The 56,199-nt window shown below is 66.7% G+C and carries 56 protein-coding genes, 1 tRNA gene and 1 pseudogene (1 of these 58 only partly in view); 36 read left to right on the top strand and 22 right to left on the bottom strand.

The features are described 5' to 3' along the window. Positions 1–306 carry the 5' portion of a phosphatase PAP2 family protein gene (locus tag J1902_RS09560; protein WP_207616018.1) on the bottom strand. Its footprint begins 411 nt before the window's first position, so the window shows 306 of its 717 coding nt (coding positions 1–306); its start codon is at positions 304–306; the stop codon falls past the left edge of the window. A 38-nt stretch (positions 307–344) separates the two neighbouring features. Here J1902_RS09560 and J1902_RS09555 point away from each other — a divergent pair, with 38 nt between their 5' ends. From J1902_RS09555 to J1902_RS09520, 8 genes and pseudogenes are all read left to right on the top strand, one after another. Further along, entirely contained in the window at positions 345–1,841 is a 1,497-nt protein-coding gene (locus J1902_RS09555; RefSeq protein WP_207616017.1) for a bifunctional phosphatase PAP2/diacylglycerol kinase family protein, read from the top strand. A 135-nt stretch (positions 1,842–1,976) separates the two neighbouring features. Next, positions 1,977–2,921: an ABC transporter ATP-binding protein gene (locus tag J1902_RS09550; protein WP_207616016.1), complete on the top strand. Its 945-nt coding sequence runs from the start codon at positions 1,977–1,979 to the stop codon at positions 2,919–2,921. Positions 2,922–2,923: 2 nt separating this feature from the next. Next, the gene (locus tag J1902_RS09545; RefSeq protein ID WP_207616015.1) at positions 2,924–3,778 is read left to right on the top strand and encodes an ABC transporter permease; all 855 of its coding nucleotides are present in this window, start codon (positions 2,924–2,926) and stop codon (positions 3,776–3,778) included. Between the two features lie 93 nt (positions 3,779–3,871). Then, entirely contained in the window at positions 3,872–4,777 is a 906-nt protein-coding gene (gene dapA / locus J1902_RS09540) for a 4-hydroxy-tetrahydrodipicolinate synthase (protein WP_207616014.1), read from the top strand. A gap of 58 nt (positions 4,778–4,835) precedes the next feature. Further along, positions 4,836–6,122: a sensor histidine kinase gene (locus J1902_RS09535; RefSeq protein ID WP_207616013.1), complete on the top strand. Its 1,287-nt coding sequence runs from the start codon at positions 4,836–4,838 to the stop codon at positions 6,120–6,122. After that, a pseudogene (locus J1902_RS09530) lies at positions 6,119–6,813 on the top strand (response regulator). Before J1902_RS09535 ends, J1902_RS09530 begins: the two are co-directional and overlap by 4 nt. Positions 6,814–6,881: 68 nt before the next feature. Then, entirely contained in the window at positions 6,882–7,793 is a 912-nt protein-coding gene (locus J1902_RS09525) for a dioxygenase family protein (protein WP_207616012.1), read from the top strand. Between the two features lie 43 nt (positions 7,794–7,836). Further along, entirely contained in the window at positions 7,837–9,153 is a 1,317-nt protein-coding gene (locus J1902_RS09520; protein ID WP_207616011.1) for a M18 family aminopeptidase, read from the top strand. Positions 9,154–9,183: 30 nt separating this feature from the next. Here J1902_RS09520 and J1902_RS09515 read toward each other — a convergent pair whose 3' ends face one another. Both J1902_RS09515 and J1902_RS09510 read right to left on the bottom strand, forming a co-directional pair. After that, a complete protein-coding gene (locus tag J1902_RS09515; protein WP_207616010.1) occupies positions 9,184–9,684 on the bottom strand; it encodes a hypothetical protein in 501 nt (166 codons plus the stop codon). Between the two features lie 10 nt (positions 9,685–9,694). Continuing rightward, complete coding sequence (locus tag J1902_RS09510) at positions 9,695–10,357, bottom strand: DUF1345 domain-containing protein (protein ID WP_242701813.1); 663 nt, start codon at positions 10,355–10,357, stop codon at positions 9,695–9,697. Positions 10,358–10,537: 180 nt separating this feature from the next. Between J1902_RS09510 and J1902_RS09505 the strand changes: the two genes are divergently transcribed. After that, positions 10,538–10,620, top strand: a tRNA-Leu gene (locus J1902_RS09505). 77 nt (positions 10,621–10,697) lie between these two features. Here the strand turns inward: J1902_RS09505 and J1902_RS09500 are convergent. Beyond that, positions 10,698–11,036, bottom strand: a complete 339-nt coding sequence (locus J1902_RS09500; RefSeq protein ID WP_207616009.1) for a YnfA family protein — start codon at positions 11,034–11,036, stop codon at positions 10,698–10,700. A gap of 228 nt (positions 11,037–11,264) precedes the next feature. Between J1902_RS09500 and rpsF the strand changes: the two genes are divergently transcribed. From rpsF to J1902_RS09465, 7 genes are all read left to right on the top strand, one after another. Further along, entirely contained in the window at positions 11,265–11,570 is a 306-nt protein-coding gene (gene rpsF, locus J1902_RS09495; RefSeq protein WP_207616008.1) for a 30S ribosomal protein S6, read from the top strand. 56 nt (positions 11,571–11,626) lie between these two features. After that, positions 11,627–12,199, top strand: coding sequence for a single-stranded DNA-binding protein (locus J1902_RS09490; RefSeq protein WP_207616007.1), 573 nt, complete (start codon positions 11,627–11,629; stop codon positions 12,197–12,199). Between the two features lie 128 nt (positions 12,200–12,327). Next, positions 12,328–12,567 carry a 30S ribosomal protein S18 gene (rpsR, locus tag J1902_RS09485; RefSeq protein ID WP_003800144.1) on the top strand — a complete coding sequence of 80 codons (240 nt, stop codon included), beginning with the start codon at positions 12,328–12,330 and terminating at the stop codon, positions 12,565–12,567. Between the two features lie 17 nt (positions 12,568–12,584). After that, on the top strand, positions 12,585–13,034 hold the full coding sequence (rplI, locus tag J1902_RS09480) for a 50S ribosomal protein L9 (protein ID WP_207616006.1): 450 nt from the start codon (positions 12,585–12,587) through the stop codon (positions 13,032–13,034). Positions 13,035–13,234: 200 nt separating this feature from the next. Next, positions 13,235–14,086, top strand: coding sequence for a PhzF family phenazine biosynthesis protein (locus tag J1902_RS09475; RefSeq protein ID WP_307794412.1), 852 nt, complete (start codon positions 13,235–13,237; stop codon positions 14,084–14,086). Positions 14,087–14,176: 90 nt separating this feature from the next. Continuing rightward, positions 14,177–14,803: an FMN reductase gene (locus tag J1902_RS09470; protein WP_207616005.1), complete on the top strand. Its 627-nt coding sequence runs from the start codon at positions 14,177–14,179 to the stop codon at positions 14,801–14,803. Positions 14,804–14,877: 74 nt separating this feature from the next. After that, positions 14,878–15,246 carry a TFIIB-type zinc ribbon-containing protein gene (locus J1902_RS09465; protein ID WP_372434448.1) on the top strand — a complete coding sequence of 123 codons (369 nt, stop codon included), beginning with the start codon at positions 14,878–14,880 and terminating at the stop codon, positions 15,244–15,246. Positions 15,247–15,271: 25 nt separating this feature from the next. Here J1902_RS09465 and J1902_RS09460 read toward each other — a convergent pair whose 3' ends face one another. Together J1902_RS09460 and J1902_RS09455 are read right to left on the bottom strand one after the other, a co-directional pair. Further along, the gene (locus J1902_RS09460; RefSeq protein WP_207616003.1) at positions 15,272–15,844 is read right to left on the bottom strand and encodes a hypothetical protein; all 573 of its coding nucleotides are present in this window, start codon (positions 15,842–15,844) and stop codon (positions 15,272–15,274) included. A 3-nt stretch (positions 15,845–15,847) separates the two neighbouring features. After that, positions 15,848–16,327: a hypothetical protein gene (locus J1902_RS09455; RefSeq protein WP_207616002.1), complete on the bottom strand. Its 480-nt coding sequence runs from the start codon at positions 16,325–16,327 to the stop codon at positions 15,848–15,850. Positions 16,328–16,954: 627 nt separating this feature from the next. Here J1902_RS09455 and J1902_RS09450 point away from each other — a divergent pair. Further along, entirely contained in the window at positions 16,955–20,650 is a 3,696-nt protein-coding gene (locus J1902_RS09450) for a replicative DNA helicase (protein WP_207616001.1), read from the top strand. Positions 20,651–20,769: 119 nt separating this feature from the next. On the opposite strand, the gene J1902_RS09445 is transcribed toward J1902_RS09450, so the two are convergent. After that, on the bottom strand, positions 20,770–21,792 hold the full coding sequence (locus tag J1902_RS09445; protein WP_207616000.1) for a hypothetical protein: 1,023 nt from the start codon (positions 21,790–21,792) through the stop codon (positions 20,770–20,772). 269 nt (positions 21,793–22,061) lie between these two features. On the opposite strand from J1902_RS09445, the gene J1902_RS09440 reads away from it, so the two are divergent. Next, on the top strand, positions 22,062–23,981 hold the full coding sequence (locus J1902_RS09440) for a bifunctional copper resistance protein CopD/cytochrome c oxidase assembly protein (RefSeq protein ID WP_207615999.1): 1,920 nt from the start codon (positions 22,062–22,064) through the stop codon (positions 23,979–23,981). 30 nt (positions 23,982–24,011) lie between these two features. Here the strand turns inward: J1902_RS09440 and J1902_RS09435 are convergent, their stop codons facing one another. Beyond that, positions 24,012–24,983 carry an acyl-CoA thioesterase gene (locus J1902_RS09435; protein ID WP_207615998.1) on the bottom strand — a complete coding sequence of 324 codons (972 nt, stop codon included), beginning with the start codon at positions 24,981–24,983 and terminating at the stop codon, positions 24,012–24,014. A gap of 155 nt (positions 24,984–25,138) precedes the next feature. Here J1902_RS09435 and J1902_RS09430 point away from each other — a divergent pair, with 155 nt between their 5' ends. The 4 genes from J1902_RS09430 to J1902_RS09415 all read left to right on the top strand — a co-directional run bounded on the left by J1902_RS09430 (position 25,139) and on the right by J1902_RS09415 (position 29,910). Beyond that, complete coding sequence (locus J1902_RS09430; RefSeq protein ID WP_207615997.1) at positions 25,139–26,407, top strand: ROK family transcriptional regulator; 1,269 nt, start codon at positions 25,139–25,141, stop codon at positions 26,405–26,407. 144 nt (positions 26,408–26,551) lie between these two features. Further along, complete coding sequence (locus J1902_RS09425; RefSeq protein WP_207615996.1) at positions 26,552–28,036, top strand: MFS transporter; 1,485 nt, start codon at positions 26,552–26,554, stop codon at positions 28,034–28,036. Next, positions 28,033–29,679: an amidohydrolase gene (locus tag J1902_RS09420; RefSeq protein WP_207615995.1), complete on the top strand. Its 1,647-nt coding sequence runs from the start codon at positions 28,033–28,035 to the stop codon at positions 29,677–29,679. The genes J1902_RS09425 and J1902_RS09420 overlap by 4 nt, the downstream gene beginning before the upstream one ends. A gap of 9 nt (positions 29,680–29,688) precedes the next feature. Next, the gene (locus J1902_RS09415; protein ID WP_207615994.1) at positions 29,689–29,910 is read left to right on the top strand and encodes a hypothetical protein; all 222 of its coding nucleotides are present in this window, start codon (positions 29,689–29,691) and stop codon (positions 29,908–29,910) included. 93 nt (positions 29,911–30,003) lie between these two features. Here the strand turns inward: J1902_RS09415 and J1902_RS09410 are convergent, their stop codons facing one another. Both J1902_RS09410 and J1902_RS09405 read right to left on the bottom strand, forming a co-directional pair. Next, positions 30,004–30,438: a DoxX family protein gene (locus J1902_RS09410; protein ID WP_207615993.1), complete on the bottom strand. Its 435-nt coding sequence runs from the start codon at positions 30,436–30,438 to the stop codon at positions 30,004–30,006. 105 nt (positions 30,439–30,543) lie between these two features. Next, positions 30,544–31,125, bottom strand: coding sequence for an antibiotic biosynthesis monooxygenase (locus J1902_RS09405; protein WP_207615992.1), 582 nt, complete (start codon positions 31,123–31,125; stop codon positions 30,544–30,546). Positions 31,126–31,165: 40 nt separating this feature from the next. Here J1902_RS09405 and J1902_RS09400 point away from each other — a divergent pair, with 40 nt between their 5' ends. From J1902_RS09400 to J1902_RS09390, 3 genes are all read left to right on the top strand, one after another. After that, positions 31,166–32,506: an MATE family efflux transporter gene (locus tag J1902_RS09400; protein ID WP_207615991.1), complete on the top strand. Its 1,341-nt coding sequence runs from the start codon at positions 31,166–31,168 to the stop codon at positions 32,504–32,506. Between the two features lie 66 nt (positions 32,507–32,572). Next, entirely contained in the window at positions 32,573–33,127 is a 555-nt protein-coding gene (locus tag J1902_RS09395) for a DUF308 domain-containing protein (RefSeq protein ID WP_307794411.1), read from the top strand. A 73-nt stretch (positions 33,128–33,200) separates the two neighbouring features. Then, complete coding sequence (locus J1902_RS09390; RefSeq protein WP_207615990.1) at positions 33,201–33,569, top strand: hypothetical protein; 369 nt, start codon at positions 33,201–33,203, stop codon at positions 33,567–33,569. Positions 33,570–33,787: 218 nt separating this feature from the next. Here the strand turns inward: J1902_RS09390 and J1902_RS09385 are convergent, their stop codons facing one another. Next, complete coding sequence (locus J1902_RS09385; RefSeq protein ID WP_207615989.1) at positions 33,788–34,336, bottom strand: CGNR zinc finger domain-containing protein; 549 nt, start codon at positions 34,334–34,336, stop codon at positions 33,788–33,790. A gap of 71 nt (positions 34,337–34,407) precedes the next feature. On the opposite strand from J1902_RS09385, the gene J1902_RS09380 reads away from it, so the two are divergent. Next, a complete protein-coding gene (locus J1902_RS09380) occupies positions 34,408–35,442 on the top strand; it encodes an EamA family transporter (RefSeq protein WP_307794410.1) in 1,035 nt (344 codons plus the stop codon). 118 nt (positions 35,443–35,560) lie between these two features. After that, positions 35,561–35,833 carry a DUF2277 domain-containing protein gene (locus J1902_RS09375; RefSeq protein WP_207615988.1) on the top strand — a complete coding sequence of 91 codons (273 nt, stop codon included), beginning with the start codon at positions 35,561–35,563 and terminating at the stop codon, positions 35,831–35,833. A 20-nt stretch (positions 35,834–35,853) separates the two neighbouring features. Here the strand turns inward: J1902_RS09375 and J1902_RS09370 are convergent, their stop codons facing one another. The 6 genes from J1902_RS09370 to J1902_RS09345 all read right to left on the bottom strand — a co-directional run bounded on the left by J1902_RS09370 (position 35,854) and on the right by J1902_RS09345 (position 42,315). After that, positions 35,854–38,232: a heavy metal translocating P-type ATPase gene (locus tag J1902_RS09370; protein WP_372434450.1), complete on the bottom strand. Its 2,379-nt coding sequence runs from the start codon at positions 38,230–38,232 to the stop codon at positions 35,854–35,856. 71 nt (positions 38,233–38,303) lie between these two features. Continuing rightward, on the bottom strand, positions 38,304–38,537 hold the full coding sequence (locus J1902_RS09365; protein WP_242701812.1) for a heavy-metal-associated domain-containing protein: 234 nt from the start codon (positions 38,535–38,537) through the stop codon (positions 38,304–38,306). 49 nt (positions 38,538–38,586) lie between these two features. Further along, positions 38,587–38,943 (bottom strand): metal-sensitive transcriptional regulator, encoded by a 357-nt coding sequence (locus J1902_RS09360; RefSeq protein WP_207615985.1) that lies wholly within the window; start codon positions 38,941–38,943, stop codon positions 38,587–38,589. Positions 38,944–39,000: 57 nt separating this feature from the next. Then, on the bottom strand, positions 39,001–39,825 hold the full coding sequence (locus J1902_RS09355; protein ID WP_207615984.1) for an alpha/beta fold hydrolase: 825 nt from the start codon (positions 39,823–39,825) through the stop codon (positions 39,001–39,003). A gap of 22 nt (positions 39,826–39,847) precedes the next feature. Beyond that, positions 39,848–41,176: a ZIP family metal transporter gene (locus J1902_RS09350; protein WP_207615983.1), complete on the bottom strand. Its 1,329-nt coding sequence runs from the start codon at positions 41,174–41,176 to the stop codon at positions 39,848–39,850. Next, the gene (locus tag J1902_RS09345) at positions 41,173–42,315 is read right to left on the bottom strand and encodes a multicopper oxidase domain-containing protein (protein WP_307794409.1); all 1,143 of its coding nucleotides are present in this window, start codon (positions 42,313–42,315) and stop codon (positions 41,173–41,175) included. The genes J1902_RS09350 and J1902_RS09345 overlap by 4 nt, the downstream gene beginning before the upstream one ends. 87 nt (positions 42,316–42,402) lie before the next feature. Here J1902_RS09345 and J1902_RS09340 point away from each other — a divergent pair, with 87 nt between their 5' ends. Beyond that, a complete protein-coding gene (locus tag J1902_RS09340; RefSeq protein WP_207615982.1) occupies positions 42,403–43,077 on the top strand; it encodes a metal-dependent transcriptional regulator in 675 nt (224 codons plus the stop codon). 255 nt (positions 43,078–43,332) lie between these two features. On the opposite strand, the gene J1902_RS09335 is transcribed toward J1902_RS09340, so the two are convergent. Then, the gene (locus J1902_RS09335) at positions 43,333–43,827 is read right to left on the bottom strand and encodes a universal stress protein (protein WP_207615981.1); all 495 of its coding nucleotides are present in this window, start codon (positions 43,825–43,827) and stop codon (positions 43,333–43,335) included. Positions 43,828–43,968: 141 nt separating this feature from the next. On the opposite strand from J1902_RS09335, the gene J1902_RS09330 reads away from it, so the two are divergent. The 4 genes from J1902_RS09330 to J1902_RS09315 all read left to right on the top strand — a co-directional run bounded on the left by J1902_RS09330 (position 43,969) and on the right by J1902_RS09315 (position 46,400). Then, positions 43,969–44,169: a hypothetical protein gene (locus tag J1902_RS09330; RefSeq protein ID WP_207615980.1), complete on the top strand. Its 201-nt coding sequence runs from the start codon at positions 43,969–43,971 to the stop codon at positions 44,167–44,169. A gap of 3 nt (positions 44,170–44,172) precedes the next feature. Next, positions 44,173–44,886 (top strand): hypothetical protein, encoded by a 714-nt coding sequence (locus J1902_RS09325; protein ID WP_207615979.1) that lies wholly within the window; start codon positions 44,173–44,175, stop codon positions 44,884–44,886. An 87-nt stretch (positions 44,887–44,973) separates the two neighbouring features. Then, complete coding sequence (locus tag J1902_RS09320) at positions 44,974–46,104, top strand: WD40/YVTN/BNR-like repeat-containing protein (protein ID WP_207615978.1); 1,131 nt, start codon at positions 44,974–44,976, stop codon at positions 46,102–46,104. A gap of 8 nt (positions 46,105–46,112) precedes the next feature. Beyond that, entirely contained in the window at positions 46,113–46,400 is a 288-nt protein-coding gene (locus J1902_RS09315) for a MoaD/ThiS family protein (RefSeq protein ID WP_207615977.1), read from the top strand. A gap of 26 nt (positions 46,401–46,426) precedes the next feature. On the opposite strand, the gene J1902_RS09310 is transcribed toward J1902_RS09315, so the two are convergent. From J1902_RS09310 to J1902_RS09300, 3 genes are all read right to left on the bottom strand, one after another. After that, positions 46,427–46,663: a hypothetical protein gene (locus J1902_RS09310; protein ID WP_207615976.1), complete on the bottom strand. Its 237-nt coding sequence runs from the start codon at positions 46,661–46,663 to the stop codon at positions 46,427–46,429. 252 nt (positions 46,664–46,915) lie between these two features. Then, complete coding sequence (locus J1902_RS09305) at positions 46,916–48,307, bottom strand: MFS transporter (RefSeq protein WP_307794408.1); 1,392 nt, start codon at positions 48,305–48,307, stop codon at positions 46,916–46,918. A 34-nt stretch (positions 48,308–48,341) separates the two neighbouring features. Continuing rightward, positions 48,342–49,364 (bottom strand): MBL fold metallo-hydrolase, encoded by a 1,023-nt coding sequence (locus J1902_RS09300; protein WP_207615975.1) that lies wholly within the window; start codon positions 49,362–49,364, stop codon positions 48,342–48,344. Between the two features lie 93 nt (positions 49,365–49,457). On the opposite strand from J1902_RS09300, the gene J1902_RS09295 reads away from it, so the two are divergent. Further along, positions 49,458–50,375: a LysR substrate-binding domain-containing protein gene (locus J1902_RS09295; RefSeq protein WP_207615974.1), complete on the top strand. Its 918-nt coding sequence runs from the start codon at positions 49,458–49,460 to the stop codon at positions 50,373–50,375. A 144-nt stretch (positions 50,376–50,519) separates the two neighbouring features. On the opposite strand, the gene J1902_RS09290 is transcribed toward J1902_RS09295, so the two are convergent. Then, positions 50,520–51,839, bottom strand: coding sequence for an MFS transporter (locus J1902_RS09290; protein WP_207615973.1), 1,320 nt, complete (start codon positions 51,837–51,839; stop codon positions 50,520–50,522). 200 nt (positions 51,840–52,039) lie between these two features. On the opposite strand from J1902_RS09290, the gene J1902_RS09285 reads away from it, so the two are divergent. The 3 genes from J1902_RS09285 to J1902_RS09275 all read left to right on the top strand — a co-directional run bounded on the left by J1902_RS09285 (position 52,040) and on the right by J1902_RS09275 (position 55,740). Beyond that, the gene (locus J1902_RS09285; RefSeq protein ID WP_207615972.1) at positions 52,040–52,810 is read left to right on the top strand and encodes an IclR family transcriptional regulator; all 771 of its coding nucleotides are present in this window, start codon (positions 52,040–52,042) and stop codon (positions 52,808–52,810) included. 135 nt (positions 52,811–52,945) lie between these two features. Next, a complete protein-coding gene (locus J1902_RS09280; RefSeq protein ID WP_207615971.1) occupies positions 52,946–53,854 on the top strand; it encodes a shikimate dehydrogenase in 909 nt (302 codons plus the stop codon). Continuing rightward, positions 53,854–55,740, top strand: coding sequence for a bifunctional sugar phosphate isomerase/epimerase/4-hydroxyphenylpyruvate dioxygenase family protein (locus J1902_RS09275; RefSeq protein ID WP_207615970.1), 1,887 nt, complete (start codon positions 53,854–53,856; stop codon positions 55,738–55,740). Before J1902_RS09280 ends, J1902_RS09275 begins: the two co-directional genes overlap by 1 nt. The last annotated feature ends 459 nt before the right edge of the window (positions 55,741–56,199 follow it).

Genomic DNA, 56,199 nt, shown 5'->3' with positions numbered 1-56,199 from the left:
TGCGGTCGCGCTGAAGGCGGCCGAGATGGGCCGCTGGCCTACGATCAAGGCAAACGCCAGCACAATGTGGAACGCCAGCATCCCCCTGTAGCCGGCCCAGTTCAGGGCAGGGTTCACGGCATCCCACAAGGGCGTATGCACCGTGGCAGAGAAGTCGTGCCATGAATTGTCCATGTCCTGGAAGACCGGCCGCGCCACGTCCAGCAGCAGCAGGCCACCGAGCACCACGGCCACAGTGAGCAGCGCTGCGCTGAGGGCTGCCACCGTTCCGGCCGCGGACCTGCGCGGGAGAAGGACCCGGATCATGGCTACATCCTAGTGGGGCGCCGCGCTAGGGTGGGGAGATGCGAAGCCTGCTGCGCAAGGGCCCGGGCCGGGTGGCAACATTCGACCGCTTCCTCGTCCGCGCTGTCTCGCGGCAGGCCCAGGGCCAGCACGACGACTTCTTCAGCGCGCTCTCCGCTGCGGCAACCAAGGGCAAGCTGTGGTTTGCCATCGCCGGCGGTTTGACTGCTGTTCCGGGCAGGCCGCGCCGTGCCGCCCTGCGCGGGCTGCTGGCCCTCGGGCTCGCCTCGGCCGTGACCAATCTGCTCTTCAAGACCCTGCTCCCCCGGGCCCGGCCGCAGCCCGAGCACCTCCCGGTGTTCCGCTTCGTGCACCCGCAGCCCACCAGCTCTTCCCTGCCCTCGGGGCACTCGGCCTCCGCCGCGGCCTTCGCACTGGGGGCCGGGATGGTGTCGCCGGCGCTGGGCGCGGCGCTTGCCCCGATTGCCGCAGGGGTGGCCTACTCCAGGGTCCACACGGGGGCACACTGGCCCTCGGACGTGGTGTTCGGCTGCGCCATCGGCGCGGGAGCGGCCCTGCTGACACGGACGTGGTGGCCGGAGCGGCAAGCGGCCCCGTCCACCGGCCGCACGGCTGCCGAGGCGCCCGCCATCGACGACGGCGAGGGGCTGAGCATCGCGGTCAACGCCCTGGGCGGCTCCTACTCGCCGGAGACCGTCGCGTTGCTCCGGGAAACATTCCTCAAGGCGCATATTCATGAAATCAGCGAGGGCGAAGACGTGGCCGCCGAGATCCAGGCGGCCGCTGCCCGGCCCGGGACCAAAGCCCTGGGTGTGTGGGGCGGCGACGGCACGGTGGGCACGGCCGCCGCGGCCGCCGTCGGGCAGTCCCTGCCCCTGCTGGTCCTGCCCGGCGGCACGCTGAACCACTTTGCCCGCGACGCCGGCGTGGGCACCCTGGCGGAGGCTGCGGAGGCTGCCGCGGCGGGGACCGCGGTCGCCTCGGATGTGGGGCATGTTTCCGTGGGCCGCGGCATCGAGGGCGCCGACGAAACCCTCGAGCTCACCATGCTCAACACGGCAAGCTTCGGCGTCTACCCCAACCTGGTCCGGCGCCGCGAGCGGCTCCAGCCGGCGCTGGGGAAACCGCTCGCCGGGCTCGTGGCGGGCCTGCGCACCTTCGCCGTGGCCTCGCCCACCACGCTGAAGATCGACGGCGTGCGGCACAAACTGTGGATCCTCTACCTCGGCCGGGGCCGCTACTACCCGCGGGACATGGCACCGCTGAGCCGGCCAGTGCTCGACGACGGCGTGCTGGACATCCGCATGGTCACCGCCGATGAACCCTTCGCCAGGCTCCGGCTCCTCTGGGCCATGCTCACGGGCACTGTGGCGTCCACCAAGGTCACGCACCTGAGCGAGGCGTCCCGGCTCAGCATCGAGGCAATCGGCGGGCCCCTGGTCCTGGCCGTTGACGGCGAACCGTTGCCGGGTGTCCGGATGGCGGAGTTCACCGTGCAGCGCGGGACACTGCGCGTGTACGGGCCGCATCCCTGAGTCAGTGTCATCCATGAGGACTACCCTGACTGGCCCCTGAATCATCCCTGAGACCGGCGATTTCCGCCCTTGACGTGGCTAGCGTTGTCACTACAGTCAACACACGCAGCTCTGCTCCTAGGAGGGAACGCTTCCATGATCGAAGCAAAAGGACTGACGAAGGTCTACGGCGACAAAACCGCCGTCGGCGGCGTCAGCTTCACTGTCCAGGCCGGACAGGTGACGGGCTTCCTGGGCCCGAACGGTGCCGGCAAGTCCACCACCATGCGCATGATCATGGGCCTCGATGCCCCGACGGCGGGATCCGTCACCGTCAACGGTGTGCCGTTCGCCAAGCACGTGGCGCCGCTGCGCGAAATCGGCGCCCTGCTGGATGCCAAGGCGGTCCACGCGAGCCGCACGGCCTACAACCACCTGCTGGCGATGGCGGCCACGCACAGCATCCCCAAGAAGCGCATCCACGAAGTCATCGAGATGACCGGCCTGGGCGACGTCGCGAAGAAGAAGGTCAAGGGCTTCTCGCTCGGCATGGGGCAGCGCCTCGGCATCGCCGCTGCGCTGCTGGGCGATCCGCAGACCATCATCCTGGACGAACCCGTCAACGGCCTGGACCCCGAAGGCGTTGTCTGGGTGCGCAACCTGGTCAAGTACCTCGCCTCCGAGGGCCGCACGGTCTTCCTCTCCAGCCACCTCATGAGCGAAATGGCGCTGACCGCGGACCACCTGATCGTGATCGGCCGGGGCAAGATCATCGCCGACGCCCCCATCAGGGACATCATCACCGGCAAGGGCCATGCCCGCACCCGCGTCCGCACCGACCAGCCCGAACGGCTCATGCAGCTGCTGGCCGCCAACGGCGTCTCCGTGGAGGCCCAGGACCGTGAGCTGCTGGAAGTCACCGGCCTGGACCCGCGCGGCATCGCCCGGGCGGCCCTGGACCACCAGGTCATGGTCTACGAGCTGACCCCCCTGCAGGCAAGCCTCGAGGAGGCCTACATGGAACTGACCAAGGACGAGGTCGAATACCACTCGCACATCACCACGGGAGCCCCGGTTTCCGCACAGGCCGGAGGGAACTAGCCATGAGCGCGACTACTACTTTGGACCGTCGGTCCTTCCGCAACGCCGTTGGACCCGGACCGTCGTTCTTCCGCGTCCTGAACTCGGAATTCATCAAGTTCCGCACCCTGATGTCCACACTGATCCTCCTGGCCTCCACGGCCGTGGTCATGGTGGGCTTCGGTGCCCTGTCGGCCTGGGGGACGGGTCAGTTCTCCGAGGCGGCCCTGTCCGATCCCGAGGCCGCGGCCGCCATTGCGGCGCAGGGCGGGGACCTCGCCGTCGGCGTGCCCACCTCCGGCATCGCCTTCGCGCAGCTGATCCTGGGCTCGCTCGGCGTGCTCCTGATGAGTTCGGAATTCACCACCGGCATGGCACGCTCCACCTTTGCCGCCGTTCCCAAGCGGCTCCCGGCGTTCCTCGCCAAGCTGGTGGTGGTCATGGTGAGCGCCTTCGCGCTGACGGCCGTCTCCACCTACATCGCCGGGCTGGTTTCGGTGCCGATCCTGGACAATTACAAGCTGGCGCTGGACCTGGGCAGCTCGCAGTCCATCAAGATGCTCCTCGTCAACAGCCTCTACGTGGCCGCCGTGGCCGCCATCGGCATGGCGCTGGGCACCCTGATCCGCAACTCCGCCGGCGGCATCATGAGCCTGGTGGGCCTGTTCTTCGTGGCGCCCATCGCCTTCCAGCTCATCCCCGGCGACTTCTTCGTGGAAGCCCGCAAGTACCTGCCGGGCAACACGATCACGCCGCTGACCGCCGTCGAGCATGTCAAGGACACCTTGGAAGTCTGGCAGGCGGCCCTGGTCCTGGGCGCCTGGGTAGTGGTGCCCGTGGTCCTGGCCATGGTGCTGCTCAAGAAGCGCGACGTCTAAGCGACACGGTGACGGGCTCCGGCAAAACGGCGAAAGCCGGGCTGCCGGAGCCCGTTTAAGAGTTTCCGCCCCCGAGCCGGTAACGTTTTGTCCATGACTGACTCCTCCGCTGCCTCCCGTCCGTTCGGAACCCTGGTGCCCGCCATGGTCACCCCCTTCACCGCCGACGGGGCAGTGGACTATAAGCAGGCAGCGGAACTGGCCAACACACTGGTCGACGGCGGTTGCGATGGCATCCTGGTCACCGGCACCACCGGCGAAACCTCCACCCTGACGGACGAGGAAAACCTGGGCATGTTTCAGGCCGTGCTGGACGCCGTGGGTGGCCGGGCCAGGGTCATCGCCGGTACGGGCACCAATGATACCCGGCACACTATCAGCCTGACCCAGCGCGCCGCGGCCCTGGGCGTCCACGGGATCATGCTGGTCACCCCGTACTACAACAAGCCCAGCCAGGCCGGCATCCAGGCCCACTTCGAGGCCGTCGCCGACGCCACCGAGCTGCCGGTGATGCTGTACGACATCCCCGGACGGGCCGGCGTCGCGATCGCCACCGAGACCATCATCCGGCTGTCGGACCACCCGCGCATCGTCGCGCTGAAGGATGCCAAGGCCGACTTCTCCGCCACCACGCGCGTGCTGGCCAGCACCGATCTTGACGTGTACTCGGGCGACGACGGACTGACCCTGCCGCTGATGGCCGCCGGCGCCGTCGGGCTGATCAGCGTAAGCGCCCACATTGCCCCCGGCAAGTTCCGCGAACTGGTGGACGCCGCCGCCGCGGGCGACTTCGCCACGGCCCGCCGCCTGCACTTTGAACTGGACCCGGTCATCCGTGCCGCCATGGGCCACGTACAGGGCGCAGTGGCCGTGAAGCAGATCCTCAAGTGGCAGGGAATCCTGTCCAACTCCGTGGTCCGGCTTCCCCTGGTGGAACCGGGCGAGACCGAGATCGCCGGCATCAAGGCCGACCTTGCCGAAGCGGGAATGGAGTTTTAGGCACTGGGCGGCCGCTGCGGCCGCTCAACTGAGCTCATGCCATGACTAAGCTCAAGCCATGAGCGAAGATTTGCCAGTGAAGGACGCGTCGGCCCAGGTGGCCGACGCGTCCTTTGCTGAAATCACCCTGCGCCGCCGGGGCCGGATCCGCCGCTACCTCTTCGAGCACCCGCGGGCCATGGACGCGGTGGTGGTGGCCTGCTACGTCCTGCTGGCGCTGGCCACGCTCATCGGATCGATCGCGGACGGCAAGTGGCTCGCCGCCGCGCTGCTCCTGGCCATCGCTGGGGTGCTGTTCCTGCGGCGCCGCTTCCCGGTGAGCGTGACGGCGGCCGTGGCCATCCTGGAGGTGGGCGCCACGCTGCTGAACCCCTGGGGTTCCAACGTCTCGGCCGGGCTCTGGTTCGCCCTGTATGCCGTGGCGGTGGCGCGGCCCAGGACGTCGGCACTGGTGGTGTTCGGCGCCGCGAGCCTGCCGCTGGCCCTCGTGTACCTCTTCATGTGGACCAGCCCGTCCACCCCGGCCGGCCCGGAAGGGGCCCCGGAGAACTTCCACCTGCTCAGCAACATCGCCGCGGCCATCAGCATCGTGCTGTCCAACCTCATCGCCACCGGCATCGGCATTTCCGTCCGGCAGCGGCGCAAACACGAGGCCGAAATCCAGGCCTGGGCCGCCCGCACCGCGCAGCTTGGCTCCATCACCGAACGGAACCGGATCGCCCGGGAAATGCACGACGTCGTGGCGCACTCCCTGACGGTCATGATCAGCCTCTCGGACGGGGCCGCCGTCGTGGTCAGGAAGGATCCGGAGCGCGCCGGCGAGGTCCTCGGCGAACTTTCGCGTACCGGCCGCATGGCGCTGGCGGACATGCGCCGCGTCCTGGGCGTGCTGCGCGACGATTCCGGCAGGCCCGCGCCCCTGGCCCCGCTGGAGTCCGGCTACGACCTGGCCAAGCTGCTGGAGGGCTTCCGCACAGCCGGGCTGCCGCTGCACTACTCGCACACGGGTCCCACGCTGCCCCAGGACGCCGCCTTCCAGCTCACCGTCTACCGGATCGTGCAGGAGTCCCTCACCAACGTGCTCCGCTACGGGCGCTCGCTGAGCCGGGTGGACGTGCACATCGTCCGGGACGGCGATTCGGTCACCATTGACGTGCTCGACGACGGCCGCGGCACCCGGGAGCCAGGCAGCGACGCCGGCACCGTGGGCACGCGCCAAGGCATCGCCGGGATGCGTGAACGCGCGGGAATCTATGCTGGAACCGTGGATGCCGGCCCAGGCATGAACGGCGGCTGGCGCGTCCACGCGGAACTGCAATGGAACGGTGACAGGGGGAAGTCATGACCGAGAACGGCCCGATCAAAGTCCTGCTGGTGGATGACCAGCCGCTGCTGCGCATGGGCTTCCGGCTCATCCTCGAAGGAGAAGTCGATCTCCACGTGGTGGGCGAGGCCTCGGATGGAAACGAGGCCCTGAAGCAGGTCGAAGCACTGCAGCCGACGTGGTCCTCATGGACGTCCGCATGCCCGTGATGGACGGCATCGAGGCCACGCGCCGCATCACGGCCTCGGCCTCCAGCGCGCGGGTCATCATCCTCACCACCTTCGACCTGGACGAATATGCCTTTGCGGGACTGCAGGCCGGGGCCTCGGCATTCCTCCTGAAGGATGTGGCGCCCGCCGAACTGGTCCAGGCGGTGCGGCTCGTGGCCAGCGGCGACGCCGTGGTGGCGCCCCGCGTCACGCAGCGGCTCCTGGAGACCTACGTGCGGGGAACGCGCCTGCCCGGCCAGGCAGCCCCGCATCCCCGGGACCCTTTGCTCGAGGAGCTCACGCCGCGTGAGACAGAGATGCTGGAGGCCATCGCTGAGGGTCTTTCCAACGCGGAGATCGCGCACAAGTTCTTCCTGTCCGAGGCCACGGTCAAGACCCACGTCCGGCGGATCCTCACCAAACTCCACCTGCGCGACCGCGTCCAGGTGGTGGTCTACGCCTACGAAACCGGGCTCGTGGTTCCCAGCAACCCGGACTACTGAGGGCTGTTCACAGCCGGTCCACAGATTGCCCATGTACACGGCATAGCCGCTGTGGGTTCCATGGAGGCATGACAACTTCACCCATCCCCTCCCACCAGCCGCACCCAAACCACGACCGCGGCCTGGAATTCGACCTGTCCACCCTGCTGAGCCGCCGCCGCACCCTCGGCGTCCTGCTGGGGGCGGGTACGGCCGCAGCGCTCGCCGCCTGCACCCCCGGAACCGGCACCGACGGCGGCGCCAGCGCGACGCCGTCGGGCGCTGCGTCCGCAAGCACGACGGCGGCAAGCCCCTCCGCGGCAGCCTCGCCCACGGTGACGCGTGCGTTCGCGGAATGCGGCGTCGAGTTCCCGAAAGAAACGGCGGGGCCGTTCCCAGGCGACGGCTCCAACGGGCCCAACGCACTGGAAGCGTCCGGGGTGGTGCGGCGGGACATCACGTCGAGCTTCGGCACATCCACCACCAAGGCCGGGGGCGTGCTGCTGACTGTCACGCTGACGCTGCTGGACGGGTCGACGAAGAATGGGGCCAACGGCTGCGCCCCGCTCGCCGGAGCGGCTGTCTACGCATGGCACTGCGACCGCGAGGGACGGTATTCGATGTACGAGCCCGGGGTGGAGAACGAGAACTACCTGCGTGGTGTGCAGGAAGCCGACGCCAATGGACAGCTGAGCTTCACCACCATCTTCCCCGGGGCATACAACGGCCGCTGGCCGCATATTCACTTCGAGGTATTTGAATCGATGAGCAACGCCACCAAGGCCGGGCAGCTCCTGGCGGTCTCGCAGATCGCGCTCACGGAGGCGGCCTGCAAGGACGTCTATGCCTCGGCCGGATATGAGACCAGCGCGCGGAATTTTCCCCGCACCACGCTGAAATCGGACAGCGTGTTCCGCGACGACGGCGGCATCTACCAGCTCGCCACGATGTCCGGTTCGGCGTCGGCCGGCTACGCGGCGACGCTCAACGTGACGGTGTAGCGCTGCCGGGTGCTGTCAGGGGGACGCGGCTAGACTCGGGGGCATGCCTTCGAACGCCTCCGCAGCAGACCACATCCAGGACCTCGGCGCCTACGTCAGTGCCTCGCCGTCGAGCTTCCACGCCGTCCACGAGGCAGCCCGGCGGCTGGACGCTGCGGGCTTCACGGTCCTGGACGAGCTGCAGCCCTGGGAGGCAGGGGCAGGCGGGTTCTATGTGATCCGCGACGGCGCCCTCATCGCCTGGGTGACCCCGTCCGGCGCAGGCCCCACCACGGGCTTCAACATCCTAGGCGCCCACACGGACTCGCCGTCGTTCAAGCTCAAGCCCAAGCCCACCACCGGCAAGTTCGGCTGGCTGCAGGCAGGGGTGGAGGTCTACGGCGGACCGCTGCTGAACTCCTGGCTGGACCGTGAACTGCAGCTCGCTGGCCGCCTGGTGATGCTGGACGGCACCGAGCACCTCACCTCCACCGGCCCGCTGCTGCGTTTCCCGCAGCTGGCCATCCACCTGGACCGCGCCGTGAACGACGGCCTCACGCTGGGCAAGCAGCAGCACATGAACCCGGTGTTCGGGCTGGGCGATCCCGCCGGCGAGGACCTGCTTGGGCTCCTCGCGGAGCGCGTTTCCGGCGCCACCGTTGATCCCGCGCAGATCGGCGGGTACGACGTCGTTGTTGCCGACACGCAGGCCCCCGCGGTTTTCGGGGCCAAGGGGGAGTTCTTCGCGTCCGGGCGGCTCGACAACCTGTCCTCCACCCACGCGGGCCTGGCGGCGCTGATCGCCCACGCCGCTGCCTCCAGGGGTGCCGGAGCGCCGGCGGACGGACCCATCGCGGTCCTGGCGGCCTTCGACCACGAGGAAATCGGCTCCGCCTCCCGCTCGGGTGCCTGCGGACCCATCCTCGAGGACATCCTGACCCGCATGTCCGACAGTCTGGGCGCCTCGGTGAGCGAACGGCGTCGGGCCCTGGCGGCGTCGTTCTGCGTGTCCGCGGACGCCGGCCACGCGGTCCACCCCAACTATTCGGAACGGCATGATCCCGCCAACCGGCCCGTCCTCAACGGCGGCCCGCTGCTGAAGATCAACGCCAACCAGCGCTACGCCACGGATGCCACCGGCGCGGCCTTCTGGGCGCGGCTCTGCGGCGATGCCGGCGTCCCGTACCAGGAGTTCGTGTCCAATAACGATGTCCCCTGCGGCTCCACGATCGGGCCGCTGACGGCCACCCGGCTGGGGATCAGGACAGTCGACGTCGGCGTCCCGCTGCTCTCAATGCACTCGGCGCGCGAGCTCTGCGGCGTCGAGGACCCGCACTACCTGGCCAGGGTGGCGGAACTGTTCTTCCGGACGGCCGTTTAGTTCCGACGGCGGCCGGGAGCCGCTGCGTCGTCAGCCAACCTCCACCGGGAGGTACTCGTAGCGGCCCGGGCAGGGCGAAAAGGGGTCGAGGCTCCGTGTATGGATGTCGTAGACGGCATCGAGCCGCAGGCCCCCGGTTTGGGACACCACGCGGATGCTCCTCACGCCGCCGATGAAGGGGACGGGTGCGGTCGCGGTCGGTGTCGGTGTTGCCCGAGTCGTGGTGTCGGGGGGCGGTACCGGCAGCGACGGGGCGAGCCTGCGGGAGGGCGACGACGTGTGCACGGCGTACGGGGGCTCCTGCGGCACGAGCCAGCGGCCGTCGTCGTTCACCCTTACTTCCGCAGGCTTGCAGTCCGGCCCGAAACAGGCGCTCACGGCGTCCGGCGTCCGTGCGAACCTCAGTTCGATCGGCGAGGTGTTGAAGTACATGATCGCCGGGCAGACGGTCTGCCTCCCCGTCAAGGCGATCACGGCCGCGATCACGAGCAGCACGACGGCGCAGAACAGGATCCAGCGTCCCTTTGTCATCCGCCGGCCCTCATCCCGCCAGCCCGATCACCAGGTTGATGGTCGCGGCCAGGATCACCGTGCCGAACAGGTAGGACAGCAGGCTGTGCTTGAGGGCCTCGGCGCGGATTCGGTGGTTCTCCAGGTTGGTGTCCGAGACCTGGTAGGTCATGCCCAGGCTCGTGGCCAGGTACGCGAAGTCCGTGTATTGCGGCGGGCGCTCCTGGTTGAAGCTGATGCCGCCCACCTCGCCGCCCGCGGCATCGCCCGTGCCGTAGTAGAGCTCCGCGTAGCGCAGCGTGAAGAGGGTCTGCGCCAGCATCCATGAAAGTGCCACGCACAGCAGGGCCAGCGCGCCCGACACGAGGCGAGTGCCCTGCGTTCCGTCCCCATGGGAGCCGACGACGACGGCGGCCACCGCGGCGAGGCTGGCCAGGTTTGCGATGAGGATCAGCACGTCGGTGACGCCACGGGAGGGGTCCTCGGCGGTGGCGTGCAAGCGGGTCTGCTCGGGGTCCATCCGGCCGACCACCAGCCACACCCAGGCGACGTAGATGAACGCGGCCACGGCCCAGCCGACGGCGGGAGCCGCGAGCCAGTCGCCGGCCAGGCCCGTGACGACGGCCGCCACAGAGCCAGCGATGACCATGACCACAAAGCGCAGCCGGCTACGCCTGACCCTTGCCTGTTTCATGTCCTCACCCTAGCCAAGAACGACGGCGGCGCTCCGGTGCCGTTCCGGGCGGCCGGTCTGCCTTGGCTGCAGTCTCCTGCGCAAACTCTGCGGATTCGGAATCCGCGTGCTAGGGTCTTTGTCGCTGTTAAGGAGAAAAACGAAACGCCGGTGGCTCGGTGGTTTTCTCCGAATCACCCTGCGCGGGTGGCGGAATGGCAGACGCGCTAGCTTGAGGTGCTAGTCCTCGAAAGGGGGTGGGGGTTCAAGTCCCCCTCCGCGCACAGGAAACCCCTGGAAGGTCCATGACCTTCCAGGGGTTTTGTCGTCCTCAGGCACCTGGCCGGTTCAGGCGCCGTCCTCAGGCACCCGGCCGGGGCGCGAACATGATGATGGCAACGCCGAGCAGGCAGATCATGGCGCCGATGATGTCCCAGCGGTCGGGCCGGAAGCCATCCAACAGCATGCCCCACGCCAGCGATCCGGCAATGAACACGCCGCCGTACGCCGCAAGGACCCGCCCGAAGTGGGCGTCGTCCTGGAAGGCCGCCACGAAGCCGTAGATGCCCAGCGCCGCGATGCCCAGGCCCGCCCACCACCACGGTTTGGCTTCACGCACCGACTGCCACACGAGCCACGCACCGCCGATCTCGGCTGCTGCCGCGAGAACGAACAGGGTAACGGACTTCAGGATGGTCATGGAGTTAGTTTGCCGCTGGCGTCCCGGTTTTCCACATACGCCGACTCGCCCGTTCTGCCCCGCGAACCCGCCGAATAGCATTGGACACGGGAGATGGACTAGGATATTGAAGTCTGTGCTACGTCCCGCTGCCGAATTTCCGGTGGCGGGCGGACCCACGGCATCGCAAATGAACCTCCTGTTACGGAAATACCGTAACCGCTTAGCCCAAAGGAGGTGGGTTCACATATGCGTCCTTACGAATTGATGGTAATCATCGACCCCGAGGTCGAAGAGCGTACCGTAGAGCCGTCGCTTCAGAAGTTCCTCACCGTCATCACCAACGATGGTGGAACCATCGAAAAGGTTGACATCTGGGGCCGTCGCCGTCTGGCTTACGACATCAAGAAGAAGTCCGAAGGTATCTACGCCGTGGTGAACTTCACCGCTGCTCCGGCTACCGCCAAGGAACTTGACCGCCAGTTGTCTCTCAACGAGACCATCATGCGCACCAAGATCATCCGCCCCGAAGACCAGAAGGTCGTTGCTGAGTAATTTCAGCTCCAGGCTTTTCAATCTTTATCCCGCAGGAACGAACAAGGAGGCAGTAGATGGCAGGCGAAACCACTATTACGGTCATCGGTAATCTCACCAATGACCCGGAGCTGCGGTTCACACCGTCTGGCTCGGCAGTAGCGAACTTCACCATCGCTTCTACTCCCAGGACCTTTGACCGCCAGTCCAATGAGTGGAAGGACGGGGAAACCCTGTTCCTCCGCGCATCGGTATGGCGCGAAGCAGCCGAGAACGTGGCCGAATCCCTTACCAAGGGCATGCGCGTCATCGTTTCCGGCCGTTTGAAGAGCCGTTCCTACGAAACGAAGGAAGGCGAGAAGCGCACCGTTATCGAGCTCGAAGTCGATGAAATCGGCCCGAGCCTGCGTTACGCCAATGCCAAGGTCAACCGCACCCAGCGCTCCGGCGCCCAGGGTGGCCAGGGCGGCTTCGGCGGCGGTAACAGCGGTGGCTTCGGAGGCGGCGCTGGTGCAAACCAGGGCGGCAACTCCGGTGGAACCTGGGGCGGCAACCAGCCCGCAGCGCAGGAAGATCCTTGGGCTACGCCCGGGGTCAGCAATGCAGGCGGCGGCTGGGGCAACGGCCCGGATTCCGAACCTCCCTTCTAAAACAAACAGAAATCGTCCGACGCCGGAACCCGCCGGAAGTGCCGCGAGGCACCCGGACGGCAACCGCCGTCGAACACCACCATCCCGTGGATCAATATCCACGGGCTCCATAGAATAGGAGCTCCACGATGGCTAAGGCTGAACTCCGTAAGCCCAAACCAAAGTCCAACCCCTTGAAGGCCGCTGACATCACTGTCATCGACTACAAGGACGTAGCACTGCTGCGCAAGTTCATCTCTGACCGCGGAAAGATCCGCGCACGTCGCGTCACTGGCGTCACGGTTCAGGAACAGCGCAAGATCGCACAGGCAATCAAGAACGCCCGCGAAGTTGCTCTGCTGCCCTACTCCGGCGCTGGCCGCGGCTAAGGAAGGGACTAACTAACATGGCAAAGCTCATTCTGACCCACGAAGTTACCGGTCTCGGTGCTGCTGGCGACGTTGTCGAGGTCAAGGACGGTTACGCACGTAACTACCTGCTGCCCCGCGGCTTCGCTCTGACCTGGTCCAAGGGTGGCGAGAAGCAGGTTGAGTCCATCAAGGCTGCCCGCGCTGCTCGTGCGCACGCTTCTGTTGAAGCTGCACAGGCCCAGGCTGCTGCGCTGTCCTCCAAGAAGGTCAAGCTCGTAGTGAAGGCCGGCGAGTCCGGTCGTCTCTTCGGCACCGTCAAGCCGGCTGACGTCGCTGCTGCAGTTGAGGCCGCTGGCCTCGGCGCCATCGACAAGCGCAACGTTGAACTGCCGAACCACATCAAGTCTGTTGGTTCGTACCAGGCCAACGTCCGCCTGCACGAGGACGTTTCTGCTGTTATCGACCTCGAGGTCGTAAGCAAGTAGTAGCAGTAGTCAGTTTCTGACTGCACGAGAGGCCCCCGCTACCGAATTCCGGTGGCGGGGGTCTTTCGCTTTAACCCAACGCAGCCTCAGGTGTCGGTGCAGCTCGGCCATGACGTGGCCGTAGCCCGTGCGGACCAGCTCGGCGAGGACGCCACGGTCCACGTCGTCGAGCTTGTCAGCCCCGGTGATAGCCTGCAGCGGTGAACCCCGATGCCCTGCGCGCCAGGCCCTTTGCCCAAGTGGATGTCTTCTCCGCCGAGCCCTACTGCGGCAACCCGCTCGCCGTCGTCGTCGATGCCGAAGGCCTCAGCAGCGAGACGATGCAGCACTTCGCGAACTGGACCAACCTCTCCGAGACCACGTTCCTGCTGCCGCCCACCGATCCGGCCGCCGACTACCGCGTCCGGATCTTCACGGGCAGCGAGGAGTTCCCCTTCGCCGGGCACCCCACGCTCGGCTCCGCGCATGCCTGGCTGGAGGCGGGCGGCGTGCCGAAGCAGGACGGTGTGGTGGTCCAGGAGTGCGGCGCGGGCCTGGTCAGGATCAAGCACGACGGCGGCTGGCTGGCGTTTGCTGCCCCGCCTCTGACGCGCTCCGGTCCCGTGGACGAGGCCACGCTGGTGCAGCTTGCCGCAGGCCTGCGCCTGCCGGAGACAGCGTTGCTGGGCGCGTCGTGGCTGGTCAACGGCCCGCAGTGGATCGGCGTGCTGCTTGAATCGGCCGCGCAGGTGCTGGCGATCGAGCCGGATCTTGCGGCGATGGGGGAGCTGAACGTGGGCATTGTTGGCCCGCATGCCCCCGGTGCCGGCGTGGATTTCGAGGTCCGCACGTTCATTCCAGGCGATGCCATGGTGGAGGACCCTGTGACGGGCAGCTTCAACGCCGGGGTGGCCCAGTGGCTCATCGGCAGCGGCCGGGCACCCAGGCAGTACGTGGCGGCCCAGGGGACGGTGCTGGGCAGGGCGGGGCGCATCCACGTCGAGGCGGACGGCGAGGATATCTGGGTGGGCGGGAACTCGGTCACGTGCATCCGCGGGAGCGTGCAGCTGTAGGGCTGGAATAAATCCCGCGGCTCCCCGGTTTGTGAATGTAGATGCAAACGCATGTACTGTTTATGAGCCACCGAGCAACAGGAGATCGCCATGGAGACCCGCCGCATAACCGTACTTTCCGCCGGACTGGGCGTCCCGTCGTCGAGCAGGCTGCTGGCCGACCAGCTCGCCGCCTCCGCAAAGCGCCAGCTGGCCCAGGCGGGCTATGAGGCGCAGGTGGACGTCATCGAGCTCCGGGACCTGGCCGTGGACATCGCCAACAACTTCGTCACCGGCTACGCGGCTCCCCGCCTCGCCGAGGTGATCGCCGGCGTCGAGGACTCGGACGCCATCATCGCCGTCTCGCCCGTCTTCAGCGCCTCCTACAGCGGCCTGTTCAAGTCCTTCATCGACGTCCTGGACCCCAAGTCCCTGGACGGCAAGGCCGCCCTCCTCGGCGCCACGGGCGGCTCGGACCGGCACCAGATGGTCATTGACCACGCCATGCGGCCCCTCTTCAGCTACCTCCGGACGCGGACGACCCAGACGTCCGTCTTCGCGGGCCCCCAGGACTGGGGAAACACCGACAACGGCGCCTCGCCGCTATCCGAGCGGGTGGAGCGTGCCGCGGGGGAGCTGGTGCAACTCCTAAGCGGGCCGCAGCCGCGCCGCAAGGCGGATCCGATGGTCTCGCTGCCGTTCGAGCAGCTGCTCGCAGGCATCTCCGGCGGCCGCTGAACCGCTGCGCCCGACTTTTCCGGCGCCCGAACTTTTCCGGGGGCTGGATCGTTGAGCCGGTCATGAAGTGTCCTGTGGATTCAATTGACCTGGTGATGAGCGAACGCAGCGGTGTGGAGATCGACTACTGCCCGCAGTGCAGGGGAGTGTGGCTGGACCGCGGCGAGCTCGACAAGATCATCGACCGCGCCTCCGGCGGATTCGGCGCGGCTCCCGCACAGCCGCCTGCGGCCCCGCCGGTGCCGCCGCTGCCCGAGCCGCGGCTCACGCCCCCGCCGCTCTATGGCACCCCTGCTTACAACAGCACGGACCCGCGGTACGCCCAGCGGGACAAGCCGCGGTACGACGACCGCAGCTATGGCAAGCAGGGCTACGACCGCGACTACGACCGCCGCAAGCCCAAGAAGAAGGAAGGCTGGCTGGGCGAGCTGTTCGACTTCTAGCCGTGCCGCAGGCGCGCCGGGGGACTTAGTCGTCCAGGAGTTCGATGAACTCGAGGGCCTGCTTCATGGAAATGTCCGAGTGCCGCGTGAGTGCCACGGCGGCGGCCTCGACGTCGCCGCTCTTGGCCAGCGTCCGGATGCGCCCGTAGATTTCGTCGTTGAGCATGTTGCTGCTGACTTCGCGCGTGACGTCGCCCTTGCTGGCAATCGCCCGGTACCGGTAGGTGAAGTGCTCGGGTTCGTCGTCCGAGGCCGCGTCCGGTGCCGCTGCGCCCGGCAGGGTGAAGGGCTGCGGGTGTGAAGCCAAGGCGCCGACGGCGTCGCGCGAGGCCCGCAGGCCCTCTCCGGTTGCCTCCAGGTATAGCTTGATCGCCGCCATGGCCTGGCCCTGCGCGATGAGCGAGTAGAGCTTGCGGTGCTGTTCCTCGCTGAGCTTGGCAGCGGATTCGCGTGCGAGTTCGGCGGGATCCTTGCGCACCTTCGCGGCGGCGGCGTGTTCCCGGTGGCCTGCCGCGCGGCGGGCCACGCTGCGGCTGATCAACAGCACTCCGACGATGACCGCGATGAGGATCATGACGGGTACCAACAGTGAATCCATGCTTTAGAGCCGATCTATGTAGTTTTTGGCGGTCAACAGGTCCGAATGCGTTGCCTGCCGCAGGAGCCTGATGGCCTGGATTTTCTGGCCGCTGCGCGCCATGGCCTGCAGCTGAAGGGCGAACTGCGGATTCAGTTGGCCATTGGGCAGGACCGGGCCCTGGTAGCCGGCCTGCCCCGCGCGGGGGCTGGAGCCGGCCTGGGCCTTCAGGGCAGCCCGGGACTGCTGGTCCTGCTGCGTCTGCTGGGCCTCGTTTTGGCTGGGCTTGGTGGAGGCCTCCACCCGGGCCCGGGCCGCCATGGCGGCCTGAGACTGGGCGGCCTGATGGGCGGCCGAACGGACCGCCAGTTCACGCTGGTAGCGCTCCGCGTCGGAGGTCCCGGTGTCGCGTGGTTTGAAGGCTTCCGTGAGCCCCCACAGGACCGCAGCAAGCACGATTAGAGGCAGTCCGATCATCAGTACGTCACCCAGACTCAGACCCATGCTTAGAGCTTATGCCAGATCGCAGTTATCCACAGCACATTCCGGGACCGGCATAGACTTCCGAGAAGGGACTGTCAAATTTCGGCAGGCAATATGCGGCGCATCACAGTTGGGGCATGTTTTGTGCCTTGGTGTCCGTTTGCTGCGCGCTGAAGCGGCGCGCCGGGTGTGCCAGCTGTGGATGACTGTAGGGCCAAAATTTCTTTAATCCACACGCCGCCAAGCGTATTTTCCCAGCTCAGAGACTATTTTCCGGGAAAAGAATTTCTCTGTCCACAGGGCAATGCACAGGCTGTGCACAACCAGGGGGAGGTATTCCACACGTTGTCCACAGGGCCCAGTTGGCGGCTCGGAAAAGCAGGGCTAACGTAGCTGAGGTACCTGTTTCAGGTATGAGGTCCGCCCTTTTCCAGGCCCGCGGGCACCCTTCCAGCCGTGCTCAAACATGCGCTGTGGAATGTTCTGTGGATAAGTTGTGGAAACTGGGGACAACGGAAAATGTCTGCCCCCGTTGATACAACGGGATCAACGGGCGGGCACCGGAAACCCAGGGCAATCCATGCCGGGTCACCTGCGCTTTACGCACCGTCGGTAGATTTCTGCCGCGGTACACAATGGAGGACGGCTTTGTCAGTTACGCACTTGGACTCAATCGAGGCACCCCGGGCATCGGACGCCAGCCGGAAACCCCCGCAGGACATCCCGGCAGAACAGTCTGTGCTCGGCGGCATGATGCTCTCCAAGGACGCGATCGCCGACGTCGTTGAAATCGTCCGCGGACACGACTTCTACCGTCCCGCGCACGAAACCATCTACGAATCCATCATCGACCTCTACGGCCGCGGCGAACCCGCCGACGCCGTTACGGTCTCGGATGAACTGACCAAGCGCGGTGAGATCAACAGGATCGGCGGCCCCGCCTACCTACACGAGCTCATCCAGACCGTCCCCACCGCCGCCAACGCCGGCTACTACGCCGAGATCGTGGCTGAGCGCGCCGTGCTGCGCCGCCTCGTCAACGCCGGCACCAAGATCGTCCAGATGGGCTACGGCCAGGACGGCGAAGTCGAGGACCTGGTCAACCAGGCCCAAGCCGAAATCTACGCCGTGGCCGAACGCCGTACCGCGGAAGACTACGTGGCGCTCAAGGACGTCATGGAATCCACCGTGGACGAAATCGAGGCCTCCGGCCACCGCGGCGACGGCATGACCGGCGTGCCCACCGGCTTCTACGAGCTCGATGAGCTGACGCACGGCCTGCACCCGGGCCAGATGATCGTCATCGCGGCGCGCCCGGCTGTTGGGAAGGCCCTTTCGCTGGACACGCCGCTGCCGACTCCGCACGGGTGGACGACCATGGGGGAGGTCCGTGCCGGGGATGAGGTCCTTGCCGCTGACGGCAGGCCGACCACCGTGGTCGCAGTGACAGATGTCATGCTGGGCCGCCAGTGCTTCGAGGTAACCTTCGACGACGGCTCCACCCTGGTTGCCGACGCGGAGCACCAGTGGCTAACGGAGACGCGGGCCTCCCGGAAGTCAGCGCAGGAGGCTTCCCGAAGCATGAAGCCCACGTGGATCCACGCTGCTGTCCGGACCACCACCGAAATCGCCGCCTCGCTCCGTTGCCAGACCAAGGATGCGCGGCTGAACCATTCGGTGGTGAACTCCGAACCCGTGCAGTTGCCCGAGGCCCAGCTGCCGATCGGTCCCTACACGCTGGGCGCCTGGCTGGGGGACGGCCACTCCAATGCCGCGCGGGTCACTACGGCCGATCCCGAGGTCCTGATGCGCATCGGCGAGGAGGGCTACGAGACCGCCGTTGTCGATGGAATCACCTATTCGCTGAAACTGCCGGCCGAGAGCTTCACCTTCCTGCGTTCCCTCGGCGTCCTGGGGAACAAGCACATTCCTCTGCGGTACCTGCGCGCCAGCGAGCAGCAAAGAAGGGCGCTGTTGGCGGGTCTCTTGGACAGCGATGGAACGGTCACGTCAAGCGGATGCGTTCAGTTTGCCGTAACTTCCCGCACACTGGCCGAGGACGCAAGGGAACTCATCCACAGTCTGGGCTACCGCACCGGATGGAGCGAGAAGGCCGTCAGCGGCCGCTCGGAGGCCTCGTCGACGTCGTTCACCATCACCTTCGCCTCGTCGGATGCGGTTTTCGGCCTCCAGCGCAAGCACCTCCTGCACAAGGAGCGGGACGCGCGCGCGACCCCGAAACGAACCCAGCGCTTCATCACGGCTGTTCGTCCCGTGGACTCTGTCCCCGTCCGCTGCATTCAGGTGGCCCACGAGTCGCATCTGTACCTGGCAGGCCGCTCCTTCATCCCCACGCACAATTCCACCTTCGCGCTGGACTTCGCCCGCTCCGCGGCCATCAAGAACAACCTCGCCACGGTCATGTTCTCGCTCGAAATGGGCCGGAACGAGATCGCCATGCGCCTGCTCTCCGCCGAGGCCACCATCGGCCTGCAGGACCTGCGCAAGGGCACCATCAAGGACGAGCAGTGGTCCAAGATCGCCACCACCATGGGCCGCATGAACGACGCCCCGCTGTTCATCGATGACAGCCCCAACATGTCGCTCATGGAAATCCGGGCCAAGTGCCGCCGCCTGAAGCAGCAGCATGACCTCAAGCTCGTGATCCTCGACTACCTCCAGCTCATGAGCTCCGGCAAGAAGGTGGAGTCCCGCCAGCAGGAAGTCTCCGAGTTCTCGCGTGCGCTCAAGCTCCTGGCCAAGGAACTCCAGGTCCCGGTCATCGCCCTGTCGCAGCTGAACCGTGGCTCCGAGCAGCGCGCCGACAAGCGCCCCATGGTCTCGGACCTCCGCGAATCCGGCTGTCTCACAGCGGATACCCGGGTCTTGCGATCCGACACCGGCTCCGAAACGACCATGGGCGAGCTTTTCGAAGCCGGCGCAAAGGATGTTCCGGTGTGGTCCCTCGGTGACGATCTTCGATACGTCGAACGCCATCTCACTCATGTCTTCTCAACCGGTATCAAGCCAGTCCACAAACTGACTTTGGCTTCCGGGCGAACCATTCGTGCAACAGCGAACCACCCGTTTTTCACTTACGAAGGTTGGCGGGCCCTAGGCGACTTGGCTCCCGGCGACAGGTTGGGAGTGCCCCGCCACGTGGACGGTCCCTCGGCGCGGACTGAATGGGATGACCGGCAAGTAATCATGCTGGCCCACCTGATTGGCGACGGGTCATTTGTGCGCCGCCAGCCAATTCGCTACGCGACACGTGATGAGCAGAACATCACGGCAGTGAGCGAAGCTGCGGGATTCTTTGGTGTGACGCCTGCACGCGATGACTATGCTGTCGCGCGTTGCACGACCCTGAGGCTGCCTGCACCGTTCAGGCTGGCGCGTGGCAAACGGAACCCGATTGCGCAATGGCTGGACGGAATGGGCCTTTTCGGTCTCAGAAGCCACGAAAAATTTGCCCCTGAGTCGGTGTTTTCACTGCCGAAGTCGCAAATCGCGCTATTCCTCCGGCACCTGTGGGCTACGGATGGATCCATCACCCTTAACAAGGCTGGAAACGGCGGGCGTGTCTACTATGCGTCCACCTCAAGAAGACTGGTAGACGACATCGCGCGCCTGCTGCTGAGGTTCGGGATTACCGCCCGGGTCCACCGGGCTACGCTCAAGGAAAACTATCGTCCAGGGTACACGCTTGACGTTTCCGGATCAGATGATCAGCGCCGGTTCCTGCAGGAGATCGGTGTCCATGGCGAGCGTTCAGCCAATGCTGAGCGGCTCCTTGAAATCGTCAAGCGGACCACCCCAAATACAAATGTTGACACTATGCCGCTTCAGGTATGGGACAAAGTCCGCAAGATTTTGGATGACAGCGATCTCAGCCATCGCCAATTCCAGGAAGCACTCGGAACAAAATACTGTGGCTCTTCCCTGTTCAAGTCGGCTCCTTCACGGCAGCGACTGGGCCGTGTAGCCGAGGTGCTCGACAGCGCCGAGCTCGACATTGAAGCAATCAATGACCTGTTTTGGGACAGCATCATCGCCATCGAACCGGACGGCGAAGAGGAAGTCTTCGACGCCACGGTGCTGGGAAACCACAATTTCATTGCCAACGGGATCGCAGTCCACAACTCCATCGAGCAGGACGCCGACATGGTCATCCTGCTCCACCGTGAAGACGTCTACGACAAGGAATCGCCGCGCGCCGGCGAGGCCGACATTCTCATCGCCAAGCACCGTAACGGCCCCACAAAGGACATCGTGGTCGCCTTCCAAGGCCACTACTCCCGCTTTGCCAACATGGCGGGCGAGTCCGGCGGCGGCGGCTTCTAGATGGCGGTCGCCCCCCAGGAAGCCTGAACCAGGGGTGCCTGAACCAGGTACGACAAGACCGTGGCGTGGCCGGGCCCATTGCGGGCCCGGCCACGCCACGGTCGGGTGGGTGTTGCCGGTTACGGCGTGAGTGCCGCGGTCAGTCCCTGGGTGGAGGTGCGCGGGGTCAGCCGGCTCCCTTCGGCAACCGGGAACGGGAAGCCGAGGTCATCCAGCCGCCCCTTGACCTGGTTCTGGGCCTGGCAGTTCTGGGTGCAGTTCGTGGCCGGGTTGGCTACTTCAGTGGCGTCCTCGCCAGTGACCATTCCCATCCGGCCGCCGCTGGCCACGTCCCAGATGGTCATGCCGCCGCAATGGTCGCGGGTCTCGCTGAGGCCGAGGCTGTTCGTGAAGTCCGGTCCGCACTCGGGCTGCAGGATGCGGGTGGCGACCTGGGGGCTGTCGCGGACAACGAACTTTTCGGAGAGGTCGTTGCCGATGTTGACCCGGGGCGTCACCTTCACGCAGAACTGGCTGGCCGGTCCGGTCTGCACGCTGGTGCACTCCGAGCCGCGGAACTCACCGAGGTGGGCGCGGAAGTTTGCGTTGTCGAAGTAGAACGCGCCGGTCCCCAGCCGGTGGACGATGCGCGTCCGGGTGCCGTCACCGCGGGCCGGTTCCATCTGGAAGATGCCGCCGGCTGCACAGTCCTTGGCCTGGATCTTCATTGACAGGCCGCCGGTGCCGGTTCGGTTGAGCTGGACGTCGGTGTCCGTGAGCTCGAGGGAGACGTCGCTGGTCAGCGCCAGGCCGCGGTGGTCGGGAATCTTGCTTTCAAAGACAGGGGTCACGCGGCCGCCGGTGAGGTCGAGGTCGTTTGCTGCGCCGGTGAAGGTGTAGTTGTGGATGGCGAAATTGGTGGGGTCGACCTCGAACTGGACGTACTTGCCCTGGACGAGGAAGCGGCCCGTGGGTGCGGGCACTGTGCTGTTGAACTGTGCGGTCTTCCCGAGAACCGTGAATCCGCCGCCCTCGCAGCCGCTTGATGATGCCGCCTGTGCCGGCGCCGTCATGCCGGCGAACCCGACGGCGGATGCCGCCAACGCGACGACAGTTATTGCTGTTCGGAACTTGAAACTGTGCCGTGGCTTTTTGACGTTCATTCGTTCCTCCTTGGTGGCCGGCTTTGCAGAACTCACGCCTGGAGTTCTCGTCCCGCCGCGCCTCTGACAGATTATGGGCAGGACGGAACCCGGGCAATGGATTTGGAAGATTTCCGTGGTGTTACGTCTGTTGATGGTTCGGACCTTGTAGGTGTATAAGGATTCCCCAAGGAATGGCCGCCAGACTGTGGCATAGTTACCAGCCACCCCTGAAGGGGCCACACTTGCGGCCGCTGCCTTGGGAAGGTCTGGTTCCGGAAGGGAACGATATGCCATTGACGATGCGGATCGGGGCCGTGGGCGCGTTTTTGGGTGCAGGTCTCCTGGCGCTGGTCTGGGCCTACAGCTACGGGGGCAGCGCCGAACCCGGCATCCTTGACCGGACCGGCCCGGCCGTGACGTGGGGCCTGCCGGCAGCCAAACTCGTGTTCAATCTCGCCAATGCCTGCTGCATTGGCGCCCTTGTCCTCGCAGTATTCGCGCTGCCCCACGGCGGGGCTGCGCATGCAAAGGCCCTACGGATTGCCGGCTGGTCGGCGGCCATCTGGGCCGTTGCCGCCGCCGGGTTCGTATTCCTGAGTTTCCTGACCATTGCCAACATCCCGGTGTCCGCCGACAGCTTCGGGCCGATCTTCGTGTCATTCCTCACCGGTGTCGATGCCGGGCGCTACGGCGTCCTGGCTTCCGCGCTGGCCGCGGCCGTCGCCTTTGCGTGCTTCAACCTGCGAAGCCCCCGCATGGTGGCAGTGACCACGGTGCTGGCGTTCGCCGGGCTGGTGCCGCTGGTGCTGAAATCCCATGCGACCGGCGGGGCCGGCCATGCGGACAGCACCACCTCGGTGATCCTGCACTCAGGCAGCGCCGCGGTCTGGCTGGGCGGGTTGCTGGTACTGATCCTGCTGCGCCCGGCGGTGCTGCCTGGCCAGCTGAACGGGGTGGTCCGGCGGTATTCCACCCTGGCGCTGGTGTGCTTCATCACCATTGTGGCATCGGGGATCATGGCAGCATGGGCGAGCATCGGCTCGTGGGGAGGCCTGTCCACCGCCTACGGTGGGATCGTCGTTGCCAAAGCAGCAGCTCTCATCGTCCTCGGGACCTTCGGCGCACTCCACAGGCAATGGTCCCTGCGACGTCTTGAGCTTGACCCGCACCGGGCTGGCCGGTACTTCACGGCCCTAGCCGTGGCCGAACTGGCTGTCATGGGCGCGGCCGTCGGGATGGCGACGGCATTGGGGCGCACGGAACCACCCACGTCCCTTGGCTCTGCCGCCACGGATCCCGGGCTGCCCGTACCCGAGCTGTGGGCGTATATCTCCCAGTGGGCGCCTGATCCACTGTGGAGCCTTGCGTGCGGCTTCGCCGTTTTCTTCTACCTCGCGGGCGTGCGCCGGCTCCGGAGAGCCGGCCGCACCTGGCCCGCGCACCGCACCGTGTTGTGGCTTGCAGGTGTCGCCGTCCTCTTCATGGTCACGAACGGCGGCATCCATGTCTACCAGGGCTACCTTTTCAACGCGCACGTGCTGACCCAGATGATGCTGACCGCCGTCGTGCCGCTGCTGCTCGTCCCAGCAGCCCCGCTCGCCCTGGCCGAACTCACCATTCTAGGCAGGACGGATAGCAGCACAGGGGTGAAGGAGATCCTCGCCCGCACAGTGCAGCCGGTGCTGGCCGGCGTCACCAGAGCCCCCTACTTCGCGGCCTATGCCATTGCCGGTTCCCTCGTCGCCTTCTACTACACCCCCCTGCTGGGCTGGTCGGCCCGCGGCCAGCTCGGATACAGCGCCATGACCCTGCTGGCCCTGCTGGCCGGCTGCCTCTTCACCCGCGCGATGACAGGCAGGCCCGACGGCGGCGGAGGCCATGCGCGCAAGGCTCGGCTGGGTGTCCTGGCCGGTACCGCGGCACTCTATGGCGTCTACGGCTGGGGCCTCACCGCCCAGGCCGCAGCCCTGGAATCGCCCTGGTACACCTCTGTGGGCCAGCCGTGGGGCGCAGCGGGTCCCGCGGCCGCAGAACTGGGCGGCATCATCATGTGGGTCGTAGCCGCCGGAACACTGGCCGTCATGGCTGCCATTGTGACGTCACGCCCGGCCGCTGCGGCCGGATCCCGAACGCAGGACGAGATGGTTCCCGATCCCGACCCCGACCCTGTCGGCACGCCGGAGCGGCCGCGTCCGCACGCCGGCTGATCCGACGTACGCGACCGGCAGGCGGGCCAGCTAGCGCCCCTGCGGCAGCAGGTGGTTAGGCAGGCGGTTGCCTGGTGCGGTGCCCCGGATCTCCAGCAGCTCCCGGGCATGGGCGTGCAGGCGCTTGTCCTCGTCAGACACAGGAACCCACGGCGGAATCGGGACTGAAGTTCCACCAGCATCCCGGGCCACCATGACCGTGAGGCAGTACGTGGTCAGGTTCATCTCGCGGGTCTTGGGATCGCCCGATCGTACATGGACTGCGATGTGCATGCCCTTGTTGCCGGTGTAGACCAGCCTGGCCTCCACCTCCACCACGTGGCCGATCAGCAGCGGCCTGTAGAAGCGGACACCGCCGGAGAACACCGCAACGGTGTCCATGCCGCAGTAGCGCGAGGCGCAGACGTATGCTGCCTCGTCGATCCACTTCATCACGATGCCGCCGTGCACCTTGCCGCCCCAGTTCACGTCGGTGGGGGACGCCATGAAGCGCAGCACCACACGCTCGGCCGTGCCAGCGTCGGTATATTCCTGGGCATTCATGGCTTTGACGATCTGTTCACGGACGGTGACCCGCGCCAGCGCATGGTCCCGCTGCTCGATCTCCTCCGGCGTAGAAGGCTCGAACTGGGGGACCGGGATCGGCTTGCCGTCAGGCCCGACGGCCACGAAGATCACCATGCACTGGCTGTGCATCGTCTCCGGCCCGCCCTTGGGGTCTCGGGAACTGACCACGGTGCGGATGTGCATCGAGGAGCGTCCGGTGTAGACGATCGTTGCCGTGACCTCCACCATGTCGCCGCTGTTCACGGGATCAGCGAAGTGGATGTTGCCGACGTAGGCGGTGACGCAATAGGACTTGGCCCAGCCGACGGCGGCCGCGTAGGCCGCCTTGTCCACCCACTCCAGGACGGTGCCGGCGTCCACGGAGCCGCTGTGGCCGACGTCGGTGGGGGCGGCGAGAAAACGGAGGGTGACGGAGTTGGAGGCGGGCTCGCTCATGCTGCCACTCTACGAGCGCGGGTCCTGTTGTGCCGCTCTGTGACTTGGCTTCTGTCTGTGATTCCAGCCGGACGCTTTCGGGCGGGCCGTCCTATGATGAAGTGGAGGTCCGCCGCCTGGAACTGGCGGCGCGCACAGCGGGAAGGGCTAGGGACATGAACGGGGTAGCTATGTCCGGGCCGCTGGGCCAGTCGGGGGCCTCGGTTGCCGGACTCCGCGAGCACAATCTGTCCTCCGTGCTGTCTGTACTGGCCAGACACGGGACACTGACGCGGGCGGAGATAGCGGGCCATTGCGGACTTCGCGTGTCCGCTCTGACCAATCTGGTCCAGGAGCTCCGGGACCGCGGGCTGGTGGAGGAAACCGACGGCGAACAGCCCGCGATGGGCAGGCCGGTGCGCCCGATCTCCCTTGCCAGGCGCCCCTGGGTGCTGCTCGCCATCCAGTGCGACCGCACCCGGATCCTGGCCGCGATCGGAAACCTGACGGGGGAGCTGGAGTCCGTCCATGAGTTTCCGGTCCCGGAATACAGCGGCCTTGCGGAATATCTCCCTCATCTTGACTTGGCTGTACGCGGACTGCTCGACGTCGCCTCCCGCCAGTCCCGCCCGGTCCTGGCGCTGGAGGTGGGCGTGCCGGGTGCCGCCAACCGCGAACGCGGCACTGTGGTCCGCTCCGTGCTCAACGGCTGGAGCGAGGGACCGCTGGGCCGCTACGTCGAGGAGATGCTGGCTGCGGCAGGATCCACGGCTGTGGTGGGAGTGGACCGGGAAACCAACTACTCCATGCTGTCCTGCATCAGTGGCTCGGAGCCCGCGCTGGACGACAAATCCGTGGCCTATATCGGGGGCCGCGGCGCTGTCAGCGGCGGTCTCTTCAGCCGTTCAACCGTGGAGCACGGATCGGGTGGATTGGCCGGCGAATTCGGCCACATCGTGATCGATCCGGGCGGCCGCCAATGCTGGTGCGGGCGGCGCGGTTGTGCCGAGACACGCCTGGGCCTCGCCTCGATCTACAGCCAGGCGACGGGGGCGGACTACGCCACCGTAATGAGTGGGTTGTCCAGCCGCCATGAGGCGATGACGGCCGAGTTGCGTGAACTGCTCGACGGCGGCGACAAACGCACAGCGGAAACCTTCGCCGACGCCGGGCGCTGGCTTGGCATCACGATCGATACCGTGGCTGGCGTGGTGAATCCCGAGCTGTTCATTGTCAATGGCTTCCTGGCCGAATTCCGGCGGGGGCTTGAAACCGAGATGCGCGGGTATCTGGATGGGATCGGTGGGCTGCCGTCGATCACACGCCTTGACGTCGACTTCGGCCCGGGCGCCCCGCACCAGATGCTCCGGGGCATGGTGCTGGCCGGTCGAAGCCGCGTCATCGGGCAGCCGGCCTTGGCGGCAGTAGCGGCCAGAATGGCCTGAAATTCCAAGCCAACACAGGGGAGGGAAAAACTTCGTGACTTAATCCACGCCGTGAAATAACATTGATGCAGGGCCGACGTGAGATGCGCGTCACAATTATCCGGACATGGCCCCGCCGACCCCGTTTACTAGAAGGAGCCTGGCGTGGTCATCAAGTCACACACCCGGGAACTGCCACCGAGCGCGGAAACGCCCGCACGGCCCACGGAACCGAGCTGGAGCAACCGCCAGCTCCGCAACCGCAAGAAGATTCTGGCCGCGATGATCAGCATCGCAGTCGTTGGTTCCCTGCAGGGCGGCGATCCCGCCCTGCACGCCGTGGCCATGCCGGCCGCCGCCAAGGCACTCGGGATGGACCCGGGTCTGGCTTCGTTCCTCAAGAGCCTGGGAACCGTGGTCCTCGCCGCGAGCCTACTGGGCGCCGGCATCATCGGCGACAACAAGGGCCGCAAGCGCACACTGCTTGCGGGCGTCTTCCTGATGTCCGCTGCCTCGATCGTCACCGCGACGGCAGGCACCGCGTGGATGTTCGGCCTTGGCCGCGCCCTGACCGGCATCGGGACCGCGCTCTCCTTCTCCATGTGCCTGGCCATGATTCCCGCGATCTATCCCAAGTCGGAACTTCCCAAGGCCTTTGGCATCTTCTTCGGCATTGGCGCGAGCGTGATCGTGCTGATGACCTCACTCTCTGGCACCATCCAGACTGTCTTCGGCTGGCGCTTCAACTACGTCAGTGCCGCGCTCATCTGCCTGGTCGCGGGACTCATTGCGGCGGCATTCGTGCCCGAAACCAAGGCGGCCAAGCCTCGGAAGTTCGATCTCCCGGGTGTCTTGCTCGCAGGGCTTGGCCTCGTGGCCCTGGTCTACTCGATCGGCCGTGCGTCCAGCCTGGGTTGGGGTGCTCCCGAAGTGATTGGCGGCCTGCTACTTGCCGCTGTTCTGCTCGCTGCCTTCGCCATCTGGGAGCTGCGCGCCAAGGAACCCGGATTTCCCATGCACCTCTTCCGCATCCCGGCCTTCTCGGCCGCGTGCATCGCGGGCGTCCTGTTCAACTGGGCCGATGCTTCACTGCTGGGCCAGTACCCGGCCTTGGCTATTCCGGCGGGTGTAGCCCCCGGGGCCGTGTCCGTCGTCGTGGCCGTCATGTATGTCGGCATGATCGTCGGTGCGATCGTCGCCGGAACCGCCCAGAAGCGTTTTGCCATCTCCAACCGGGCCATGTTCACTTCCGGCCTGCTGCTGTGCGCGTTTGGCCTGGCCATACAACTGTTCCTCGACAAGCCCGGCAACATTCTCCTGCCCGGCGTCGGCTTGTTCATCGTTGGCTTTGCCGTCATGTGGATGCAGAACCCGCAGGCTGCCGTCATTCTCGGCTCGGCACCCCAGGACCAACTGGGAGCCGTGGGAGCCGTTAAGCCGGCCGTCGGCCAGTTCGGCTTCGGGCTCGGATTCGCCATCGCCGGCCCGATCTCCAGCATCTTCATGACCGGCCCAGTACTTGATGTCCAAGCGTACGGGCAGGGCCTGGCCTTCCAGGCAGGCATTTTTGTGGTTGCCGCCGTCCTTGTCTGCTGGCTCCTGCGCCCGGGCCGCACAGCGTCCACTGCAGTCACGGGGGCCGCACAATGAGCACCTTCGCCGAAACTGTCTTCCTGAATGCCAACGTCATTACCGTCGATGAAGAGTTCTCGATCGCTGAGGCCGTGGCGGTTGCTGGCGGCCGCATCCTGGCGGTGGGCACCGCCGTCGATGTTTCGGCTTTGATCGGCCCTGCCACAGAGATCAACGACCTCGGCGGACGCACCCTGCTGCCGGGTTTCGTCGAGGCCCACGGCCACCCGACCGCGGAGATGAACTTCCTGGGACCCGCCTGCATCGACATCCGCGCAGTGGTCTGCGGATCGGCTGAAGAAGTCATGGGCAAGCTCCAGGCCGCCGTAGCCGGCGCAGGACCCGGGGACTGGGTGGTCGCGTTCGGCTGGGACCCCCTGCTGCTGCCAGACCTTCCGGCGATGTCCGGCCAGCTGCTCACCGAACTGTCGCCGTCGGTCCCGCTGTCCGTCATGCACTATTCGGCCCACTCTTCCTGGGCGAATGACGCCGCACTGGCGCGGCTGGGTGTCACGGCGGACACTCCGGACCCGGCGGGTTCTGAGTACTGCCGGAATAAGGACGGTTCTCTCACCGGCGAGGGCAAGGAACTCCCGGCGTCGATGATCCTGATGGGCCCGGCAATGGAGGTCAACGACAAGACCTTCAACCCGTATTTGGCGCGCCAGCTGGAGCGCATGGCTGCCGCCGGTGTGACCTCAACCGGGGACCTCGCCTTCCACCCGGGATCGCACGGCCCGGTCCGGAGTTTCTATGAGTCCGTGGAGGCCCCTGTGCGGATCCGGGCCTATGAGATGTCGACGCCGGCTGGCCCCGCCCGGACCGCCGGAACCGACGACGATTCCATGTTCCGGCAGGTCGGAGCCAAGGTCTGGACCGACGGTTCGCCGTGGATCGGCAACATCGAAACGAGCTTCGGGTACGAGGACAGCCGGGCGACCCGCGCGATAGGCCTGGAGCCGGGGCACCGCGGCTGCAGCAACTACACGCGCGATGAACTGCTGGCGATCGGACGCCAGTATGTGCCGGCCGGATGGCAGCTCGCATGCCACGTCCACGGTGACCTTGCTGTGGAGATGGTGCTCGACGTCGTGGCGCAGCTTCAGGCTGAATTCCCGGGCGCCGACCGTCGATTCCGGCTGGAACACTGTGGCACCATCACGCCCGGGCAGGTGGGGCGGGCGCACGCACTCGGGATCACCATCTCGTTCTTCGCGGCCCACATCCACTACTACGGCGATGTCCTGGTGGATCTTTTCGGTGCCCGGGCCAATTCCTGGACGCCGGTGGGTGCGGCCGCCGATTGCGGGATGAAGTTCTCGCTGCACAACGACGCCCCGGTGACGCCCGAGTCCCCGCTGCTGAACATCCAGGTGGCCATGACCCGGCTGACCCGCAGCGGCGTCCAGCTGGGCCCCGAGTTCCGGATCGGCATCGAGGATGCGATCCGCTCGCACACCATCCACGCCGCTTGGCAGCTCTTCTCCGAGCACGAGTTCGGCTCCATTGAGGCCGGCAAGTTTGCCGATTTCGTGGTCCTGGACCGGGATCCGCTGCAGACGCCTGCGGAGGAGGTGGGCTCCATTCGGATCGAGCAGACCTGGCTCGGCGGCCGGCTTGCGTACTCTGCGGCTGATTCCCCGGTGCTCGCCGGCGTGTAGCCCGAAGGCGTGCATTGCGGTGCGGCTGGCCGCGAGGCCGTCGCCGCGCACGAAGCCGTGGTGGCGGCGTGGGAAGAGTCGGAGACTTGGCAGGACCCGCGCTCCACGCTGTTCGTCCAGGGCCCGACGGCGTTCGTCACCGAACCGGCGTCGCGCACCATCCCCGCGGTGGACCTGAAGACCGGCAAGGTGGCCAAGTCCGCCCAGCTGGACGTCATCCCGACGAGCTGAGCGGCGTCGAAGGCTAAATATTCCGGATCTGGTATGGAAAACGACGGCGGCCACGCACCTCGGGTGCGTGGCCGCCAGGCGGGGGCATGGAGTCTACGCGAGCACGCTGAGCTTGGAAGCCTTGCGGCCGAAGACGGCAGCATCCACGGAGATCCGCCCGGCGCCGGTCAGGGCCACGGCCAGTGCTGCGGCGGCAAGGGCCAGGACGAACTCGTAGCCGCCCTTGTCCGCGAAGATTCCAGCCGGGGCATGGACCAGGAACAAGGCGCCCAGCATGTCGAGCGCCAGCAGAGCGGCGAATACGCGGGCGAGCACGCCGGCGATCAGGGCGATGCCGCCCACCAGTTCGATGGTCGCCACCACCGGCGCGACGAGCGAAGCGGCGGGGACGCCCATCTGGGTGAAGGCTGCCTGGGTGCCTGCGATGGTGAATTCGTTGAATTTCTGCCAGCCGTGCGCGGCGAAGATGAAGCCGACGATGACGCGCAGGACGGTAAGGGCTGTGTTGGTCAGGGTGGACTGGTTCATGGGATTGCACCGTTTCGGATAGCGGTTGGCTGTCATGAAGCCTCGCGGTAGTCCCATTGGTTGAAGCTTCAAGTCAATCCTGACAGGCCAAGCTTGAAGTGTCAACTAAAGTGACGCCCCGCGACGGCGCGGCTTGGCCTGCAGCCACGGCTTGAGCAGGCGCGTGGTCACGGGCAGGAAGATGTAGGTCATGAGCGGCGTCAGGATGCAGGTGTTCAGCAGGACCTGAAGCACGAGGGGCCAGTCAGAGACGAACGGCTGCAGCAGGAAATTGGCCAGCAGGCTCAGCGGGAAGAACGGCAGGAAGATGCTCACGGCCTGCTTCCAGCGCGGCGGCACCACGGTTTCCGGGACCACCAGATTCACGTCACCCGGCTGCGAGAACCAACCCTCGATCCCCGTGCGGCGCTCCACCCGCGTGACTTCCAGCAGCCCTGCCGAGCTCTCGATCCACCAGCGGCGCTCCTCGGACTCCTCCCACGCCTGCAGAGTCTCCGCATCCGCGAAGCGGTAAAGCATGTTCCATTCGTCGGAATTGGCCGACGTCCGCACCCAGCCCGAACCCAAGTAGCCGGGCCATTCGCGCGCGAGTTCCTGGCCGGCAGCCGCCCAGGCGCTGGCCTGGCGCGTGTAACCGGGCAGGACGGTGCGCGCGACGGAAACGGTGATGGGATGCTCAGTGGACACAGCCACAATCTACCCGCGGGCGCCCGGCTAGGCTGGGACAGTGCCCCAAAAAGTGACCAGTTCCACCACGCCCTCCTCCGCCCGCGAAATCCTGCGCCTCGCCGTGCCCGCCTTCGGCGCGCTCATCGCCGAGCCGCTCTTCCTCCTGGCCGATTCCGCCATCGTGGGGCACCTTGGCGTGGCGCAATTGGCCGGCGTGGGGCTTGCATCCACCGTGCTGCATACAGCCGTGGGACTCATGGTGTTTCTGGCATATTCAACAACCCCCGCCGTGGCGCGTGCCATCGGGGACGGCAGGCTCCCCAAGGCGCTCGCAGCAGGGCGCGACGGCGTCTGGCTGGCCCTGCTGCTCGGTGCGGCGCTCGCCGTCGCCGGCTTCCTCGCTGCCGAGCCGCTCGTCGACGCCATGGGCGCCACGGGCGACGTGCAGGCCTTCGCCGTTGACTACCTGCGCTGGTCCATGCCCGGCCTGGCCGCGATGCTGCTGATCTTCGCGGGAACCGGCGTGCTGCGAGGGCTGCAGGATACGCGCACCCCGCTCTTGGTGGCCACGGCCGGCTTCGCCCTGAACATCGCCCTGAACTGGTTCCTGGTCTACGGGATTGGCCTGTCCGTTGCCGGATCCGCCATCGGCACCAGCATCGCCCAGTGGGCCATGGCCGCCGTCTATCTGGTGATGGTGGGCCGGAACGCGCGGCGCCACGGTGTGTCGCTGCGGCCCGACTGGCACGGCATACGCGCCATGACCAAGGTGGGTTCGTGGCTCATGCTCCGCACGCTCAGCCTGCGCCTGGCCATCCTTGCCGCCGTCCTGGTGGTCACGGCGCAGGGGGCTGTGAACCTGGCCGCACACCAGCTCGCCATGACTATCTTCTCCTTCCTGGCCTTCGCGCTGGACGCTCTGGCGATCGCCGCGCAGGCGCTCATCGGCAAGGAACTCGGCGCCGCGAACCCGCGGAGGGCACGCGAGCTGACCCGCACCATGATCCGCTGGGGCCTGGGCTTCGGCGTGGTTACGGGGGCGTTGTTGGCGCTTGCCGCGCCGTGGGCCGGGCTGCTGTTCACCTCCGACGCCGGCGTCCAGTCCGCCCTCACCGCTGCCCTCTGGGTGCTCGCCGTCGGGCAGCCCCTGGCCGGTTTCGTCTTCGTGCTCGACGGCGTCCTGATCGGCGCGGGCGACGCCCGCTACCTGGCGATTGCCGGCGTCGTGAACCTGACGGTCTATGCGCCGCTGCTGCTGGCGGTCCACCTGGCGCGGCCCGACGGCGCGGCGCGGCTCGTGTGGCTGTGGACGGTCTTCGCGCTGGGGTACATGCTCGCCCGCGGAGTCACGCTGGGCCTGCGGGCCCGGACGGACAAATGGATGGTCCTCGGTTCATAAGAGAGGACCCGAGGGGTCCGGCCTGAGCTTGCGAAAGGTGGGAGGTCTGATCGCTAAACTGGAGCCGTGACTCTCCCCGCTTCTTCTGCGCCTTCATCCATGCCTGCAGCCGCCGAGCTCTGGAAGCCCGTGCTGCTGCGCGCGGGCATCGCGCTCGTATTCGGTGCGGTGACGATTTTCTGGGGCCAGCCCTCGGTGCACGTGCTGGCATGGGCCGTCGGCCTCTATCTGCTGGCCACCTCAGCCGCCGTATTCCTGTCCAGGAGCCTCCCGACGGCGGTGTCCGCCGTGGCGGCGATCGCCGGGATTGGTGCCCTGGCCACCCAGTCGGACGCCGGCGTCGCGGTTTCGGCACTGCTGGGGCTCCTGGTGCTCGGCATTGCGGAATTGGTCCAGGGACTGCGCCGCCGCGGCCGGCACGTCCTGGCCCGCGACTGGCTGGTTTCCGGTGTCATCGGCGTCGGCACGGCAGCGGCCCTGCCGTTCTTCATCAGCCTCGGCGCGCACGCGCTGCTGGGTGTTGCCGGCGGCGGCGCGATCATTTCCGGCGTGCTGTGGATGCTGTCCGGCCTGACGCTGCGGCACGATGGGCGGACCCCGGCGCCCGAGGCCGTAAACTAGTAGCAGCACGTTCTACTCCTTGTAGAACATTAGGACCGGCGGGGAGCCGAACAGGCCCGCCATCATTGGAGGAATGACCGTGGCAAACCAGACACCAGGAGAACCGCGCAAGATGCGGACCTCGGTCAAGGGACCACTCATGTTCTCCGCATTCTGGGGAGTGCTGGCCTTCTTCGCCGTGCTGATCTTCGCCTCCGGCGGCAGTGCCCGCGCCCCGCGCTTCGACCTCGCCTTCACGGGCGCAGGCATCGCCTTCATCGTCAGCCTGGTAGTCGCCGCGATGCTGTCCATGAGCCACAAGGAAAACGCCGAGCACCTCGGCCAGGGTTCGGGCGTCAACCTGAGCTCCCGGAAGCCGGGCCACGGCCACGGTTCCGCTGCCGGTCCGTCCGCACCTCCCGCCGTCGACGGCGAGACCGACACTCCCGACGGCGACCGCTAACCTTCCGCCGCTTCCCCCGCCTCCGGGCTCCCCAAACGCTCTCTCAGCTTCGGGCCGTTTTTCCGGAACGCTCTCTCAGATCTTTATCCCGCGGGCTGCGTTCGCGCCCCAAAGTGAGAGAGCGTTGCGCTGTTTCGCCCCAAAGGTGAGAGAGCGTTTGCCGAAACGGCACCAAAGGTGAGAGAGCGTTGGGTTGGAACGACGACGCCGGGACGCGGCTATTCCGCGCTGGCCGCCTTGCGTGCCCGGTACGCTGCGACGTGCGCCCGGTTGGCGCAGTTCCCAGTGTCGCAGTAGCGCTTGGAGCGGTTGCGGCTGAGGTCCAGCACGACGGCGTCGCAGTCGTCCGCCGCACACACCCGCATGCGGTCCATCTCCTTGCTGCGGATGACGTCGATGATCGCCATGGCGGCCTCGGTGCCCATGCGGTCGGCTAGGGGCGCCTCCGGCATGGTGGCGTGCAGGTGCCAGTCCCAGTGATCGTGTTTGACCAGCTGGGGGAGCGCCCTGGCCTCGGTGAGCAGTTGGTTCACGGTCTTGGCGGCAGTGCTTTCGTCGGCCGACCACAACGAGGCCAGCAGGCTCCGCAGGCGCTTGACGCTGCGCAGTTCCGCCTCGTTTCCGGCCCGTGTGCCGGTGAATTCCTCGGCGTCCAGGAAAGCGTCCAGATCGGCCGGCGTCCGGAGGGAGTCTTCGCCGTTCGCAGCGGTGTTGATCAGATTGACGACGCTGCGGAGGGCCACCTCGGTGTCAGGCGCAAATAGCACTTTGACTCCTTACATCATTCGGGGGTATTGTCATGACCAACATCTAACTTTACTCCTGACAGGAGGCTGCTGTGTCAGCTGCAAAGACCCCGGCTGATTCGGCAGGATTCATGGCCTCGGGCCTCGGCGTTGCCTTGTTCTCTTGCGCCGTCTTCGGATTGTCCGGATCGTTTGCCAAATCCCTGCTTGAAACCGGATGGACCCCCGGTGCTGCAGTGGCCCTGCGCCTGAGCGTCGCGGCGCTGATCCTGGCGATTCCCGCCGTCTTGGTTCTCCGCGGGCGCTGGCACCAGCTCAAGGACAACTGGCTGACCATCACGCTTTTCGGCGTGATCGGCGTGGCTGGCTGCCAGCTTTTCTACTTCAACGCTGTGTCCCGGCTGTCCGTGGGCGTGGCGCTGCTCTTGGAGTACCTGGCGCCCGTGATGATCGTGCTCTGGCTGTGGTTGGCCAGCCGGCGCCGGCCGAGGGCCCTCACCGCGGCCGGCGCCCTGCTTTCCCTGGGCGGTCTTGTGCTGGTCCTCGACCTCACCGGTGCCGTCAAGGTGGACTTCGTTGGCGTGCTCTGGGGCATGGCCGCCGCAGTGTGCCTGGTGATCTACTTCTTTATCACGGCCAAGGAGAACGACACCCTCCCGCCGCTGGTCATGGCGGCCGGCGGGCTCCTGGTGGGAGCCGTGGTCATCTGGGTCGCCGGCCTCACGGGCCTGCTGCCCATGACTTTCAACACCGCCGACACCAGCTTGGGCCCCTGGACCACCCCATGGTGGCTTTCCCTGGCGGGGCTGGTGGTCCCCTCCACCGTGCTGGCCTACGTCACGGGAATCATGGCGGCCCGCAGTCTCGGTTCCAAGGTGGCGTCCTTTGTCTCCCTGACCGAAGTGCTCTTCGCGGTGGTGTGGGCGTGGCTGCTCCTGGGCGAGCTGCCCGGCCCCATCCAGCTGATGGGCGGCGGACTCATCGTTGCCGGCGTGATCCTGGTCCGCATCGATGAACTGCGCGGTGCCCGCCGCAACGAGTCCGAGCCAGGCGCCGTGGCGGTGGCCGCCGCGCTGGACCACGCGAACGACGTCGAACCCCTGCCCAGGGTGCCGGCCGCCGACTGAGGCCGGGCCCTGCCATTTGAACTGGCTCCAGAGTTTGACATGAAACTATCGGAATTCCGGGGCAGTGCTGCATGGGGACGCCTCCCCATGCAGCACTGCCCATGGCTAGCATGGTTGTATGTGCCGCAATATCCGGACCTTGCATAACTTCGAGCCGCACGCCACCAGCGCCGAGGTGGAGGCCGCCGCGCTGCAATACGTGCGCAAGATCAGCGGAACCACCAGGCCGTCCAAAGCCAATGAAGAGGCTTTCGCGGAGGCGGTGCACGAGATCGCACACATCACCCAGCACCTCCTGGATTCGCTGGTGACGCATGCGCCGGCGCGGAATCGCGAAGAGGAGGCCGCCAAGGCCCGGGCCCGGGCGGCCGTCCGCTTCGGTACTGCGTAGCGCCCCCCGCCAGCCAGCGGCTACTTGCCGAAGGAGCGCAGCCGCAGGGAGTTTGCCACCACCAGGACCGAGCTCGCGGCCATGGCGGCGCCGGCGATCATCGGGTTGAGCAGGCCCAGGGCCGCCACCGGGATGCCGACCGCGTTGTAGAAGAACGCCCAGAACAGGTTCGTCTTGATGGTCCGCAGCGTCTCCCGGGACAACTCGATGGCCTGGACCAGCTGCCCCAGATCACTGCCCATGACGGTCAGGTCCGCGGCCTCGATGGCCACATCCGTGCCAGATCCCATGGCGATGCCCAGATCCGACTGCGCCAGGGCAGCGGCGTCGTTGACGCCGTCGCCGGCCATGGCCACGATGGCGCCCTGCTGCTGCAGTTTCCGCACGGCCTCCACTTTGCCTTCCGGCAGGACTCCGGCCAGCACGTCTCCCGGCGCGATCCCGACGGCGGCAGCCACCTGGGCGGCCACGGCGGCGTTGTCCCCGGTCAGCAGCATGGGGCGGATGCCGAGCTCCTTGAGCCTGGCGATCGCAGCCGCGGAGCCGGGCTTGATGGTGTCGCGCAGGCTCACGATTCCGGCAGCCTGGCCGTCCACGGCCACCCAGATGGCAGTTGCTCCGCCGTTTTCCTGGGCCGCGAGAGTGCCCTGCTGGGCGGCGTTGGGGGCGACCCCGTTCTGTTCGAGCCAGCCGGACCGCCCGACGACCACCGTGCGGGCGGTGCCGTCCAGCACCACAGTGCCGCGGACTCCGCCGCCAGGAGCGGACGTGAAGCCATCCACGCCCGGAAGGGTGGCGGCGTCGGGCAGTCCTGCCTTCGCCGCGGCGGCGATCGCGTGGGCGATGGGGTGCTCGGACGCGGCCTCGACCGCGCCAGCCAAGGTGAGGACGGTGGTGTCGGAGTGCCCGTTCAGGGCCAGGGTGTGGTCCACGGCGAGCTTGCCGCTGGTCACCGTGCCCGTCTTGTCCAGCAGGATCGTGTTCACGCTGCGGGTGTCCTCGAGGACCTGCGGGCCCTTGATGAGGATGCCCAGCTGGGCGCCGCGGCCCGTGCCGGTCAGCAGGCCCACGGGCGTCGCGAGTCCCAGGGCGCAGGGGCAGGCGATGACCAGGACCGCGACGGCGGCAGTGAACGCGGCGTTCAGCTCGCCGGTGAACACGAGCCACAGCACAAAGGTGAGGACCGCGATCACCAGGACCACCGGCACGAAGACCGCACTGATCCTGTCCGCGAGCCGTGCAATGGGCGCCTTGCCGGTCTGCGCCTGGCTGACCAGCCGGCCCATATGCGCCAGCGTGGTGTCGGCGCCGACCCGCGTGGCGCGGACCAGCAGCCGTCCGGAGGTGTTGATCGTGGCGCCGGTGACCGGACTGTCCGGTCCGACCTCCACCGGCACCGATTCGCCGGTTACCAGCGAGGTGTCGACGGCGGACGCGCCGTGCGTGACCACGCCGTCGGTGGCGATCTTCTCACCCGGGCGGACCACGAAGACGTCGCCCACCTGGAGCTGCTCGGCTGGAATCTTGTGCTCCACGCCGCCGACCAGGACCGTGGCATCCTTGGCGCCCAGGCTCAGCAGGGCCCTGAGGGCATCGCCGGCCTTGGCCTTCGCATTGGCCTCAAGGTAGCGGCCCAGGAGCAGGAACGTGGTGACCACGGCGGCCACCTCGAAGTAGAGCCCGCCGCCCACTCCCTCCATGGACTCCATGCCGGGGTGTTCGGTCATCATCGGGTTTGCGAAGAGCTGCCAGGCCGAATACAAGTAGGCTGCCAGCACGCCGATGGAGACCAGTGTGTCCATGGTGGACGCAAAGTGGCGGGCGTTGATGGCTGCGGCCCGGTGGAACGGCCAGGCCGCCCAGCTGACCACCGGCAACGCCAAGGCCGCCGCCATCCAGCCCCAGTGCGGGAACTGTAAAGCGGGGATCATCGAGATCAGGACGACCGGGACAGTCAGTACGGCTGCGACGATCAGGCGCGGGCGGAGTTTGGCGGCGGCGGGGCCGTGCTGCATGTGGTTACCGTGCGTGGTGTCGTGTTCGGTCCGTTCGGACAGGGACATTTGCTCGGCATGCTCGCTCGTGCCTCGCTTAGACGCATGCTGCCGCAAATCTCCCTGTCCGAGCTCGTGCCGCATCTCACCACTGTTTATCGCCGGGCCGTCGTGGGCGTGCCCGTGGCCGGCGTCGTGGTGGGCGTGGAGAGTGTGTGGCGCTGGTGTCTCACGGACTGTTGCTTTGTAGCCTGTGGCGTTGACTGTGTCCACGATTTGTTGGTCTGTGATGGCTGCCGGGACGGTGACGTGGGCTGATTCCAGGGGGAGGTTGACCAGGGCTTCGACGCCGTCGAGTTTGCCCAGTTTTCGCTCCACGCGGCTGACACAGGAGGCGCAAGTCATGCCCTCGATGTCGAGCTCAATGACCCGGGTTCCGGGCTGTTGGAGTATGTCCTGCTTGTCCAAGGGAACTCCTAGGCTTCGTTGGCCACCACGAGGTAGCCGGCTTCGGCAACGGCTTCGCCAATTTCCGACGGCGAGAGCTGCTGCGTGGACGTGATGGTCACTGTGGAGATGCCGCCGGGGTTCAGGTCCACGGCGACGTCTTCCACGCCGGCCAGGGCCTCAAGTTCTTCGCTCACGCTGGAAACGCAGTGGCCGCAGGTCATGCCGGAAACGTTGACGTTGGTCTGGATGGTCTGGCTCATGGCGTGCTCCTTGGTGGTGAGTTGGATGGTGTGGTATGAGGTGGCGGGATTACCGCAGCAGGCGCCCGATGGCATCGGTGGCCTCCTTGACCTTGGCGTCGATCTGTTCGGCACGTGCACCGGGATCCGGCTCGGAGGCAGCGCCGACCACGCAGTGGCCGATGTGCTCCTCAACGAGCCCGAGGCTGACGGCATGCAGGGCCTTGGTGACGGCCGCGACCTGCGTGAGGATGTCGATGCAGTATTTGTCGTCCTCCACCATGCGCGCAATGCCGCGGACCTGCCCCTCAATGCGCTTCAGGCGACGCAGGTAGGCGTCCTTGTTGGCGGAGTAGCCGTGCCGGGCGTGGACTTCATGCTCGACGTCGATGGCTGGGGCTGTGATGCTCAGATCTACCGTGCTCATGCCACCAAGGTATACCCCCTGGGGGTATTAAAGCAAGTACCCCCTGGGGGTATTTTTTCAGGACTGTTCCCAGGACGACGGACGCGCCGTGATCCGGTCGATGAAGGCCAGGACTGCAGGGTGGGCAGGATTGATGAGGTGCCCGCCCGGGACAAACACGGTTTCGGTGTAGGGCAGGGCGCCGGACAGCCGGGCGTTGACCAGCCGGCAGGCCGCCGGAGAATCCTCAGCGGAAATGATCAGCGTGGGCCGGCGTATGCCGGCGAGCTCGTCTTCGCCGAGATCGAGCGGATCCTCGCTGAGGTCCAGGCCGTGGCCCCGCATCTCCGCCAGAACCGCGGGGCTTGTCCCGGAGAACATGGCTTTCAGCTCGTCCGGAAAGGACTCCCAGGTCTCGTCGCCGAGCGCATCGCGCACCACCGTTTCGGCTGCCGACGAGGGGTCCGCTCCCGACTTCATCAGGACCCTCCGGCGCAGCTCACTGGCCCAGGCTGCGGCATCCGGATCGATCGTAAACAGGGCAGGCTCCAGCAGGACAAGGGCTTTCACTTTGTCCGGAAAGTGGTGTGCGAAGCCGAGGGCGATTTCGCCGCCGGTGCTGCGGCCGATGACCACCGCTGGGCCGGCATGCAGCGACGCAAGGAGCGCGGCGGCGTCGTCGACGTGCTCAAGCAGATCGATGCGATCGAAGGAAACAGGGGGCGCGCTGCGGTGGAAGCCTCTGCGGTCATAGGTGATGCACCTGCCGTGCTTGGCGAGTTCCACGGCCGCGTCCTCCCAGAGCACGGCCGAACTCGGGGTTCCGTGAATGCCGAGGATCGGCACCCCGTTACCGCGTTCCTCATAGTAGAGATCGACCCCGTTTACGCGAACCCTGGTCATGTGTCCAGCCTAGGACTCCTGGCTACGTCTGGACCAGCAGTCCGGTCGCGAACATCACCAGCATGCCGAGGATGATGCCGGCGCTAGTCACCGGCGTCAGCGTGCGCCCGGCCTTGTCGCCGCCCTCCTTGTCACCGCTTTTCGTGCCCCGGAGCAGTGGCAGGATCTTGACGGCCACCTGGGCCACGGCCCCGGCGCCCACGCCCAGCAGGAAGGCCGAAATGCTCGGCTGGTAGACCGTGGCGCCGATCAGTGCGCCGGCAATGGCTGGCGATCCTGCGATCAGCCCCAGCAAGGCCAGGCGGCCAAGGCCGGGCGGCTGCTTGGCCAGCGGGGTGACGATGGCCAGCCCCTCGGTGGTGTTGTGGATGGCGAAGCCGACTATCAGCGTGGCTCCGAGCGCCAGGGAGCCCACCGCATAGGCCGAGCCGATGGCCAGGCCCTCACCCAGGTTGTGCAGCCCGATGCCGATCGCGATCAGCAGCGCGAGCCGCCGCGGCGGCAGCGCCTGCGAAACGCCCGCAGCGGGCCGTGCGGGGATGCCCGAAGCGCCCGCCCCGCGCTGTCCAGCGATGCCGGCGCCCTGCCGCCTCCGCATCCACGCGTCCGTGCCCTCCAGCAGGAGGTAGGCCACGAAGGCACCCAGGAGCACCAGCAACGGCCCACCGAATGAGCTGTTGTCCGCGACGATTTCCATGCCTTCCAGGGTGGCGTCGAACGCCAGGAAGACCAGCAGGCCCACGGTGACGCCGAGCAGCAGCTGCACCCACACCGGGGGGGAGCGGCGGACGAACGGCATCCACAGCATGCCCATCGCCACCGGGATGACGCCCACATAGACGCCGAGCAAGGCCATGAGACCGAAGAACGAGGTGCCGCGCTCCGGGCTGGGGGATGCGGCGTCGATGGCGGCCAGGATCTTGCCGCCGTTGGATGTCACCAGGGCGATCTCGTAGGGATCGCCGTCCACCCAGTGGTAGCTGACCGTGATGGTGCTCGATTCGAGCGGCGCCATGGTCTCCCGCGTCTGGGTGAAGGCCGCGTAGTAGTCCGAGACGTTCACCTGGGCGATCGAGACCGGGTCCGGTCCTTCGTTGCGGACCGTGAGTTCGATCTGCCCGGGCGTGAGGCGGACGTTCTCGACGACGGCCGCTTCCTTGGGCGGGACCCCCGCGCCGAGTTTCCCCAGCCCCGGCCCGCTCAAGAGGGTGAAGAGCCCCAGGAGGATGGCGATCAGGGCAAGCGGTCCCAGCCCGAGCAGCCAGCGCTGCCCCAGCCGCCGCGGCGCCGGACGGCGCGTGGAGGCGGCCGCCGTCGTCGTTTTCTCGGTGTTCATGTCGTCGGGGCTCATGCCGGCTCCACCTCGAAGAAGCCCATCCAGCCGAGCTCCGCAAACTCGGTCTTGTGGGCGTGGAACATGTACTTGCCCGGATAGGGGAAGCGGATTTCCACGATGCCGCGCTGGCCCTGCACCTGCGAGATGGTGTCCGTGTATTCGCTGGGCGTGAGCATGGTGCCGGTGGGGTAGTAGTAGAAGAAGTTGCCGTGGATATGGAAGGAATTGATGGGGTCGTATTCCAGGATGTTGATGAGGTGGATCCGCACCAGGGCGTTCTGCTTCACCTGCACGGGGAAGTCCATGAAGTGGAACGGCAGGCCGTTGACGGAGTAGAACTCGTTGTCGTCCCCGCCGTCCGTGTTGTAGCCGTTCATCACCATGACCATCTCGTCGTCGGCCGTAGGGCGCCCCTCGCGTGGCTCGATGATGAAGCCGCCGTAGAGGCCCTTGGCGATGTGCGGCGCCAGCGGTGACTGGTGGCAGTGGTACAGGTGCGTGCCGAACGGGGTGGCGTCGAACTCGTAAGTGAAGCTCTGGCCCGGGGCGATCGAGCCGGCGCCGATCCCCGGCGTGCCGTCCATTTCGGCCCGGTGGATGCCGTGGAAGTGCATGGTGTGCGGGTGGGCTCCGGCGTTGGTGAAGTGGATCCGCAGCGCGTCGCCCTCGCGGGCCCAGAGCGTGGGGCCCGGGATCCTGCCGTTGTAGGTCCAGCCCGGGAACGTGATCCCGGGCGCGATTTCAAAGTCCTTGTCCACCGCGACGATGTCCCACTCGCGCAGCGTGCGCCCGTCCGGCAGGGTGCTGGTCCTGCCGCGGTCGAAGTCCCGCAGGATCGCGGTGGGGTCGATGCCGGCGCGGTCCGGCGGCACCGACCCGCCGGCGAAGCCCGCGTGGCCGGCATGGTTGCCCGGGCCAGCATGGTTGCTCAGGGCGGTGCCCGACGCCGGTGTGCCCGACGGCGAAACTCCCGACGCCGGTGGGGTGCCGCCGCCGCTGTGGTCATGAAAGGCCGTGAAGGCGGGGAGCGCGGCCAGTGCCGCGGCGCCCGAAATCATCGAGCGCCTGCTGGGCAGGACCGATCCGGACTGGGCGGATCCAGGCAGGGCCGATCCGGCCCGTGCGGCCCCGTCCTGTACAGGAAATTTGGCCACGGCTCCTCCTGAAACAACACTGTTCACTGGGCCTAACTTAATTGTTAGGCAAGTCTAACATTCCGCTTTCGCTTGATATCATCGGATATGCCCGTTTCGGATTTAAGCCACGCTGCCCAGGACTACCTCAAGCTGATCTGGAACGCCACCGAGTGGTCTTCCACGCCGATCACGGTGAGTGTGATGGCGGAGCGGCTGGGTGTCCGGCCCTCCACGGCGTCAGACGGCATCAAGAAGCTGGCCAAGCAGGGCCTGGTCACGCACGCACCCTACGGCAGCATCGAACTGACGGCCGAGGGCCGCGAGCATGCCGTGGCGATGGTCCGCAGGCACCGTCTTCTGGAGACTTTCCTGGTGCAGGTCCTTGGCTACGGGTGGGACGAAGTGCACGACGAAGCGGAAATCCTGGAGCACGCCGTCTCGGATTTCCTGATCGCCAGGATTGACGACCATCTCGGCCATCCCACGCGTGATCCGCATGGCGATCCGATCCCTTCGGCGGATGGCAAGCCGCACCTCCCGCAGGGCATCCTGCTCTCCGACGCCGGGCCGGAGTCAGAGGTGGTCATCACGCGCATTTCCGACGACGATCCGGAGATGCTGCGCTACTTCACCGAGCTGGGTTTGGCGCCGGATGTCCGGCTGACGGTCCGGGAGCGGCGGCCCTACACGGACGTCACCACCATCCGGCGGCAGGGCAGCGATCACGACGCCGACCTCGGCCCCGTCGCGGCAGCGGCCATCTGGGTTGTGGCCGGGTAGCCGGTACCCCCAAGGCTGTCGCTTAAACAAAGAGCTCCGGAGTGCATTATTGGGGGATATGCACTCCAGAGCGGCCTTTGGGCAGGTGCTTTGCTTGCCTGCTGTAAATACTCTACGGGCCGATCGGGACCTTGGCCAGCACCTCGAATAAGTATTTTGACTTTACTTTTTCGGGGGCGTGTGCAAGGCCCGGTTTGCCGGCTGGTGGGAACAAGGATGGCACGGCTGCGCCGGCATGAATAAACTTCGGCCCGCTCAGCTCTTGCCCTGTTTGGCCGGCGGCACGATGAGCACCGGCGTGTGCTGGTGGTGGCTCAGCCAGGAGGCCACCGAACCGTTCAGCGCCTCGGAGATCCGGTGCCCCAGCCCGGGCTCCGGCGTGCCGACGATGATCATGGAGGCATGGACATCCGCGGCCAGCCGGCCGAGCGCGCGGGCTGGATCACCGGCAAGGAGCCGCACGGTCCACTCCGCGGGGCTCCCGAGCAGGGCGGTCTTGATGAACGCGGCCAGCTCGTCGCGGACAGCCTCAATATCGGCGTCGGCCTTTTCGGGATGCAGGGACATGCGGTGGGTTTCCCTGGACGGATCCCATTCCACCAGATAGCTGGCCTCGTCCACGTAGGCGCAGACCATGGGCGTTCCCAGCCCCTCAGCAAGGATGCGCGCGGTCTTCAGTACCTCGACGTGCTGGCCGGGCAGGACACCCACCACCAAGGGAACCGGGCCGCTGAAACTTTCCGGAGACATACTTCATTGTGGCGCGGCCCGGGGGTCCTTGAACAGGCCGCGGACCTGCTCCTGCGGAAAGCGCGTTGGGCTCCGACGCATGCCCTTGTAGACGTCCGCGCGCGGGCCTACCTTTAATCCGAGGAGAAGGGGTGGTCCGGCATGGAAATCTTCATGTGGTGGCTGGATATCAACATCGAGAGCAAGGAATGGCTGCGGGACAACCTGCGGGCAAAGGAACTGCCGCTGCAGGTGATCCAGCACATCGCCGAAGCCGGCGGGCCGCATCCCGACGACGTCACGGGCATCCTCACGGAGGCCGACTGGGACTTCATCGAGACGCAGTCGGAGTTCGTGGACTGAACCATGCCCGTCACAGGCCGAGTCGTCACTGCTGCGGTGCTGCTCGCCGTTGAGGCAGCACTGGCGGTGCTGGCCGTGCTGGTTCACCACGGATTCATGAGAGTGTACGGCGATGTCACCGGTACCGCGTTCGAGGGGCTCGCCTGGGGGTTGACGGTCGGCCCCTCCGGACTGGCGCTCGGTCTGGTCGCGGTGGTTGCCGTGATCGGCTTGGTGCTCTCGCCACGACTGTGGATGCGGCTGACGGCCGTGGCCCTCCCGGTCCTCATGCTGCTCGGGATGTTTGCTGTCACCCCCTTGGCACTGGGGCAGCGGATTGAGATGCAGTTCGGCTCCTCTCCGCAATGCGTGATCGAGGGCTCGGGTGAGCCCATGGCCACTGCAGAGCGTGAGTCCCAGCGGGCGTTCGATTCCATCGAGCACATCGGCTATTTCAGCGGTGGCGGCACAAGTGGTGTCGGCGGCTGTCTCCGCCAGTTCGTGCTTTCAGAAGACGTCGATGTGTTGCAGCACTATCGTGCAGCGCTCCCAGAGGCGGGCTGGGAAGTGGTCGAGGATGACGGGCGCCACCTGCGGGCCCAGCGTGATGGGCTGGCGTTCGAGGTGATGCCCTGCCCTGGAGGCGGTCTTGTCTGGGCCGGAAGCGACGACGACTCCGCATACGGACCGGGAAGCCCTGTGCAGATGAGTCCTGACATTTGTGCACACGGCTTCTGAAAACGACACCGGGTATCCCGGCCTCGGCAGGTGCCGGTGGCGGGCCTTGCCCCAAAACCGTTGCGGCTCCCGGGCGTGCGTGGTTGCATGGGGTTCATGGCTACCGCAGAGAGTTATGTCTTAGCGATCGGGACCAAAAAAGGACTGTGGCTGGCACGCAGCACAGACCGCAAAGAATGGTCCCTCTCCGGCCCGCACTTCCTGATGAGCGAAATCCCCAGCATCGGAATCGACACGCGGGACGGCCGGACCAGGATCATGGTAGGGGTGCGCTCCGAACACTGGGGGCCCACCGTCGCCCACTCCGATGACCTGGGCGCCACCTGGACCGAGCCCGAACAGGGCGCCATCAAGTTTCCCGAGGGCACCGACGCCGCGCTGGAGCGCATCTGGCAGATCCACCCCGACGCCGAGTCCCGCCCCGGCGTCGTCTGGGCCGGAGGCGAGCCGATTTCAGTGTGGAAATCCACCGACGGCGGCGAGCACTTCGAGCTGAACCGAGGATTGTGGGACCACCCGCACCGCAGCGAGTGGGGCGCCGGTTACGGCGGCGCGGCCGCCCACTCGATCGTGCTGGACCCTTCCGGCGAGCAGGTCCATGTCGCCATGAGCACGGGCGGCGTCTACAGATCGCTCGACGGCGGCACCTCCTGGGAGCCCCGCAACAAGGGCATCTCGGCCTACTTCATGCCCGACCCCAATCCCGAGTTCGGCCAGTGCGTCCACAAGATCGCGGCGGATGCCGCCGTCGGGGGCCGTCTCTACGCGCAGAACCACCACGGCGTGTACCGCACGGACGACAACGGCGAGAACTGGGACTCCATTGCCGAGGGGCTGCCGGCGGACTTCGGCTTCGTCATGCTCACGCACCCGCGGCGGGCCGGCACCGCGTGGGTGGTCCCACTGAAGGCCGACGGCGAGAGGATCCCGCCGGACGGGCGGCTCGCCGTGCACCGGACGGACGACGCCGGCAACTCCTGGAAGCGGCTGGACACCGGCCTGCCGGAGCACGAATACAACAGCGTGCTGCGCGATGCGGCCTCGGTGGATGCAGCGGAACCCGCCGGCGTGTACTTCGGGACCCGGGGCGGCACCGTCTACGCCAGTGCCGACGAGGGCGAGACGTTCACCGAAGTGGCCTCACACCTGCCGGACGTCTTGTGCGTCCGGGCGGCTGTCGTCGGCGATTTTGCCGTCAGCGCCCCGGTGCCCGGATAGGGCCCGTCGTGGCTGACTTCACGGTCCTTCTGCCGGGCGTCCTGCAGCCTCTCGTCGGCGGACAGTCCTATCTGACTGCGTCCGCCGACGGGGCTGTGACCATTGGACGGTTGCTGGACTCGGTGACCGGGGATTACCCGGTGCTGGCCCGGCGCTTGCGGGATGAAACCGGTGCGCTCCGCCGCTACGTGAATATTTACGTGAACGGCGACGAGGTCCGGCAGCTGTTGGGTCTGGATACGGAAGTTGCGGCGGGCCAGGAGGTGTTGATCATCCAGTCCGTGGCCGGCGGCTGAGCGGGCGTCGAGGGTCAAGCCGGGATTCAGGCGACCCGCCACACGCTGCATTCGTCGGTATTGATGGCTTTGCGCATGCCCGAGGCGTGGTCCATGATCCAGACGACGCCGATTCCGGGTGCCGTCTCCTGGACCCTGCCCTTGCGGATGACCACGTCATCGTAGGCGGGTCCCACGGAGAGGCGGGCCTCGATCTCGTCGCCCCGGTGGAGCTGGGCAATGGCGCGGATACGTGTTGGGTGGCTGTGGACTTCCTTTAGCATCGTGACCTCCTGAGCGGGAGCTGGTGCCTGCACTTGCCGGCCATTCCAGTGTGGCGCGGCAATGTTGCCATGGTATTTCGCTGCGGTTAGAGTCCGGTTAGTTCTGCGGGTTGCCGTGTTTCGGAGTCTGTTCTGGATGGCGGCCGGTGCCGATCCCGCCGTCGTTCCTTCCCCGCCACCGGCTCCGGACGCACGAAAGCCCGGCGTGTCGTGAAAACACGCCGGGCTTCGCATGGTCAGCGGGGCGGATGCTCAGTCCAGTTCGCGCCGGGTCCCTTCCGCGGTTGCACGGACGGCCACCACGGCGGCGAGCATGACGGCGATCCAGAACACGCCGATCAGCCAGATGCCTCCTCCGGTGGCGAGGCTCAGCCCGGCCACGATCATGGGCGTGAAACCGGCCCCCAGCATCGAGGCGCCCTGGTAGGCCAGCGAGGCTCCGGTGTAGCGGTTGCGCGTAGGGAACTGTTCGGCCACGTATGCGGCAATCGGTCCGTAGATGAGCCCCTGAACCAGCCCGTTCCCGAGGACAATCGCCAGGCCGAAGCCCCAGATCGTGCCGTTGTTGATCAGCATCAGGATGGGGTAGGCCAGCGCCGCGCCGAGGAGGGAGCCGGCGATCAGTACGGGCTTGCGGCCGAGCCGGTCGCTCAACCGTGCCGAGTAGAAGCAGACCACCAAGGTCAACAAGGCGGCCCCGGCCTTGAGGTTTAACACACCGTTCTTGTCGGCGCCGTTGTCCACGGCCACGGACACGCCCCACACCGTGGTCATGGCCTGGCAAACGTAGAAGGCGGTGGTTGCTGTCAAGCCCAGGAGGACGGCGCGGGGGTTGTTCCGCAGGACGTCCACCAGCGGCACCTTTTTCTTTTCGCCGGCGGCCTCCAGTTTCTGGAAGGCGGGCGTCTCCGAGACCTTGAGCCTGATGACGAGCCCGACGGCGATCAGCACCGCGCTGATCAGGAACGGCACGCGCCAGCCCCACACCAGGAAGTCCTCGCCGGACGTGGCGGCGAACAACGAGAGAGCCAAGGCGCCAAGAACTGCCCCGGCCGGTCCGCCGGCGTTGGCGAAAGCGGCTGCGAAGCCGCGATGCTTCATGGGCGCATGCTCGATTGCCATGAGCGCTGCGCCGCCCCATTCGCCGCCCACGGCGACCCCCTGGACGAGACGGAGAACCACCAGGGCCACCGGAGCCGCGATGCCGATCTGTGCAGTGGTAGGCAGCAGCCCGATGAACGTGGTGCCCACGCCCATGATCAGCATGGACAGGACAAGCATCTTCTTCCGGCCCAGCCGGTCACCGAAATGGCCAAAGACAATGCCGCCCAGCGGACGCGCGACATAACCGACGGCCAGGGTGGCGAAGGAGGCGAAGAGCGCGAAGCCCGGTCCAAGGTTGGCGAAGAAGACCTTGTTGAACACCAGGCTCGCTGCCGTGGCGTACAGCATGAAGTCGTAGTACTCAATGGCGCTGCCCACGAAGCTGGAGGCCAGGATGCGCCGCATGTCCTTGGTATTCAGGGACTGGTTCGCCGCCTGAAGGGCTGCCTCGCTTGGCGCCTCTGTGGGGCCCGCAATGCCGGCGGCGCTGCCGGTGTGGTGCGGAACTGGGGTGATGGTGTCGCTTGAAACGGGGTTCACGTTGGTCCTCTCCTTTGAAGTATGAACGCGGGTGTCAGTTGGCGCGAGCGAACGGAATGACGTCCAGGTCGCGGGGCAGAATGAAGCGGCCTTCGAAGTGCTCGGCTGCCTCTTCCCAGATGCGGTCCGCGGCCGAGCCGGGGACCAAGTGGTGCAGTGCGAGCTGTCGTGCGCCGGCGGCCTCTGCGGCTTTGGCGGCGTCGCGGACACTGGTGTGGGACTTGTAGTGGTGGTCCCGGGCTGCCCTGGAGGCCTCGTCAGCCTTGTCCGCGTAGAGCGATTCCACCCAGTCGAAGTCGATTGCCTCGTGAAGCAGCAGATCGGTGCCCTGGGCCAAGGTCACGAGGTTCTGCGTGAAGCAGGTGTCGCCGGAGATGGTCACCGAGCCTTCGGCGGTGTCGAAGCGGAAGGCGAAGGCCGGAGCCACAGGCGGATGTTCCACGAGGATGGCGGTCACGGTGACCAGCTCGTCCTTGTAGACCTCGAATGGCTCCATGGCAGGAGTCGGGCTGGCGTTGGGGTGGTAGCCGGAGGAAGCCGGGATGGTGATGTCCTCGGCGCGGAACACGTCCAGCGGACTCGGCTTGAGGCTGTCCAAGATGCGGTCGTTGAGGTCCGTTGCATGGGCGGCCATGAGCTTTTCGAACATTTCGCGGGTACCCGGCGTCGGGCATTCCGGCGCCAGAGGCGCTGGGGCGACGACGGCGCGGGGCGACACCGGGGGCAGTTCACCGCGGTTTCCCGGGCCGATGATGCGGACGGGGTTCTCCGTCCGGTCCTGGAAGGCGTAGAGCCCGAAGATGCCGAGGCCGGCGAGGTCGTAGACGTGGTCCGAGTGCAGGTGGGTGATGAAGAGAGCCCGCATGTCCTTGAGCTTGAGCCCGGACTGGCTGAGCCGGCGGCCGGCGCCCTGCCCGAAGTCCACCACGTAGAAGGCATCCCCGACGACGACGGCCGTCGCGATCCCGCTGCGCTCGCTCGCCTCGGCGGCTTCCCACCAGCGGGGACCGCCGGCGGTGCCGAGGGTGACGACGTACGGGTGGAGGTTGGCGCTCATGGGATTCCTTCGATGGACGGCTTTTCTCCATAGTGGCGCCCACCACAATATTTGTATAATCAATCAATCATAGGATGATCATCAGTAGGAGTTATGGGCGAATTCACACTGCGCCAGCTTGAGTACTTCGTGGCCGTTCTTGAGCATGGCTCGCTGACGGAGGCCGCGAAGCAGAGCAACATCTCGCAGGCGGGCGCGTCCATGGCCATTGCCCAGCTGGAGAAGTCCCTCGGCATGGATCTGCTCATCAGGACTCGCTCAAAAAAGGTGGCGCCCACTGCCGCAGGCCAGGAGCTGGGAACCCGGGCACGGCGGATCCTCGCGGAGGCCGCGGAGCTCCCGGCCGCCCTCAATGACGGCCGGGACCAGATGCGCGGACGCGTGGCCATCGGCTGCATGACGGCCATTTCGCCAAGAATCATCCCTCAATTGCTCGGGAGGATCTCCCGCCGCTGGCCGGACATCCGGCTGGAGTTCGTGGAAGGCCCGGCTGAGGAGCTGCAGCATGCCGTGGCGGACGGGACCCTGGACCTGGCCCTGGTGTATTCGCTGCAGGCCGTGGCGGACGTGGACCTTCTGGTCCTGACGGAGTCACGTCCTCATTTCATGCTGGCGGCCACGCATCCGCTGGCAGCCCGGGACTCGCTGCGGTTCGCCGACCTTGCCCAGGAGGATGTGATCCTCCTGGATGTGCCGCCCAGCGCCGAGCGGGTGATCTCGATGTTCCGGGCGGCCGGCGTGGAGCCGAGGGTACGGTGGCGGAGCGTGGTGGCGGAAACCATCCGCGGCATCGTGGCCAGCGGGCAGGCTTGCAGCGTCACCCACGTATGGCCGGGAATGGTGCCCAACTACCTCGGTGCCAACATCCGCCTGGTGCCGATCACGGACGAGACACCGCCGAACCGACTGGTTGCCGCCGTCGCTCCCGGTGTACGCCGCCCGCGGCGCGTGGAGGAGGTCATCGCCACGGCCAAGGACCTTGCCAGCGCTGCCGGTCCGGGCGACGGCTAAACGCGACGCTCCTGCCCAGTTGCTCCGGCCAGCACCCGCCGCCGGGCAGCAGAAGAGCCCGGCATGTCGCGGAACATGCCGGGCTCCTCTGCGCAGCGGAGAAAGCAACTGGGCTGGAGCGCAGTGCCTACCGCGCGGCGGGGGCTACTTCAGCCCGAGCTCCGCCGTCGGGGTCTTGCTGGATTCGCGGGCCGTTGATGCCGATACCGCTGCGATGACGCAGATGACGGCGGTGAAGATGGAGATCTGGATCCAGCCGCCGGGCTTGGTGCCGCCGATGGCCGTGACGATCGCCGGGGCGAAGCCGGCCATGAGGAAGCCGAGCTGCGTGCCGATGGCCAGGCCGGAGAAACGGACCCGGGTGCTGAACATTTCGCCGTAGAAGGACGGCCACACGGCGTTGGCGGCGGCATAGCCGAAGGCGAAGTACACCACGGACACTAGGAACATCAGCGGGACCATGCCGGACTCGAGGGTGAGCAGGAACACCGGAGTCATGACGGCGCTGGCCAGGGCGCCGTAGATGAAGACGGGCTTGCGGCCGATCCGGTCAGCGAGGGTGCCGAAGAGCGGCTGCGTGCCGAGGGCCACGATGTTGGCCACCACCACGAGCCACAGCGTGATGGTGCTGTCTACATGCGCCACGTCCTTGGCGTACTTGATGGCGAGCGTGCCGAAGACCGTGCTGACGGCGGCGATGAAGGCGCAGCAGACCACGCGGAGGACGTCGCGCCAGTGCAGCTTCAGGAGGTCGGCGACGGGCAGCTTGGAGATCTGGTTGTGCTTCTTGGCCTCGGCGAACGCGGGCGGCTCGTGCAGGGTGCGGCGGATGAAGAACGCCACCAGCACCACCACTGCGCTCAGCCAGAACGGGATGCGCCAGCCGATGCCGTACTTGATCTCGTCAGGGAGTGCGACAACGGGGATGAAGACCAGGGCGGCGAGGACCTGGCCGCCCTGGGTGCCGGTGAGGGTCCAGGACGTGAAGAAGGAGCGGCGGTTGTCCGGGGCGTGTTCAAGGGTCATCGAGGAGGCGCCGGCCTGTTCGCCGGCGGCCGAGAGGCCCTGGCAGAGCCGGGCAAGCACCAGCAGGATGGGGGCCCACCAGCCGATGGTCTTGAAATCGGGGAGGCAGCCGATCACAAAGGTGGCGGCGCCCATGAGCAGCAGGGTGAACATGAGGACCTTCTGCCGGCCGATGCGGTCGCCGAAGTGCCCCAGGATGACCGCGCCTACCGGGCGGGCCACATAGGCGAAGCCGAAGGTGGCGAAGGACATGATGGCCGCGTTGGCGTCTGCGCTGGGGAAGAAGACGTGCGGGAAGATCAGCGCGGCGGCCGAACCGAAGATGAAGAAGTCGTAGTACTCGACGGCGCTGCCGAGGAAGCTGGCAAGCGCGGCCTTCTTGGGTGTCCCTGCCGGGGCTGCGGTGCCCGGGACCGTGGACGGCTGGGTGTGGCTCATGGGGTTCCTTCGTGTGACGACGGTGTCGCGGGATGAATCCTGGGTGGTGCCGGCCCGTGGGTGCCGCCGGTCAGTCCGATGCGTAGCCGCATGGTGAGAGCTACTTGCGTAATACAGAAATTATGGCTGTGAGTGCGATCACTGTCAAGATTTTGTTCACGATCTAGAAATAGCTCTCACAATGTGGGAGTATTTAGCCTATGGATGTGAAAGAGGACACAAAAACCGACATGGTGGGCAAGGCGCTGGGGCTGCTGGTGTTGCTGGGCAACGAGCCGAAGGGGGCCAGTGCTTCCGAGCTGGCGCGGAATGCCGGGCTGCCGTTCAGCACCACCTACCGCCTGCTGGGCTCCCTGACGCGCGACGGCTTTGTTGACTACGAGCCGGACGGCCGGCGGTACCACCTGGGCCTGCGTGTCTTCCAGCTTGGCCAGCGGGTCTCCAATCACCACGGCTTCGCCGCCACCGCATTGCCGGTCCTGCAGCGCGTCACCGCGCGCACCGGCGAGGCCACCATCCTGTCCGTGCGCGACGGCGACCACCACCTCACTGTCAACAAGGTGGATGGCCCGCAGACCTTCCGCATTACCAGCGATCCTGGACACCTCGGCGCTCTGCACACCACCTCGGTGGGCAAGGCCCTGGTCGCCTTCGCTGACGACACCGAACGGCACCGCCTGGTGGAGGAGCTCGAGCTCGAGCCGCTCACCGAGTTCTCCATCACCAGCCGCGACGCCTTCCGCGCTGAGATCGAACAGGTCCGGCGCCAGGGCTATGCGGTCATGGACCAGGAGAACGAGCTGGGCATGCGCGCCGTGGCTGTTCCGGTGGTGAATGCGCAGGGTCACGCCTTCGCCTCGCTCGCCACGGCCGTGCCGGTGTTCCGGCTCAGCATGGAAGCACTCGTGGCCCATGTGCCCTTGCTCCAGGAGGCCGCGGCTGAACTCGCGGCGCGCCTGCCGCAGCGGTAAGCGAAGCGCAAGCGTTCGCAATAAGAACGCTGCTGCGGAATATGAACCTTCACAACAATCTAAATCAAACACCCGGCCAGCCCCCGGCGCCCTTGGCGTCCAGGCCCCGCGTGCTGAAGTCAAAGGAGCTTTAGGATGAGTAACCGAGCTGAGTCCGTGCTGGTGGGCCTCATCGGCGAGGGCGTCACGCCGTCGCTGACGCCACCCATGCACGAACGCGAGGCCGACGTCCAGGGTTTGCGTTTCCTCTATCGCCCCATCGACCTGCTGGAGCTCGCCCTGCCCGCCGCCGCCGTGGGGGATCTCCTCCTGGCCGCCCGGCAGCTGGGCTTCAACGGGCTGAACATCACCCACCCGTGCAAGCAGCTGGTCCTGGACCACCTGCACGAAATCTCCGACGACGCCCGCCGCCTGGGCGCCGTCAACACGGTCCTGATCCGGGACGGCCGCTTCATCGGCCACAACACCGACTTCTCCGGCTTCGGCTCCGCCTTCGCGGCGGGCCTCCCGGGGGCGGCCCTGGACCGCGTGGTGCAGCTGGGAGCCGGCGGTGCCGGATCCGCCGTCGCGTATGCGCTCCTGACCGCCGGGGTGAAGGCCCTGGACCTTGTGGACATGGACCCGGCACGCTGCGCCGAACGGGCGGCGGAACTCGCCGGGCTGTTCCCCGGTGCCACTGTCACGGCACGCACGACGGCGGAGCTGCCGCAGCTGATGCCGCTGGCCGACGGCCTGGTGCACTGCACCCCCGTGGGCATGGCGGCACACCCCGGACTGCCCCTGGACATCGCCCTGGTGGAGCCGCGCCACTGGGTGGCGGACATCGTCTACCGCCCCATCGAAACGGAATTGGTCCGCGGGGCCCGCGTCAAGGGCTGCCGGGTGCTCGACGGCGGACGCATGGCAGTGGGCCAGGCCGCCGACGCCTTCCGCCTCTTCACCGGACGCGACGCCGATCCGGACCGCATGCGCGCTCACTTCCTGGAACTGGTGGACGCCGAAGAATCCAGTGCCGAAGATGCGCTGGCGACGGTGGGCCGCTGATGCGCACCGGAATCGCCACCGTCTGCCTGTCCGGGACGCTGAAGGAGAAGATGCAGGCCTGCGCCATTGCAGGCTTCGACGGCATCGAAATCTTCGAGCAGGACCTCGTCACCTCGCCGCTGAGCCCCGAAGACGTGCGCGCCATGGCCGCCGACCTCGGCCTCGGCCTGGATCTCTACCAGCCGTTCCGCGATTTCGACGGCGTCACCGCGGAGCTGCTCAAGGCGAACCTCCGGCGCGCCGAGGCCAAGTTCAAGCTGATGTCCCGCCTGGGCATGGACACCATCCTGGTCTGCTCCAACGTCGCCACGGCCACGATTGACGACGACGAACTCCGGGCCTCGCAGCTGGCCCAGCTCGCGGCGCTTGCCGGCGAGCACGGCGTCAAGGTTGCTTACGAGGCCCTGGCCTGGGGCAAGCACGTCAACGACTACGAGCACGCCCACCGCCTGGTGGAGATGGTGGACCACCCCAACCTCGGCACGTGCCTGGACTCCTTCCACATCCTGTCCCGCGACTGGGACACCGCGCCCATCGAGGACTTCAACGCGGACAAGATCTTCTTCGTCCAGGTTGCCGACGCCCCCAAGCTCTCCATGGACGTCCTCTCCTGGAGCCGCCACTACCGCGTCTTCCCGGGCGAGGGCCAGTTCGAGCTCGCCAAGTTCATGGGCCACGTGGTCCGCGCCGGCTACACGGGCCCGGTCTCCCTGGAGGTCTTCAACGACGTCTTCCGGCAGTCCGATGTGGAGCGCACGGCCGTGGATGCCATGCGCTCGCTGATCTGGCTGGAGGAGCAGAGCGCCAAGTGGCTCGAAAGCACCTCCGCCGAAGCCGCAGCCGGCAGCGTTCCTGCCTCCCGCCGTCGTTATCCCATGGAACTGGCCACGCTGCCCAAGGTGAGCGAACCGGCAGGCTTCAACTTCGCCGAGGTCAAGGCCGATGATACCGCCCGGCTCGAGAAGCTGCTGGGCCAGCTCGGCTTCGGGTTCGAAGGCCGCCACCGCACCAAGGACGTCCAGCTCTGGACCATGGGGCAGGCTCGCGTGATCATCAACGAGCAAGCGGCGTCGCACTCGGAACCGGCTATCGCCGCTTTGGGGTTCGACGTCGATTCGCCAGTGATTGCCTCCGCCCGCGCCCAGCAACTCAAGGCGCCGGTGGTCCAGCGCCGCGTGCAGGCGGACGAGGAAGTCTTCCAAGGCATTTGCGCCCCGGACTCCACCGAGATCTTCCTGTGCCAGGGCAGCCCGGACGGCACCGCCGCCTGGACGCACGAGTTCGGTGAGGGTCTGGAACACCCGGGTTCGGGGAATCGTGCGGTCATTGACCACGTAAATCTGGCCCAGCCATGGCAGCACTTCGACGAAGCAGTCCTCTTCTACACCAGCGCCCTGGCCCTGGAACCGCAGCCCTTCGCCGAGGTCCCCAGCCCCAGCGGCCTGGTCCGCTCGCAGGTCATGCAGACGACGGATGGTGCCGTGCGACTCGTACTGAACCTGGCACCTGCGCAGCAGGCATCGGCACAGCAGGCGCAAAGCGCACGCAAGAGCTACCAGGAACACATCGCCTTCGCCGTGGATGATCTCGTGGCAACGGCGCGGTCCGCACGGGACCGCGGCCTTGAGTTCCTGCAGATTCCGGCCAACTACTACGAGGACCTGGACGCCCGCTTCGACCTCGAACCGGGATTCCTGGCCACCCTCAAGGAGCTCAACCTCCTGTACGACCGGGACGCCGACGGGGAATTCCTCCACTTCTACACCGCCACCGTGGGCAGCGTGTTCTTCGAAATGGTGGAACGCCGGGGCAACTACGGAGGCTACGGCGCGCCCAACGCCCCCGTACGCCACGCCGTCCAGTACGACCACCTGCACCGCAATTGACCGGACCAGGAGCGCGAACTGGCGCCAGATGACCTCAAAAACCGAATCAAGGGGCATCTGCTGCCAGTTCGAGCCGTAGCGACACCAAGCAGGTCCGCCAGGGGCGTCCGGACAGGGACTTAATGAGCTCGTCGGCGCGGCGGAGCCGGAGTGCTGGCTGCAGACCGGGGCCCCGGGACCGTGACAAGGGCGCGGTGCTGTTGCCCCGGCTGTGGACTAATTGATTAATCAAGTCGTAGGATGTAGACGACCATCGGTCTCACGGCTCTAGGGGGTGTCGAGAATGAACGAAGTGCGCAGGTTTCCGCGCGCCCGGCATGTTCTCCGCTCCGTGTTTATTGCCGGCGCCGGCGCCGCCGCCTGGATGGCACTTTCCGCCGCACCGGCCACCGCCGACGCCGGAAACGACGGCAGTCCCTCGCTTCTGGGCGGCTTGACGGCCACCGTGTCGTCCGTGGC

The sequence above is a fragment of the Arthrobacter cavernae genome (assembly GCF_017368795.1).
Lineage (GTDB): Bacteria > Actinomycetota > Actinomycetes > Actinomycetales > Micrococcaceae > Arthrobacter > Arthrobacter cavernae.
Note: the sequence above shows the minus strand (reverse complement) of the source record. Positions and strands in the feature narration are given on the sequence as shown.

Coding starts and splice junctions, on each gene's coding strand:
- J1902_RS09340 (WP_207615982.1), top strand. CDS start 42,403: ATGCCCGTTTCGGATTTAAGCCACGCTGCCCAGGACTACCTCAAGCTG.
- J1902_RS09470 (WP_207616005.1), top strand. CDS start 14,177: ATGGAGACCCGCCGCATAACCGTACTTTCCGCCGGACTGGGCGTCCCG.
- J1902_RS09455 (WP_207616002.1), bottom strand. CDS start 16,327: ATGGGTCTGAGTCTGGGTGACGTACTGATGATCGGACTGCCTCTAATC.
- J1902_RS09460 (WP_207616003.1), bottom strand. CDS start 15,844: ATGGATTCACTGTTGGTACCCGTCATGATCCTCATCGCGGTCATCGTC.
- J1902_RS09435 (WP_207615998.1), bottom strand. CDS start 24,983: ATGAGCGAGCCCGCCTCCAACTCCGTCACCCTCCGTTTTCTCGCCGCC.
- J1902_RS09350 (WP_207615983.1), bottom strand. CDS start 41,176: ATGAGCCCCGACGACATGAACACCGAGAAAACGACGACGGCGGCCGCC.
- J1902_RS09545 (WP_207616015.1), top strand. CDS start 2,924: ATGAGCGCGACTACTACTTTGGACCGTCGGTCCTTCCGCAACGCCGTT.
- J1902_RS09320 (WP_207615978.1), top strand. CDS start 44,974: ATGGGGTTCATGGCTACCGCAGAGAGTTATGTCTTAGCGATCGGGACC.
- J1902_RS09520 (WP_207616011.1), top strand. CDS start 7,837: ATGCCTTCGAACGCCTCCGCAGCAGACCACATCCAGGACCTCGGCGCC.
- J1902_RS09420 (WP_207615995.1), top strand. CDS start 28,033: ATGAGCACCTTCGCCGAAACTGTCTTCCTGAATGCCAACGTCATTACC.
- J1902_RS09365 (WP_242701812.1), bottom strand. CDS start 38,537: ATGAGCCAGACCATCCAGACCAACGTCAACGTTTCCGGCATGACCTGC.
- J1902_RS09375 (WP_207615988.1), top strand. CDS start 35,561: ATGTGCCGCAATATCCGGACCTTGCATAACTTCGAGCCGCACGCCACC.
- J1902_RS09290 (WP_207615973.1), bottom strand. CDS start 51,839: ATGAGCCACACCCAGCCGTCCACGGTCCCGGGCACCGCAGCCCCGGCA.
- J1902_RS09390 (WP_207615990.1), top strand. CDS start 33,201: ATGACCGTGGCAAACCAGACACCAGGAGAACCGCGCAAGATGCGGACC.
- J1902_RS09325 (WP_207615979.1), top strand. CDS start 44,173: ATGCCCGTCACAGGCCGAGTCGTCACTGCTGCGGTGCTGCTCGCCGTT.
- J1902_RS09490 (WP_207616007.1), top strand. CDS start 11,627: ATGGCAGGCGAAACCACTATTACGGTCATCGGTAATCTCACCAATGAC.
- rplI (WP_207616006.1), top strand. CDS start 12,585: ATGGCAAAGCTCATTCTGACCCACGAAGTTACCGGTCTCGGTGCTGCT.
- rpsR (WP_003800144.1), top strand. CDS start 12,328: ATGGCTAAGGCTGAACTCCGTAAGCCCAAACCAAAGTCCAACCCCTTG.
- J1902_RS09335 (WP_207615981.1), bottom strand. CDS start 43,827: ATGTCTCCGGAAAGTTTCAGCGGCCCGGTTCCCTTGGTGGTGGGTGTC.
- J1902_RS09430 (WP_207615997.1), top strand. CDS start 25,139: ATGAACGGGGTAGCTATGTCCGGGCCGCTGGGCCAGTCGGGGGCCTCG.
- J1902_RS09550 (WP_207616016.1), top strand. CDS start 1,977: ATGATCGAAGCAAAAGGACTGACGAAGGTCTACGGCGACAAAACCGCC.
- J1902_RS09355 (WP_207615984.1), bottom strand. CDS start 39,825: ATGACCAGGGTTCGCGTAAACGGGGTCGATCTCTACTATGAGGAACGC.
- J1902_RS09510 (WP_242701813.1), bottom strand. CDS start 10,357: ATGAAACAGGCAAGGGTCAGGCGTAGCCGGCTGCGCTTTGTGGTCATG.
- J1902_RS09330 (WP_207615980.1), top strand. CDS start 43,969: ATGGAAATCTTCATGTGGTGGCTGGATATCAACATCGAGAGCAAGGAA.
- J1902_RS09370 (WP_372434450.1), bottom strand. CDS start 38,232: ATGACTTGCGCCTCCTGTGTCAGCCGCGTGGAGCGAAAACTGGGCAAA.
- J1902_RS09445 (WP_207616000.1), bottom strand. CDS start 21,792: ATGAACGTCAAAAAGCCACGGCACAGTTTCAAGTTCCGAACAGCAATA.
- J1902_RS09300 (WP_207615975.1), bottom strand. CDS start 49,364: ATGAGCGCCAACCTCCACCCGTACGTCGTCACCCTCGGCACCGCCGGC.
- rpsF (WP_207616008.1), top strand. CDS start 11,265: ATGCGTCCTTACGAATTGATGGTAATCATCGACCCCGAGGTCGAAGAG.
- J1902_RS09275 (WP_207615970.1), top strand. CDS start 53,854: ATGCGCACCGGAATCGCCACCGTCTGCCTGTCCGGGACGCTGAAGGAG.
- J1902_RS09515 (WP_207616010.1), bottom strand. CDS start 9,684: ATGACAAAGGGACGCTGGATCCTGTTCTGCGCCGTCGTGCTGCTCGTG.
- J1902_RS09410 (WP_207615993.1), bottom strand. CDS start 30,438: ATGAACCAGTCCACCCTGACCAACACAGCCCTTACCGTCCTGCGCGTC.
- J1902_RS09280 (WP_207615971.1), top strand. CDS start 52,946: ATGAGTAACCGAGCTGAGTCCGTGCTGGTGGGCCTCATCGGCGAGGGC.
- J1902_RS09295 (WP_207615974.1), top strand. CDS start 49,458: ATGGGCGAATTCACACTGCGCCAGCTTGAGTACTTCGTGGCCGTTCTT.
- J1902_RS09285 (WP_207615972.1), top strand. CDS start 52,040: ATGGATGTGAAAGAGGACACAAAAACCGACATGGTGGGCAAGGCGCTG.
- J1902_RS09310 (WP_207615976.1), bottom strand. CDS start 46,663: ATGCTAAAGGAAGTCCACAGCCACCCAACACGTATCCGCGCCATTGCC.
- J1902_RS09525 (WP_207616012.1), top strand. CDS start 6,882: ATGACAACTTCACCCATCCCCTCCCACCAGCCGCACCCAAACCACGAC.
- J1902_RS09555 (WP_207616017.1), top strand. CDS start 345: ATGCGAAGCCTGCTGCGCAAGGGCCCGGGCCGGGTGGCAACATTCGAC.
- J1902_RS09440 (WP_207615999.1), top strand. CDS start 22,062: ATGCCATTGACGATGCGGATCGGGGCCGTGGGCGCGTTTTTGGGTGCA.
- J1902_RS09360 (WP_207615985.1), bottom strand. CDS start 38,943: ATGAGCACGGTAGATCTGAGCATCACAGCCCCAGCCATCGACGTCGAG.
- J1902_RS09500 (WP_207616009.1), bottom strand. CDS start 11,036: ATGACCATCCTGAAGTCCGTTACCCTGTTCGTTCTCGCGGCAGCAGCC.
- dapA (WP_207616014.1), top strand. CDS start 3,872: ATGACTGACTCCTCCGCTGCCTCCCGTCCGTTCGGAACCCTGGTGCCC.
- J1902_RS09535 (WP_207616013.1), top strand. CDS start 4,836: ATGAGCGAAGATTTGCCAGTGAAGGACGCGTCGGCCCAGGTGGCCGAC.